The sequence below is a fragment of the Acinetobacter sp. YH12128 genome (assembly GCF_013418655.1).
Classification (GTDB): domain Bacteria; phylum Pseudomonadota; class Gammaproteobacteria; order Pseudomonadales; family Moraxellaceae; genus Acinetobacter; species Acinetobacter amyesii.
Genome location: NZ_VPBO01000003.1, coordinates 115,344 through 173,014 on the forward strand (window position 1 = coordinate 115,344; position 57,671 = coordinate 173,014).

Annotated in this window: 54 protein-coding genes and 1 pseudogene (2 of these 55 cut by a window edge); 24 read left to right on the plus strand and 31 right to left on the minus strand. The window is 40.4% G+C overall.

Annotated elements, in window-relative coordinates:
* The 5 genes from FTU64_RS03675 to FTU64_RS03695 all read left to right on the plus strand — a co-directional run.
* Nucleotides 1–463, plus strand: partial view of a class 1 fructose-bisphosphatase gene (locus FTU64_RS03675; RefSeq protein ID WP_078192041.1) — the final stretch only. It extends 512 nt beyond the left edge of the window; the window shows 463 of its 975 coding nt (coding positions 513–975); its start codon lies off the left edge, out of view; its stop codon occupies nt 461–463.
* Nucleotides 464–515: 52 nt separating this feature from the next.
* Entirely contained in the window at nt 516–1,292 is a 777-nt protein-coding gene (locus FTU64_RS03680) for an RNA methyltransferase (protein ID WP_078192042.1), read from the plus strand.
* A gap of 160 nt (nt 1,293–1,452) precedes the next feature.
* Nucleotides 1,453–2,067 (plus strand): RNA polymerase sigma factor, encoded by a 615-nt coding sequence (locus FTU64_RS03685; RefSeq protein ID WP_111883945.1) that lies wholly within the window; start codon nt 1,453–1,455, stop codon nt 2,065–2,067.
* Complete coding sequence (locus tag FTU64_RS03690; RefSeq protein WP_078190377.1) at nt 2,064–2,384, plus strand: hypothetical protein; 321 nt, start codon at nt 2,064–2,066, stop codon at nt 2,382–2,384. Before FTU64_RS03685 ends, FTU64_RS03690 begins: the two co-directional genes overlap by 4 nt.
* Nucleotides 2,374–2,778: a DUF3106 domain-containing protein gene (locus FTU64_RS03695; RefSeq protein ID WP_078192044.1), complete on the plus strand. Its 405-nt coding sequence runs from the start codon at nt 2,374–2,376 to the stop codon at nt 2,776–2,778. Before FTU64_RS03690 ends, FTU64_RS03695 begins: the two co-directional genes overlap by 11 nt.
* An 86-nt stretch (nt 2,779–2,864) precedes the next feature.
* Here the strand turns inward: FTU64_RS03695 and FTU64_RS03700 are convergent, their stop codons facing one another.
* The 4 genes from FTU64_RS03700 to cxpE form a co-directional block, all read right to left on the minus strand.
* Nucleotides 2,865–5,279, minus strand: coding sequence for a CSLREA domain-containing protein (locus FTU64_RS03700; protein ID WP_180059243.1), 2,415 nt, complete (start codon nt 5,277–5,279; stop codon nt 2,865–2,867).
* A gap of 24 nt (nt 5,280–5,303) precedes the next feature.
* Nucleotides 5,304–7,115 (minus strand): rhombotarget A, encoded by a 1,812-nt coding sequence (gene rbtA / locus FTU64_RS03705; protein WP_180059244.1) that lies wholly within the window; start codon nt 7,113–7,115, stop codon nt 5,304–5,306.
* Between the two features lie 118 nt (nt 7,116–7,233).
* On the minus strand, nt 7,234–7,938 hold the full coding sequence (gene hda / locus FTU64_RS03710; protein ID WP_078190380.1) for a DnaA regulatory inactivator Hda: 705 nt from the start codon (nt 7,936–7,938) through the stop codon (nt 7,234–7,236).
* A gap of 18 nt (nt 7,939–7,956) precedes the next feature.
* A complete protein-coding gene (cxpE, locus tag FTU64_RS03715; protein WP_180003305.1) occupies nt 7,957–9,174 on the minus strand; it encodes a chloramphenicol efflux transporter CxpE in 1,218 nt (405 codons plus the stop codon).
* Nucleotides 9,175–9,308: 134 nt separating this feature from the next.
* On the opposite strand from cxpE, the gene purM reads away from it, so the two are divergent.
* The 3 genes from purM to FTU64_RS03730 all read left to right on the plus strand — a co-directional run bounded on the left by purM (nt 9,309) and on the right by FTU64_RS03730 (nt 11,808).
* Complete coding sequence (gene purM / locus FTU64_RS03720) at nt 9,309–10,379, plus strand: phosphoribosylformylglycinamidine cyclo-ligase (RefSeq protein ID WP_078190382.1); 1,071 nt, start codon at nt 9,309–9,311, stop codon at nt 10,377–10,379.
* 9 nt (nt 10,380–10,388) lie between these two features.
* Nucleotides 10,389–11,018: a phosphoribosylglycinamide formyltransferase gene (gene purN, locus FTU64_RS03725; protein WP_180059245.1), complete on the plus strand. Its 630-nt coding sequence runs from the start codon at nt 10,389–10,391 to the stop codon at nt 11,016–11,018.
* Between the two features lie 352 nt (nt 11,019–11,370).
* Nucleotides 11,371–11,808 carry an META domain-containing protein gene (locus FTU64_RS03730; protein ID WP_078192049.1) on the plus strand — a complete coding sequence of 146 codons (438 nt, stop codon included), beginning with the start codon at nt 11,371–11,373 and terminating at the stop codon, nt 11,806–11,808.
* An 82-nt stretch (nt 11,809–11,890) separates the two neighbouring features.
* On the opposite strand, the gene FTU64_RS03735 is transcribed toward FTU64_RS03730, so the two are convergent.
* Nucleotides 11,891–12,700, minus strand: a complete 810-nt coding sequence (locus FTU64_RS03735) for an alpha/beta fold hydrolase (protein ID WP_180059246.1) — start codon at nt 12,698–12,700, stop codon at nt 11,891–11,893.
* On the minus strand, nt 12,697–13,722 hold the full coding sequence (gene sppA, locus FTU64_RS03740; protein WP_078190385.1) for a signal peptide peptidase SppA: 1,026 nt from the start codon (nt 13,720–13,722) through the stop codon (nt 12,697–12,699). The genes FTU64_RS03735 and sppA overlap by 4 nt, the downstream gene beginning before the upstream one ends.
* A gap of 127 nt (nt 13,723–13,849) precedes the next feature.
* Here sppA and FTU64_RS03745 point away from each other — a divergent pair, with 127 nt between their 5' ends.
* On the plus strand, nt 13,850–14,821 hold the full coding sequence (locus FTU64_RS03745) for a lysophospholipid acyltransferase family protein (RefSeq protein WP_180059247.1): 972 nt from the start codon (nt 13,850–13,852) through the stop codon (nt 14,819–14,821).
* Between the two features lie 32 nt (nt 14,822–14,853).
* On the opposite strand, the gene FTU64_RS03750 is transcribed toward FTU64_RS03745, so the two are convergent.
* From FTU64_RS03750 to FTU64_RS03760, 3 genes are all read right to left on the minus strand, one after another.
* On the minus strand, nt 14,854–17,313 hold the full coding sequence (locus FTU64_RS03750) for a DNA internalization-related competence protein ComEC/Rec2 (RefSeq protein ID WP_180059248.1): 2,460 nt from the start codon (nt 17,311–17,313) through the stop codon (nt 14,854–14,856).
* Between the two features lie 105 nt (nt 17,314–17,418).
* The gene (lolD, locus tag FTU64_RS03755) at nt 17,419–18,102 is read right to left on the minus strand and encodes a lipoprotein-releasing ABC transporter ATP-binding protein LolD (protein ID WP_180034388.1); all 684 of its coding nucleotides are present in this window, start codon (nt 18,100–18,102) and stop codon (nt 17,419–17,421) included.
* Complete coding sequence (locus FTU64_RS03760; protein ID WP_180059249.1) at nt 18,095–19,330, minus strand: lipoprotein-releasing ABC transporter permease subunit; 1,236 nt, start codon at nt 19,328–19,330, stop codon at nt 18,095–18,097. The genes lolD and FTU64_RS03760 overlap by 8 nt, the downstream gene beginning before the upstream one ends.
* Nucleotides 19,331–19,358: 28 nt before the next feature.
* Between FTU64_RS03760 and FTU64_RS03765 the strand changes: the two genes are divergently transcribed.
* The gene (locus FTU64_RS03765) at nt 19,359–19,928 is read left to right on the plus strand and encodes a PilZ domain-containing protein (protein WP_078192054.1); all 570 of its coding nucleotides are present in this window, start codon (nt 19,359–19,361) and stop codon (nt 19,926–19,928) included.
* A gap of 7 nt (nt 19,929–19,935) precedes the next feature.
* Here FTU64_RS03765 and FTU64_RS03770 read toward each other — a convergent pair whose 3' ends face one another.
* Complete coding sequence (locus FTU64_RS03770) at nt 19,936–20,841, minus strand: DMT family transporter (RefSeq protein ID WP_180026965.1); 906 nt, start codon at nt 20,839–20,841, stop codon at nt 19,936–19,938.
* Nucleotides 20,842–20,846: 5 nt separating this feature from the next.
* Nucleotides 20,847–21,335 (minus strand): YaiI/YqxD family protein, encoded by a 489-nt coding sequence (locus FTU64_RS03775; RefSeq protein WP_372491130.1) that lies wholly within the window; start codon nt 21,333–21,335, stop codon nt 20,847–20,849.
* 266 nt (nt 21,336–21,601) lie between these two features.
* On the opposite strand from FTU64_RS03775, the gene FTU64_RS03780 reads away from it, so the two are divergent.
* Nucleotides 21,602–22,534, plus strand: coding sequence for a hypothetical protein (locus tag FTU64_RS03780; RefSeq protein WP_180009976.1), 933 nt, complete (start codon nt 21,602–21,604; stop codon nt 22,532–22,534).
* A gap of 607 nt (nt 22,535–23,141) precedes the next feature.
* On the opposite strand, the gene serC is transcribed toward FTU64_RS03780, so the two are convergent.
* Nucleotides 23,142–24,221 carry a 3-phosphoserine/phosphohydroxythreonine transaminase gene (gene serC, locus FTU64_RS03785; protein ID WP_078192058.1) on the minus strand — a complete coding sequence of 360 codons (1,080 nt, stop codon included), beginning with the start codon at nt 24,219–24,221 and terminating at the stop codon, nt 23,142–23,144.
* 347 nt (nt 24,222–24,568) lie between these two features.
* Between serC and FTU64_RS03790 the strand changes: the two genes are divergently transcribed.
* Genes FTU64_RS03790 through FTU64_RS03805 form a run of 4 tightly spaced genes read left to right on the plus strand, consistent with a single transcriptional unit; the run spans nt 24,569 to nt 29,486 of the window.
* Complete coding sequence (locus FTU64_RS03790; protein WP_180003318.1) at nt 24,569–26,056, plus strand: TolC family protein; 1,488 nt, start codon at nt 24,569–24,571, stop codon at nt 26,054–26,056.
* 21 nt (nt 26,057–26,077) lie between these two features.
* The gene (locus tag FTU64_RS03795; protein ID WP_180056060.1) at nt 26,078–27,241 is read left to right on the plus strand and encodes an HlyD family secretion protein; all 1,164 of its coding nucleotides are present in this window, start codon (nt 26,078–26,080) and stop codon (nt 27,239–27,241) included.
* A complete protein-coding gene (locus tag FTU64_RS03800) occupies nt 27,241–28,371 on the plus strand; it encodes an ABC transporter permease (protein ID WP_180056059.1) in 1,131 nt (376 codons plus the stop codon). The genes FTU64_RS03795 and FTU64_RS03800 overlap by 1 nt, the downstream gene beginning before the upstream one ends.
* Before the next feature lie 17 nt (nt 28,372–28,388).
* Nucleotides 28,389–29,486: an ABC transporter permease gene (locus tag FTU64_RS03805; RefSeq protein ID WP_180056068.1), complete on the plus strand. Its 1,098-nt coding sequence runs from the start codon at nt 28,389–28,391 to the stop codon at nt 29,484–29,486.
* A 119-nt stretch (nt 29,487–29,605) separates the two neighbouring features.
* On the opposite strand, the gene FTU64_RS03810 is transcribed toward FTU64_RS03805, so the two are convergent.
* On the minus strand, nt 29,606–30,154 hold the full coding sequence (locus FTU64_RS03810) for a hypothetical protein (RefSeq protein WP_180059250.1): 549 nt from the start codon (nt 30,152–30,154) through the stop codon (nt 29,606–29,608).
* A gap of 459 nt (nt 30,155–30,613) precedes the next feature.
* Here FTU64_RS03810 and gltP point away from each other — a divergent pair, with 459 nt between their 5' ends.
* Nucleotides 30,614–31,909 (plus strand): glutamate/aspartate:proton symporter GltP, encoded by a 1,296-nt coding sequence (gltP, locus tag FTU64_RS03815; RefSeq protein WP_078190399.1) that lies wholly within the window; start codon nt 30,614–30,616, stop codon nt 31,907–31,909.
* 67 nt (nt 31,910–31,976) lie between these two features.
* Here gltP and FTU64_RS03820 read toward each other — a convergent pair whose 3' ends face one another.
* The 7 genes from FTU64_RS03820 to FTU64_RS03845 all read right to left on the minus strand — a co-directional run bounded on the left by FTU64_RS03820 (nt 31,977) and on the right by FTU64_RS03845 (nt 39,640).
* Nucleotides 31,977–32,420 carry a DUF3887 domain-containing protein gene (locus FTU64_RS03820; RefSeq protein ID WP_078192064.1) on the minus strand — a complete coding sequence of 148 codons (444 nt, stop codon included), beginning with the start codon at nt 32,418–32,420 and terminating at the stop codon, nt 31,977–31,979.
* Nucleotides 32,421–32,493: 73 nt separating this feature from the next.
* Nucleotides 32,494–35,478 carry a DNA gyrase subunit A gene (gyrA, locus tag FTU64_RS03825; protein ID WP_180009983.1) on the minus strand — a complete coding sequence of 995 codons (2,985 nt, stop codon included), beginning with the start codon at nt 35,476–35,478 and terminating at the stop codon, nt 32,494–32,496.
* 290 nt (nt 35,479–35,768) lie between these two features.
* Nucleotides 35,769–36,155: a hypothetical protein gene (locus FTU64_RS16310; RefSeq protein ID WP_257222185.1), complete on the minus strand. Its 387-nt coding sequence runs from the start codon at nt 36,153–36,155 to the stop codon at nt 35,769–35,771.
* Nucleotides 36,127–36,402: a hypothetical protein gene (locus tag FTU64_RS16315; protein ID WP_257222186.1), complete on the minus strand. Its 276-nt coding sequence runs from the start codon at nt 36,400–36,402 to the stop codon at nt 36,127–36,129. Before FTU64_RS16315 ends, FTU64_RS16310 begins: the two co-directional genes overlap by 29 nt.
* Nucleotides 36,403–36,804: 402 nt before the next feature.
* Nucleotides 36,805–37,737 (minus strand): FAD-binding protein, encoded by a 933-nt coding sequence (locus FTU64_RS03835; RefSeq protein WP_111883923.1) that lies wholly within the window; start codon nt 37,735–37,737, stop codon nt 36,805–36,807.
* A gap of 18 nt (nt 37,738–37,755) precedes the next feature.
* A complete protein-coding gene (locus FTU64_RS03840; protein WP_078192067.1) occupies nt 37,756–38,508 on the minus strand; it encodes an electron transfer flavoprotein subunit beta/FixA family protein in 753 nt (250 codons plus the stop codon).
* Between the two features lie 526 nt (nt 38,509–39,034).
* On the minus strand, nt 39,035–39,640 hold the full coding sequence (locus FTU64_RS03845) for a LysE family translocator (protein ID WP_078190404.1): 606 nt from the start codon (nt 39,638–39,640) through the stop codon (nt 39,035–39,037).
* A gap of 113 nt (nt 39,641–39,753) precedes the next feature.
* On the opposite strand from FTU64_RS03845, the gene FTU64_RS03850 reads away from it, so the two are divergent.
* On the plus strand, nt 39,754–40,248 hold the full coding sequence (locus tag FTU64_RS03850; protein WP_078190405.1) for an Lrp/AsnC family transcriptional regulator: 495 nt from the start codon (nt 39,754–39,756) through the stop codon (nt 40,246–40,248).
* Nucleotides 40,249–40,749: 501 nt separating this feature from the next.
* Here the strand turns inward: FTU64_RS03850 and FTU64_RS03855 are convergent.
* From FTU64_RS03855 to FTU64_RS03885, 7 genes are all read right to left on the minus strand, one after another.
* The gene (locus tag FTU64_RS03855) at nt 40,750–41,121 is read right to left on the minus strand and encodes a hypothetical protein (RefSeq protein WP_218945805.1); all 372 of its coding nucleotides are present in this window, start codon (nt 41,119–41,121) and stop codon (nt 40,750–40,752) included.
* A gap of 281 nt (nt 41,122–41,402) precedes the next feature.
* On the minus strand, nt 41,403–42,326 hold the full coding sequence (locus FTU64_RS03860) for a tyrosine recombinase XerC (protein WP_180059251.1): 924 nt from the start codon (nt 42,324–42,326) through the stop codon (nt 41,403–41,405).
* A gap of 71 nt (nt 42,327–42,397) precedes the next feature.
* Complete coding sequence (locus tag FTU64_RS03865; RefSeq protein WP_168378269.1) at nt 42,398–43,231, minus strand: enhanced serine sensitivity protein SseB C-terminal domain-containing protein; 834 nt, start codon at nt 43,229–43,231, stop codon at nt 42,398–42,400.
* 84 nt (nt 43,232–43,315) lie between these two features.
* On the minus strand, nt 43,316–44,161 hold the full coding sequence (dapF, locus tag FTU64_RS03870; protein WP_180059252.1) for a diaminopimelate epimerase: 846 nt from the start codon (nt 44,159–44,161) through the stop codon (nt 43,316–43,318).
* Nucleotides 44,162–44,174: 13 nt separating this feature from the next.
* Nucleotides 44,175–45,419, minus strand: a complete 1,245-nt coding sequence (gene lysA / locus FTU64_RS03875) for a diaminopimelate decarboxylase (protein ID WP_180059253.1) — start codon at nt 45,417–45,419, stop codon at nt 44,175–44,177.
* 24 nt (nt 45,420–45,443) lie between these two features.
* Entirely contained in the window at nt 45,444–45,653 is a 210-nt protein-coding gene (locus FTU64_RS03880; protein ID WP_373685428.1) for a lipoprotein, read from the minus strand.
* Nucleotides 45,654–45,997: 344 nt separating this feature from the next.
* Nucleotides 45,998–47,401 (minus strand): amino acid permease, encoded by a 1,404-nt coding sequence (locus FTU64_RS03885; RefSeq protein ID WP_078192075.1) that lies wholly within the window; start codon nt 47,399–47,401, stop codon nt 45,998–46,000.
* A 332-nt stretch (nt 47,402–47,733) separates the two neighbouring features.
* On the opposite strand from FTU64_RS03885, the gene FTU64_RS03890 reads away from it, so the two are divergent.
* Nucleotides 47,734–49,095: a sodium:alanine symporter family protein gene (locus FTU64_RS03890; protein WP_180059254.1), complete on the plus strand. Its 1,362-nt coding sequence runs from the start codon at nt 47,734–47,736 to the stop codon at nt 49,093–49,095.
* Nucleotides 49,096–49,335: 240 nt separating this feature from the next.
* Here the strand turns inward: FTU64_RS03890 and FTU64_RS03895 are convergent.
* Nucleotides 49,336–49,692: pseudogene (locus FTU64_RS03895) on the minus strand (hypothetical protein); the annotation flags it as partial.
* Nucleotides 49,693–49,877: 185 nt separating this feature from the next.
* Between FTU64_RS03895 and radA the strand changes: the two are divergent.
* From radA to FTU64_RS03925, 6 genes are all read left to right on the plus strand, one after another.
* Complete coding sequence (gene radA / locus FTU64_RS03900; RefSeq protein ID WP_180003350.1) at nt 49,878–51,266, plus strand: DNA repair protein RadA; 1,389 nt, start codon at nt 49,878–49,880, stop codon at nt 51,264–51,266.
* Between the two features lie 123 nt (nt 51,267–51,389).
* Nucleotides 51,390–52,391 carry a Tim44 domain-containing protein gene (locus FTU64_RS03905; protein WP_180059255.1) on the plus strand — a complete coding sequence of 334 codons (1,002 nt, stop codon included), beginning with the start codon at nt 51,390–51,392 and terminating at the stop codon, nt 52,389–52,391.
* Between the two features lie 201 nt (nt 52,392–52,592).
* A complete protein-coding gene (locus FTU64_RS03910; RefSeq protein ID WP_078192079.1) occupies nt 52,593–52,940 on the plus strand; it encodes a hypothetical protein in 348 nt (115 codons plus the stop codon).
* A 1-nt stretch (nt 52,941) separates the two neighbouring features.
* Complete coding sequence (locus FTU64_RS03915) at nt 52,942–54,693, plus strand: PepSY domain-containing protein (RefSeq protein ID WP_180059256.1); 1,752 nt, start codon at nt 52,942–52,944, stop codon at nt 54,691–54,693.
* Complete coding sequence (locus tag FTU64_RS03920; protein WP_180059257.1) at nt 54,690–55,028, plus strand: DUF3325 domain-containing protein; 339 nt, start codon at nt 54,690–54,692, stop codon at nt 55,026–55,028. Before FTU64_RS03915 ends, FTU64_RS03920 begins: the two co-directional genes overlap by 4 nt.
* 113 nt (nt 55,029–55,141) lie before the next feature.
* Nucleotides 55,142–55,663 carry a tetratricopeptide repeat protein gene (locus FTU64_RS03925; RefSeq protein ID WP_180059258.1) on the plus strand — a complete coding sequence of 174 codons (522 nt, stop codon included), beginning with the start codon at nt 55,142–55,144 and terminating at the stop codon, nt 55,661–55,663.
* Between the two features lie 55 nt (nt 55,664–55,718).
* Here FTU64_RS03925 and FTU64_RS03930 read toward each other — a convergent pair whose 3' ends face one another.
* The 3 genes from FTU64_RS03930 to FTU64_RS03940 all read right to left on the minus strand — a co-directional run.
* Entirely contained in the window at nt 55,719–56,243 is a 525-nt protein-coding gene (locus FTU64_RS03930) for a cysteine peptidase family C39 domain-containing protein (RefSeq protein WP_180059259.1), read from the minus strand.
* Between the two features lie 160 nt (nt 56,244–56,403).
* Nucleotides 56,404–57,153, minus strand: a complete 750-nt coding sequence (locus FTU64_RS03935; RefSeq protein WP_180059260.1) for a hypothetical protein — start codon at nt 57,151–57,153, stop codon at nt 56,404–56,406.
* 32 nt (nt 57,154–57,185) lie between these two features.
* Nucleotides 57,186–57,671 carry the 3' portion of a DUF4424 family protein gene (locus tag FTU64_RS03940; protein ID WP_180059261.1) on the minus strand. Its footprint extends 456 nt past the window's final position, so only the last 486 of its 942 coding nucleotides appear in the window; its start codon lies off the right edge, out of view; it ends in the stop codon at nt 57,186–57,188.

Here is a 57,671-nt window from a genome sequence, read left to right on the forward strand (position 1 = left end):
CTTTACTTTTGATCCAGAAAGCAAAGAATTCTTATTAACTAAAGATGCGATTGCGGTTGCAGCAGACACTAAAGAATATGCAATTAATGCATCGAACCAACGTCACTGGGAAGAACCTGTAAAACGTTATATCGACGAACTTCTTGCAGGTAAAACTGGCCCGCGTGAAAAAGACTTCAATATGCGTTGGGTCGCATGTATGGTGGGTGATATTCATCGTATTCTTTGCCGTAGCGGTATCTTCATGTATCCATACGACTTCAAAGATCCGAAAAAAGCAGGCCGTCTACGTTTAATGTACGAAGCAAACCCAATGAGTATGTTGATGGAACAAGCTGGCGGTGCTTCTACAACAGGCCGTGTCCGCATTCTAGACATCCAACCAACAGAACTTCATCAACGTGTACCTGTGATTATTGGTTCTAAAAACGAAGTTGACCTAGTTACGTCATACCATAATTAATTTCTTATAACGAAAGTCAGAATTTTTGCTGACTTTCGTGGATATCTCCCTCATGGCTCTGATTTATCTCGAATCAAAAGACAACCCGAAAATTAAGCACCTCCGTGGCTTAATCGAACAAAATGCCTACCGTAAAAAACAAGGTCAAACTGTTTTGGAAGGCACACACTTGGTGTTGTCATGGTTAGACTCAAAACGTCCAATCAAATCGATTTTCACCACTGAACAAGCAATTAACCATGCCGACTTCGACCGCATTGCGGAACAATATCAAGGTGCTGTGTTCATTCTAAGTGAATCTTTATACAAAGATATCAGTACACTTGGAACATCTATTGCTTGCTTAGCGATTGTGGATTTACCAAGTTCAAGTGAAGCACTTAACTTCAGTGAAGACACCTTAATTTTAGACAATATTCAAGACCCCGGTAATGTAGGCACCCTACTCCGTTCTGCTGCCGCAGCAGGTATTGAACAAGTTGTTTGTACCAAAGGCTCTGCATCGCTCTGGTCACCGCGTGTATTACGCGCAGGTATGGGCGCACATTTTTCATTAAATACCTTTGAAAATATTGCCCTTGAAGATATTTTGACGAAATTCAAAATTCCAGTGTATGCAACAAGCTCACATCAGTCTGAAAACCTATATAGCAAAAATTTACGCAAACAATGTGTGTGGATTTTAGGCAATGAAGGTCAAGGTGTTTCTGAATATGCATTACAACATGCAGAAGCCGTTGCGATTCCTCAACCGGGTGGTCAAGAATCATTAAACGTAGCCATTGCTGGCTCGATCTGTTTTTTTGAAATGGTACGTCAGCGTCAGTAAAATCGTTATTTTATTGTATTTAGCGCTTAAGCCTGAAAAAAATAGACTACACTAGAAAAAATAATAATTCTTTTTGTCAACCTAACCGTTATTTCCATCGTTATTTGTATATGAATATGGAAATAATGGTGGGTATCCGATGACAGGATTTTCCATCTCTATGGATTTAGCACCCAAAAAGTCCGAGACGCAAGACAGCAGTGTTTTAAAAAGCACGGCTGAGTCTCGCCTGAAAAACTTCATGAATGAAGTGACGGGGCGTGCTTTAGTAATGATGGAAAGTGCAACGCACGGTCAACATGGCATTGCCATGGACTTGGTGCAAGAAGCCTTTATTTCCTTACATAAAGCTTATGCTGAAAAGTCCACAGAGGAATGGTATCCCCTGTTTTACACCATTTTAAATAACAAGCTGCAAGACTGGCGTCGAAAAGAAGCACGTCGTTCGCAGCCGTTTTCCTTATTTAGAAAAGTCAGCCTAGATGACGACGATGTCGAGATACAGGATGTGGTAGATGAATCTACACCAAACCCTTTCGACTTTCTGGATCAGGCTGTCACTGCAGAGGAAATACAAGATGCTATCGCAGAACTTCCAGTCCGCCAGCAACAAGCATTTATGTTGCGAGCTTGGGAAGGCTTTGATACGCATACAACTGCAGAAATTATGAATTGTTCCGAAGGCAGTGTGAAAACACATTACCACCGTGCCATTCAAGGTTTACGTACCGCTTTGGCACATTTGAATCCACATATGGGAGGATCATCCGAATGAAACAAGATGATTTCTTAAAGCAAGTAACTTCCAAACTTGATGGACTCGCACAGCACCATAAAGACAAAGCAACTGTCATGAATAACGTGCTTGAAGATATTCATCAGCGCGAAACTTCACGTTATGGTTTCTGGAAAATGTCTGGCTTTGCACTTGCAGCAGCAATTGCAGGTTTTGTCATTTTACCGAATGCGACTGTACTGGATGACAAACCACAAAATCAGGTGATTTCAACCCCTAAGCTCTCCCCTCAAATGGTGGAAGATCTTGAAATGTTGATGGTTCTGGGTGAGGACAAAGTTCCACATGGCAGCTAAAAAATTAGCAATTGCATTCTGTGCTTTTAGTTTTTTGCAAACCAGTTTTGCTGGCTTTGATCGCTTTTGGATTTTTTCAAAAGATGCAGATACCCAAGTCAATGAAACTTGGGATTCGCTATCTGAAGCAGAACAACAGGCCTTAATTAAAAAGTATCAGGCACTCAAAGAGATTCCTGCAGATCAACGTGTCAGCTTGCAACAGCGCATGGATTGGTTCACTCAACTTCCAGATAGTGAAAAGCAACGTATGCGCGAAACTTGGCAAAAAATGAGTACTTTAGAACGTAAAGAACTCGCGACACGTATGCAAAAAGCTAGTCCTGATGAACGACCTGCTATTCGCGATGAGTATATCAACAAATATTTACAGCCTATCGCTGTCGCTCACTAATCTAAAACAGCAGCATGTTGCGAAAATCAAATCAATTACATTAGTTAAGCCATAAAAAAGCCTCTTATCGAGGCTTTTTTATTGTATTACTTGCTCAACCGACGTTGACGATACATACCTAAACCAATCAGTGTCAACAGCCCAAATAATCCCATCGAACCACCGCCGCTAGAAGAAGAGTTGGTGTTTTTCGCGGTATTCTTAAGAGTCAGAATTGCATTGCTTGATGCAATGCCATCACTATCGACAACGCTATATTCAACAGGATAGTCAAACTGACTAAAGCCATTTTTTACAGAGAAGGTAATCTTGCCACCGTAGCAAGTTTCCTTTAAATAACTTGCTGGGCAACTGCCACTATACTCAGCTTCAAAGTTTAAACCTGCTGGGATTTTCGTAAAACGAATTGGGATAATTTGACCTTCTTCATTTTTATGCCATACCGATTTGCCCGCTGGCATAGATGTAACTGGACCATCACCATCATCATTAGCATTTTCTAATAAATTATTGACGGTAACAGACAAATTATTTGACGGACTAATTGTATATTGAGCAGCTTTGGCCACTGGGGTCATATTTTTAAATGCCACACGGACCACACCAGAGGATTCCGCCTGACTCCCTGTCTTTTGTTTTAGCGTATATTTACAAAAACCGTATTCGGTAGGCGCTGTTGTTGCCCCACTGGTGCGATATATAACGATTTGTTTTATTCCCGCATCCCAATCACAGTGTAGGTCATGTGGTGGATTACCCACAATACTTGCTTCGCCTGTACTAGACACCGTAATTTCACTACCAATGCCGATTGGTGAAGTCGTCACGGTATAGTTGTCAGCATTTAAGGCAATTTGTCGTGTTTCAGCACTTCCGTTCACAGACTCTTCTTGAGGTAATGATGCTGGGAATGGATCAAAATAAACTGCACGATATTTGAGGTTATTTTTTAATGCACTTAATACCGCTTCGTATTTTGTTAAATCATCCTGATTGGCAACTTTGTATTCTGCATAATCTGGATCGTCGATATCCTTTTTCAAATCATCAATTGTTTTTTGATATTTCTCTTGAATAGCTGCTAAGGACTCGTTGGTAATCTCTGCCATATCTGCTGCAGTTAAATTCATTAATTCAACCGAACCAATCTCACAAGTATTTCGTTGTGCAGGTGATAGCTGCAAGGTACCATTCGTAATCCGCAAAATACCCCGTTGATCGGCTTTACTACATCCCTCTAAGCCCAGATTGATCAAGTCAAAACCACTGCCGATCGCTTTCGGGTAATACAAAGGTAAATACAAATTATAAGCAGATTTTGTTTGTAGGGCGCTTAATAAAGTCCCCATAGCATAACTACTTACATCATGGTTTTGCAGAAAGCTTTCCGTACTATTCAGCACACTTTCTGGTAAATCACACTGTGCGGCTGCCAGTTCAAATGCATTATTACTTGCCACAAATTTTTGACCATTATCAGGTACTGCATTATTCAGATAACGACAAGATTTTCCACCAGTATTGTAGGCCAATACATTGAAATACCAAGCCTTTGTACCATTGTTATCATAATAATAGGTACTAGCCGCATTGTTCTCGACTATTGTATTACTGGTTAAAACGAAGCTAGAAAAAGCACTTAAACGATCCGTTCCCTGAGAAATGGCACGGATAATACTACCCGTACTTGGATTTGCTTGGTTTTTTGCAATCGTATTTGCTGTCAGTTCAACCTTGGCATTTCCACAGAAGTCCATCACACTATTGCTCGTCGATGAACCATTTTGAATAATACTGCTTTGCTGGAACACAATTTCAGGCTGGGTATCCCCCAAGTTCCCGATACAGTCCATAGCAACAACACTACCTTTAGGTGCGATGTTGCCCTGAACTAAACTGCTCACCAATAATGTTTTTTTCGACATATTATGCGCAACGGAGTAGATTGCACCGCCAGCAACTTTGGCTTGAGAGTTTTCAATTGCACCATTATTTAAGGTAAATGCTCCCCCTAAATACAAGGCACCACCTCGATCTTCTGCCATCCCGCCAGTAAGGCGAACATTATTGACGATAAAGTTGGCTTCTGAACGTGAAGTATTAAAAATACGAGATTTGCCTTGGGCATTAATCGTCGTTCTAATATCTTCATAGGCAGGAAATTTCTGCGTCAGTAAATTTTTTGAATCATAGTTAAAGCGACTTTTCCCTTCAATCACGATCTGATTGACCGGAACTAACTCACCTTTAGTCAGAAGATATTCACCTGCTTCAAGTTGAATATAATCGGTCTGCCCATTATTTGGATTACCGACATTACATCCACCAAAAGATTTGTTTTTACGTGCAGTTTCAATCGCTTCACGTAAAGAACATTGATTGAGATTTTCACCATTTTCATCATCAAAGGTCGTAACTTTGATGATGTTACTTGTTGCTGCCATAGATGACATAGCCGCAAGGACCATGACCGCCAGCAATCCTTTTTTATAATTTTTCATGTGCTGTCCTTAATTCTATCCAGACTATTTTTTAAAGCGACGAAATCCAACTAAGCCAAGCAGCGCAAAAATACTCGCCCAGCCTAGAGCACCACCCGAAGTTTTAACGGTTTTACTTTCCATTTCATTGTTTGGTTCTTGGAAAATACGCACTTCTGCAGCTAAATAATTTTTTGCCGAAGTATTAAAACGGGTTGAAGACGTCACCACACGCAATTCAAAAATATCTGCGCCATGCCAATTTCCATTTGGCGTGTATTCAAAATCACCATTCAAATTCAGTGTAAATTTACCTTTTGATTCAGTGCTTTGTACAACTATTGGACAACCATCTTGCCATGGCTCACCTGTTGGATTTGCCATACCCATCACTTTTGTACATTCTTCTTTTGGAATTAAATCACTGTCACCTAAAGCATCTAAGATATTAAACTTCGCCACTTCACCTGTACGTATGTCTTTACCTAAGCGAGGCATGCTCACAGGAACCACAATTTCGATAGCCCCACGATCACACCAAACATCATCCAAATTACGATTTTTTCCACGCTGATCAGAAGACTCACAATACACATGATGCTCATTGCCATCTGCTGTGGTCTTCCCCTTATTTAATATCGGGCTTGAGAAAATCGTTTCGTAATCTAATAAAATACGAGGACGTAAATAACCAATAAATGCGTTGTTTGCTTTGGTAAATGGACAGAAAAGTGCATTACGATCTTCTGTTAAGGTTTTACAGCTACCTTCATCTTCACCCGCGATTAAACTTGTCCCAGACCACACATCATTTAAATTTGAAACAGGCCCAACAGGACAACTCGCAGCCACTAAGTTGTTATAAAAAACAGATTTGTCTGTTCCTGAGTTCACAACTTTACAATCTTGAGCGGTGCCACTGAGCGCATTACCAATCACCACACTATTGGCTAAATAAGCATGCTCAGAGGTACTATTTAGTTCAATACCACCACTGTTCTTCAGTACTGTAATATTATTAAGTGCTAAACCATCACGTAAGTTGACAGCAAAACCTTTGTTTTTGAAAAAGGTACTATTGGCAATGATATTTTGAGGGTTACTGAACACCAACTTGCTGATGTCTGCGAGCCCATTTTGATTGTAAACAATCGCTCGACCAGAAGTGCTTTCATTATTTTTGAACAAAGATGTATAGATTTCATAAGCCGGTGCTTCTGAGTAAATTGCACCACCATCTACCGCTTTGTTGTTTTGAAAAATCGTGGTTCGTATATATAGACGGCTTGCTACAGCTGCGCCATCTTCTGAAAATCCAACATTGTAGATTGCACCACCAAGTCGTGCATAGCCATCTTCAAACTTTACATTTTCAAGTGTGAGTTTTTCATTATTAAAAATGATGCCGCCTTTATCAGCGCATTGATCTTGCTTACATCCTTTAAATGAAATCTCTTTAAAATTGATCGCAAGTAGTTCTTTTTCGCCGTCATTAATATTAAAAATTTGATCCTTACCCGTCATTTCAATGACGGCATTATTAAGACCGAGTACGACATCTTCATTGACGTTACTGTCATACGCCGTTTTCAGGCTCAGTTCGGCTTTAATATCAATTTTTTTAGTGAGTTTATAAACTTCATTTTTTTTCAGAGAAATTGAAGCATAGGCGTCTTTACCCCCGCAACCATTATATCCGGCTTCTGGCATACCATTATTGATATATTCTATGGCTTCACGAAGTGAACATTCCTTGTCATCCTTTACAACATCTTCAGTAGTTGTAACGGTAATTTCTGCGCTAAATGCATGACCTGCCATGAGTAGCATGCCAATACCTATGCTCTGTTTGAGCATATCCATCTCCTTAAATATTTTTTATCTTTTTATTCTTAAGTTGCACAATCCTTGCAACATTAAAATATTTTTATGTACTTTGTCACAGCTTGAGTAATTACTCAAGAATTTTTATTGCTTACCGATATTCATCAATTAGGGCAAAAATTTGTCTTAAATTGGCATGACTCAATTTGACTTTTTCACCTTTTAACATCTGAATCAGTTGTTCTAAAGATCTAAGTAAAATGGATGCCTGATGCGGCCCATGTGCCAACAAATAATCTACAATTTGTTGATCCATATGGATGCCACGTCGCGCCAAAACAGAGTTTACGAGTGCTTGTCGGTCTGCGTATAAACTACCATTTGGTACTTTTACACTGACAGCCTGAGTTAATCGAGACTGTAAATCTGGCAGTTCAAGTTTGAGTTCAATGGGCGCCAGCCGAGATGAAAAGACCAATTGACCACCTTCTTCGTTATTATAATTAATCAGGTGAAAAACAGCTTTTTGCCAATGTGGAACTCCACTGATGGCTTCAATATCATCTAAAGCCACCAAATCATAGCGATCAAGCGAAGTAATCGCTTCAGTTGGCGCATCGAGCAATTCAAGCAATGAAACTTGAATTGCTGATTTGCCAATTTCTAAATAGGAGTCACATATTGCAGACAGTAAATGGCTTTTTCCTGTGCCAGCTCCACCATAGATATAGAAACGATTCATTAAACCAGCATGTAACTGACGAACACCATCGATTACATGCCCCCAACTCGGCCCAGAAAAATCACTAATTCGGGCATCGAGTTGTGGTTCTATATCTAGCTGCAATTGACGCATATCTATATTTGGGCCTTATCAATCTTTATGTTCTGATCTTTCAATGTTACTCGAAATTTCAGGATCTTGCAGCGAATTTGCAGACTGATTTTTGAGCTCAATATCGACAGCAACTTGATTGGTTTCTACGTTTAAAGTGCCACTTGCAGCATCATTTACGACAAGTACATCATTTCGGTATAAATTACTTTTCTCATAATTTTCGCGTGCATGACGTAATAAAACTACAATAATCGCTGCAACGGGTAGTGCAATGAGCATTCCGAGGAGTCCTGCCAATTGCGCGCCTGCAAGGACTGCAAATACCACTGCCACAGGAGACAAACCAATTTTGTCGCCTAATAAGAAAGGCTGTAAAATATAACCTTCTATTGCCTGCCCTACCATGAATACCACCAGAACTAAGGCCAAATGCACCCAATCCAAACCGAATTGGAACAGGCAAGCCACAATTGCCGAAATAATACCTACCGCAAAACCCAAATACGGAATAATACTGGCTAGACCCGCAATCATCCCAATGATGATGCCAACCTCAATACCGATTAATTGGAGTCCAACCGCATAAACAACGCCCAATAAGAACATTACCAAGAATTGGCCTTTTACAAATGCACCTAAAACTTCATGACATTCGCCCACGATTGTGAGCGTGCTTTTTTCATATTTACGTGGAATAAGTCGACGCATGTTTTCTAACATACGCTCCCAATCTAATAAGAAATAGAAAGCTATGATTGGAATTAAGACAATCGTGCCACCAATCTGTATGAAATTCAGACCCGATTGTGCCACTTTTAACAACATGGCTTGGATACTGTCTGCACTATAGTTGGTTTGAATATACTCCATGATCGCTGCTGACATTTGCTCTGTATCAATTTCCATCGGTACAAGATTAAATGTCTCTGATAACCACGGCAGGAATGTATAGTTGACCCAATGAATATTGCTTGGAATATTGTTTTTCGCATACATCAACTGTTCCCATACCAGTGGTACGAGGAACCACATTGCAAAGAATATAGCGACACCAATTCCAATAAAGACCAAACTGATAGATAACCAGCGCGGCAAGCCAATATTATGTAATTTATCGACTAAAGGGCTAAATAAATATGCAATTAGAAATGCGCCGATAAAAGGAACAACTACAGGCTTTAATAAGTATAAAACCCATATGATCAATGCTATCCCAGCAAGAATAAATATTCGGCGCAAGGTGCGATCACCCATATAAAGTCACCTTTTTTCAATGTAATCGTTATAGAAAGGAAAATATTTTAATAAAGATAACATTTTAGTGCGAAATAGCATAAGAGTTTTGCATATTCAGGTTATAATCCCCGCGCGAATGCGGAGACTTCATTATGAGCAACTCAACTTCTACCCCAAACACTGGTTTAAGCTACAAAGATGCAGGTGTCGACATTGAAGCGGGCGACGCGTTAGTCGATCGTATCAAATCTGTCGCGAAACGTACTGCACGTCCTGAAGTAATGGGCGGCCTAGGCGGCTTCGGCGCTCTTTGTAAAATTCCTAAAGGTTATGAAGAACCTGTTCTCGTATCTGGCACAGATGGTGTTGGTACAAAATTGCGTTTAGCATTGAATTTGAACCGTCATGACACAATTGGTCAAGACTTGGTTGCAATGTGCGTAAACGATCTTCTTGTATGTGGTGCTGAACCACTGTTCTTCCTTGACTACTATGCAACTGGCCACCTCAACGTTGACGTTGCAGCAAATGTTGTGACTGGTATCGGTGCGGGTTGTGAACTTGCAGGCTGTGCATTGGTTGGCGGTGAAACTGCTGAAATGCCAGGTATGTATGAAGGCGAAGACTATGACCTTGCAGGTTTCTGCGTAGGTGTAGTTGAGCAAAGTAAAATTATTGATGGCTCTAAAGTTAAAGCGGGTGACGTTTTAGTTGGTGTTGCATCTTCTGGCGCACACTCAAACGGTTACTCACTTCTTCGTAAAATTTTAGATGTGAAAAACGTTGACCTTACTCAAATCGTTGATGGTCGTCCACTTGCAGATACAGCAATGGAACCAACACGTATTTATGTAAAACCAATTCTTCAGTTATTGAAAGAAGTGGATGTACACGCTATGGCGCACATCACAGGCGGCGGTTTACCGGGTAACTTACCTCGCGTACTGCCAAATGGTGCTCAAGCGGTAGTCAATGAAGCATCTTGGGAATGGCCAGAATTATTCAAACTACTTCAAAAAGAAGGTGGTGTTGAACAATTTGAAATGTACCGCACATTTAACTGTGGCGTAGGTATGGTTCTCGTGGTTGATGCAGCCGATGCTGACAAAACTGTTGAATTACTCAATAGCCTTGGCGAAAAAGCATTCACAATGGGTCACATTGCAGATAATGCTGAATCTGTTGAAGGCGCTGACGAAAAAATCCGTGTAGTTTTCGCATAAGCAACGTTCATGATTAAAATTGCTGTACTTGTTTCAGGCAGCGGATCTAACCTGCAAGCCCTGATCGATGCCAATCTATCAGGTCAAATCATTGGGGTGATTTCCAATAGACCTGACGCTTTTGCACTGCAACGTGCAAGAAAAGCAAATATTGCAACTGCAGTCATTGAACATAAGCAATATCCAAGTCGTGAAGCTTTTGATGATGTGATGCATCAACAACTGCTCGACTGGGATGTTGATTTGGTCATTTTGGCAGGCTTTATGCGCATTTTAAGCGCAAAATTTGTCAAAGCATGGGAAGGAAAAATGATTAACATCCACCCTTCTCTGCTGCCAAATTATAAAGGAATGCATACTCATCAACGTGTTTTAAACACCGGTGATGTCTTCCATGGCTGTACAGTTCACTATGTGACTGCAGAGCTGGATGCTGGTCAAGCGCTTGCTCAAGGCGTGCTTAAAGTCAATGTGCATGATCATGCTGAAAGTCTGGCAGATCGGGTTCACGTGCTTGAGCATGTGATTTACCCTCAAGTGGCAGAATGGATTTGTAATGGCACCATTCAACACACTGAAAACGGTGTTTTATATCGTGGCGAGCCTTTGCAACAACCTGTTCAATTCTGTAAGTTCTAAGCAACTGTATAACTTAACAATCAACGCATCTTAGGGTGCGTTTTGTTTTTTAAGGGCCAAATAAAACTCTATTTATTACTAAAATCTAAAATCTAAAATCTAAAATCTAAAATCTAAAATCTAAAATCTAAAATCTAAAATCTAAAATCTAAAATCTAAAATCTAAAATCTAAAATCTAAAATCTAAAATCTAAAATCCATTTTTGCAGAATGTTCAACTTTATGATCAATATGTAGTTTTTAGTTAAATTAAAGCTTTTAGCATCATTAAAATAATAAGCTTATATTGCAATTAGTAAACCTTATAAATCTAGAAATATTACATCCTTCAAAAAAAAGTGGAGAAAATCACATGTTAAAATCCATCACACTGGCGACTTGTGCATGTATAACACTGGGTATGATTGGTTGTGCTACGACATCAAATCCAGCTACTGATCGTAATTTAGATAAATTACAAAACAAAAATTGGGTTGCGAGTGAAATTCAAGGCGTTAAGCTTGAAGCTGACCCTAACAATTCGAACGTACCCACCATCACTTTCGACGATACTCGTGTAAGTGGTTCTGATGGTTGTAATCGATTCATGGGTGGTTACGCTGTGCAAAACACAAAAATCCAATTTTCAAACCTTGCTACAACACAAAGAGCGTGTTTGACTGCGACAAATATTCCTCAACATTTTTCGCAGGCATTGAGCCAAGTTACTCATTATGATGCCTCTAAAGATCATTTGAAATTTTTAGATGCCAACAACAAAGTTGTTTTACAATTTGAAAATGCGAAATAAATCTCAAAAGTAGAAAGTAGAATGTTTCATTCATAAAAAAGCACTCTATAGAGTGCTTTTTTTGTGTTGTCGTTTTTAAGGTTCAATGATGACGCTTAGACGATTTAAGTAAATCTTTGATCAATTCCACAGTTTCTACAGGATGTTCTAAGGGGAACATATGACTCCCCGCAGCAACTTTAAATGGAATCGCAAATTTTTTCTCTACCATTTGTGGAAAGTGCCGAGCTAAAAATGGTCCCTGCTCTGCAATTAACTGCTGTACAGGTACTTGCGGTTGAGCATGAGGTAACCACCACAGTGAAGGATTGGTTCGAAAAATATGAACTTCATCATCACGTGAAATCGTCAATTCCACCCCACCACGCAGTTTATCGTCCATCAAGGCATGATCAATATAAGCTTGATAACAGTCTGGATCGAAATCTTTATAAAAACCTTTCGGCCTTAAAAGCTCTGCTGCTTGTTCACGGCTGTCCCAATGATCACGACGACGCTTCGACAATCCTGCTGGGGACATTTTATCGAGGACTTTAAGTTTGAGGAGTTTTGCGATGTGCAAAGCAAAAGACTCTTTCCCCATGATCATAGGCGGATCAATCATTAACACTTGTTCAAACAATTCTGGGCGTTGTAAAGCAGCCTGAAATGTTAAAACCGAACCTAATGAGTGACCTAATCCAATAACCTTACGACCATTGGCCTGACGTACAATACTGTCAATGACTTGCTGTGTTAAGCTCTTCCAATGGTTATCGATTGGGTAACGCTTATCTGGCCCAAGTAACGGCACATAGATCACATCATATTCATCACTCAGTAAATCAAACAATTTTTGATAAACCCGTGATGGCACGCCATTGGCGTGCGCAAAATGAATTAACGGTTTCATTGTAATTTCGTGCTGTTTTCAGATTGAACCTGTTGTGACAATGCGCTTGCCAAACCTTGACCAAATGAACTTCCCATACGACCTAGTACAGAATCAAACGGACTATTTTCAATGGTGTAGTTCACGGCTTTTTCAGTTTTTAATTCACGTTTCAGGCTATTTAAACTACCTGTACGGTCAGCAATACCTAGCTTCACAGCCTGATCACCCGTCCAAAATAAACCTGAGAAAATAGCTGGATCATTTGATTTTAATTTCTTACCGCGACCTTCCTTCACTGCATTAATGAAATGCGCATGAACATTATCGAGTACACCTTGAACATGTGCTTTTTGTGCTGCATCTACAGGTTGAGTCATGGATAAAATGGCTTTGTTCTCACCCGAAGTCATGGTGCGATCTTCTACACCGAATTTTTGCATCAAACCACTAACACCATAATTCGGCATAATCACGCCAATCGAACCCACTAAACTTGAAGGATTGACAATAATTTCATCTGCCGCAGACGCAATATAGTACGCACCTGAAGCGCCTGTATCACCAATAATGGCATACAGTTTTTTATCGGTATGGGCTTTTTTCAAGTACTGAATTTCTTGCCAAATTTCATCAGACTGAACAGGTGAACCACCCGGTGAATTAATATTGAGAACAACCGCTTTGCTTTGTTTATTTTCATAAGCTTTTTTCAGAGCTTTGATGGTATTTGCACTGTTTACACTTTGCTTGTCCGCTGCAATGGTCCCAATGATATCAACCACGGCAATATGTGAACCCGCTGTTGCTGCAGGATCAGATGACGACATGCTGCAACTTTTTGCCATCGCAATGATAATAAATAGCAAATAAGCAAAGGTTAAAAATTTAAAAAATATACCCCATCTACGTGCTCTACGTTGTTCTTCAACGGAAGAAAGCACGGCTTTTTCTAATATTTTCCATTCATTTCCAGTTGGCTGCTGAATATTGTTTGAAGAACTTTGCTGTTTTTCTTCAGGTTTTGGTGGCCATTCGGACATAAAAAAACCCATTTGATCGTTAATTTGTAGTCATTATATACACGCTAATCGCTATAACTGTCTAATCAATTCATTTTCCCCTATAATTATTTTAAATTTTCTTTCATTTCTTTCAGACTTAAATAAGATGACCGACCAAAATTCACAGGACACCACATATCACCTGTTAAAATTTATCAGCCGTCAACCTATTCAAATTTCAAGATTAATTGCAAAAGGTTTGGCTGGGTTAGTCAATGTTTTAAAAATCTCTAAAACCTACTCTACGATTCAACGCAATCTCAAAATTGCATTGCCTGAATTATCAGAGTCAGCTCGCATTCAACTCACTAAACAAGCGATTCGAAACGAACTTTGTTCTTATTTTGAATTTTTTAATATTTGGGGTGCAAGTACAGAAAAAAATATTCAACGGATTCATCACGTACATGGCGCTGAATATTTACATGAAGCGCTCGCCCTAAAAAAAGGCGTTGTACTCGTAGTACCACATTTTGGTACTTGGGAAATAATGAATGCATGGGTTGCGCAGTACACTCAAATGACCATCATGTACAAGCCGGTAAAAAGCGAATCTGCCAACAATTTTGTCCGTGCTGCTCGAAGCCGTGAGCAAGCAATATTGGTTCCTACGGATGAATCAGGTGTACGTCAGATTTTCAAAGCCTTAAAACAAGGTGGGACGACTGTGATTTTGCCAGACCATACCCCCAATGCCGGCGGCGAAATGATTCCATACTTTGGTATTCCACTAAAAACCAGCAACTTAAGTGCAAAATTAATTCAAAAAACCAAAGCTCGTGCGCTCTTACTGTATGCCATTCGTAACGATAATCATGGTTTTGATATGCATATCGAACCTATGGATGAGAATATCTATCAAGGCAATGCAGATGATGGCTCTATAGTTATCTTTAAAGCAGTGGAAGATTTAATTCATCGTTATCCAGAGCATTATCACTGGAGCTATAAACGCTTTAAAGCCAACCCAAAATTGAGAAATCTATACAATATTAGTGATGAAGAAGCCGCTCAACGCATTCGTGATATTCGTGAGGAATATCAAAGACAGCAAACAATAAAAAATGTGGCAGAATGACATTTTCAAGCAATATACTTGAAGTAGTTTTTCTATTCGGATTCTTTAGATAGCCTGCGATATAGATCGAGCCATTTATACTTTGTCCGCTCTTCAATTAGTTCAATTTGCTGTTTATTTTGGTTGAAATGAATACTTCCACTCTGTGCGGTCTGTAAGAGTGGAATATCTAATTGTTTGAGCCGTGTTTTGGTCATCTTTGCAGGATGTCCATAACGATTAAAGCGCCCTGCAGAAGCAATCGCCAACTTGGGCTTAAAATGGTTTAAAAACGCATAGGATGAACTGTGCCGACTACCATGGTGTCCGAGCACCAAGACATCGACTTTTAGGTCTGGATAATCACTTAATATTTGATATTCAGTCTCCCAACCCGCATCCCCCATCAATAGAAAATGTCGTGGGCCATTGACGTCTTTGACCGTGACATATAGAACACAAGAACGTTCATTGGCATTCCATTTGGCATCTGTCAGATCTTCAGGCTTTGGCGAGAGTATTTCAAAATAAACTTGCTGATCCCAATTCCACTGCTGACCACGCTGACATAAGCGCTGTGGAGCTTGGTTTGTGGTTTGTACCCGCTCATTACTTGAAAGCTGTCCAATATCAAGCTGTTGCTCCAATGAGAAAAAGCCACCGCTATGGTCTTGATCTAAATGAGTCAATAACACCCGATCTAGTCGATGAACTCCATTCACACTCAAAAATGGCCGGATGATATTCTGCCCGACACTAAATTGACTTTCATCATAGTTTCCACCGAAGTCCACCATCATATGATGATCTACAGAACGGATATAGATCGCCTGCCCTTGCCCTACATCTAAAATTGAAAGTTGAAAATTTGCTGAATTTTTCCATGGGATAAACAGAGCAAAAAAGGCAATGACCGCCCAATATTTTGGCAAGATACCTTCAGGTAAAAATAAGATTACTATAGCGAGTATCAACAGTACGATCTGAGTTGACGTCAATGCGACATCCTGCATTTGTGGTGCAAAGAGTCGATCTAAGCCATAGAGAAATACATGTAACACTTCTAAACACAGATCATTGAATAAAAAGACCAAATGCGCCAAAGGTGTAGAAATATATGAAAGTGCCCCTCCGATGATATCTAAAGGAACCACCACTGCCCCTAACCACGGGATAGCGAATAAATTACTTAAGGGACTAATCCAAGTCACTTGCTTGAAAAAAATCACCATCAATGGAAATAAGGCAACAAAGATTTTCCATTGTGATTCCACCATCAACCACATTGAGTGCTTTAACTTTTGCCAAAAACTGGCGTCCGTTTGAGCCAGTAAATGCTTCCTTAAGGTTTGATAAATCCGCAGTAAAATAAAGCATGCGCCATAAGACAACCAAAATGCTGCGGATAAAATACTAAAGGGGTCCACTAGCAATAAAATAGCGGCACTAAAAACCAGCAGTTGAAAAGGCTGAATGGTTTGCCGTAACAACAGCATGCTACTGGCGACAAGGCAGATCGTCAGCGTTCTCAGCGCCGGTATTTCAAAACCGGTAAATGCACAATATACAAGGACACAGAAGATAAAGGGCACGACCAAAACATACTGTTTGGGCCATTTGAGATAGATTTTGGGACAATATTTTCGAATAGCTAACTGTATCGCCCAACAGAGCATACTGGCAAATACCAACACATGCGGACCAGAGATTGCCAATAAATGACTCATGCCAAAACGTTGAAATAATTCACTAGTGCCTTCAGTGAGTAAACTTTTATCGCCTGTAAGCAGTGCTAACAACAAGCCATGATTCCGCAGCGGTTGTTGATATATAAACGCTCTTAAATATAAACGTTGTTGTTCGACTTTTATTTTGAACTGATGTAACACACCTTGATGCCGTTGATACTGTTGACCATAGCCCATCGCAGTCATATGTTGAGGTGGTATCAATTCGACCGACTTCACCTTTAAACTGGCATGTATATTTTGCTGTATGCTCCACCGTTCTTGGTCAAAGACACCTTCGGTCACATAACTCTGGGTAGGTCGTAACTCACCATACATACGATAGTATTGTCCAGGGACCAACTGAATCGTCTGTTCATTATTTTGCAAAATTGAATTGGGTAAATACGCCATAAAATATTGAATCTGCTGATTCACATTGAGCACTTCAATTTTTTGCTGAATTGCTTGGTCTTTGAGTTGGCTGATCTGTGGAATATACGCTATAAACTCGCCTTGTCTGCTCTGATGTTCAACCAATGCCAAACGCTGATCGAGTTGAGTATTGGCGAAACTAAAGCCGAGAATTGCACCCATGCATAGATTTGTACTGAGCTGTAAGATTTTCGAAAAAATACTTTTTAGTTTTGATGAAATACCAAGCTGTAAACCTAGCCAAATCAGGACAATAAAAAGCAACTGAGCTGTCGAGAGTTGTGGATTCCAAAACATGAACCCCATAAAAGAAATGCCTAAAATCCAGCCAATACAAAAGCTTTGCAACATGAGTCATCATTATTTTTATTATGTGCTGGCAATAATAAAGCCCACCGCGGTGAGCTTCAATCAAACAATCTTAATCCACTAATTTTTGCGAAATCAATTTAGCGCTTAGTCATCAACCCATAAACCATCTTGCATATGCAAAATCGCATCAGCAGATTGAGCTAAATATTCATCATGGGTCACGATTAACATGGCCATGTTAAATTCTTTACGCAACTCAGATAGCAACTCAAAAATCTTCACTGCGGTTTTTCGGTCTAAGTTCCCTGTTGGCTCATCAGCCATCATCAACTTAGGTCTTGCTACCAATGCACGGGCCAAAGCCACACGTTGACGTTCACCGCCTGAAAGCTCACCCGGTTTGTGCGTCATGCGGTGGGAAAGTCCAACGCGTTCCAAAAGATATTCAGCTTGCTGCTTCACTTCTTTGAAGTTACTCGACTTACGTAACATCAATGGCATTGCCACATTTTCAAAGGCGGTAAATTCAGGCAACAAGTGATGGAATTGATACACAAAACCTAAATGCTCATTACGGATATAACCACGCTCTGCTTCACCTAAAGTGTCAAAGCGTTGACCATTAATCATCACTTGACCCGATGTTGGACGATCTAAGCCACCCAATACATGCAACAACGTACTTTTACCAGAACCACTTGACCCCACAATCGAAACAAACTCACCTGCTTTGACTTGTAATGAAAGTCCACGAATCACATCGACTGTAGACTTCCCATCGGTAAAAGATTTGGTAATGTTTTGGGCATCTAAAACTAAATTACTCATAGCGTAGAGCCTCTGCAGGTTGAACTTTAGCTGCACGTAATGCCGGATAAATAGTCGCGATAAAGCTAAGACCCAATGATAAAGATACAATCACCACAACATCTTGCCATCTTAAATAAGACGGTAAATAGTTGATGAAGTAAGCATCAAACATATTTAAGCCCAATGTTGTATTCAACCAACCGACTAAATTACTAATACTCGATGCAGCGATAATCCCTAAAATCGCCCCTGACACCGTACCAATCACCCCAATCACTGTACCTTGCACCATGAAGATCCGTGTGATTGTAGCCGGTGAAGCGCCTAGTGTACGCAAAATGGCAATATCGGATTTTTTATCAGTGACCACCATCACCAATGAAGACACGATATTAAATGCTGCAACCAATACAATCAGGAACAGCAATAAACTTACCATTGCCTTTTCCATTTGAATCGCACTGAACAGATTACCGTGCGTATAAGTCCAATCTGAAGCATAAAAGTTTGCAGGTAAATCACGCACAATTTCTTGAGATACTTGTGGCGCTGCAAAAATATCATCCAACTTCATACGGATGCCTTGTGCACCATCTGGCAGTCTTAATAAAGTCGACGCATCGTCCAGGGCCACATAGCCCATCATCGAATCAACTTCCGCACCAATACTGAAAATACCCACAATTTTAAATCGTTTAAAACGCGGAACAACGCCAGCCGGAGAAGGTGTTGCTTCAGGAAGCACTAAGGTCACACTGTCATTCAAGCCTAAACCTAAGGCATCTGTCATTTGCTTGCCAAGGACAATACCAAACTCACCTTTTTTCAGGTTATCGATACTGCCTTCCACCATATGGTCTTGGATAATTGATACCTTTTTTTCATACTGCGGTTCAATCCCACTGACCATAATGCCAGACACTTGACCTTGTGCCGTCAACATTCCCTGTAATTGGGTGAATGGTGCGACACCTTGAACATGCTCATGCTGCTCAATTTTTTTTGCAAGTTCAGGCCAATTTGTTAAAATTTGTGTTGAAGAAACAGTGGCTTGAGGTATCATTCCTAAGACACGAGTTTTCAGCTCACGATCGAAACCATTCATCACAGATAAAACTGTAATAAGGACTGCCACACCAAGCGTGAGGCCGATCATGGATACCAGAGCAATAAAAGAAATAAAGTGGTTACTGCGCCGAGCGCGAGTGTATCTCAACCCTATATACAGCGAGATTGGTTTAAACATAACCATCTAGTCCGAGGTAATATATATTATGGAAAACTTACAGCATCAAAGCGTTCAAACTGAACGCCGTGTAATGTCGCGTATCGATGCTGCTTTGCGCATCAACTATCAGATTATCTCTGATGATGTTGCACTGAATGATCCTTACGATCCTAATTTTGTATTGCCGCGCTATTTTCTACTACTTGCTGAATTAGATCAATTTGATCATGCACTCAACTACGAATTAGAACAATTAGCTGAGAAAGATCAACAAATTGCTCGAATCTTATCCTTATTTAACCAAAAGTTAAACCTTATTACGGGTTCTTTATACGACGCAATTGTACAAAGCATGTTACCAGTGCCTGAGCATGTGAATTTTTCAGAGACTGGTTTGAGCTTTTTTAGCGAACGCGCGATTAAAGAAGGTACTTATATCCATGTGACCTTAAGCCACCCTGAAAATTTCTTCCATATTGCGGCAACTGCGCAAGTGGTTTATAGCCGTGAAGAAGAAAGCAACTTATACCGTACGGGTGCCTATTTTATCACACTGCTCCCTCAAGACCGCGTCAAACTTGCAGAGTGTATCGCACTGACCCAAAACAAAGAGTGATTTTTAATCAATGTTTTAATTTGTGGGCGAGCTCTCTGTTCGCCCGAAAATCTTTATAAAAATAAACAAACAAGCCTGATAATAGAATCACGGCACCAAGTAAAACCATCAATGATAATTTTTCATCATTCAGTAAAGCACCAAAGAGCATAGCAAGCATGGGTGTGAGTACCGTTGTTAAAGACAAAGTTGTCGCCTTGATGTTTTGTACCAGTTTGAAATAACAAAACATTGCAATCAATGAAGCCATAATCACTGCATAAAATAAGCCAATGAGTGCTTTGGTCGAAGGCATCTGTGTAGGTGTATACTGCCAAATAAACGGTAGCATTGCAGCAGAAAATAGTGCTGAGATAAGAATCGAACCCGTGGCTTGAGACATGGGCTGCAATGGCGCATTGACTTTTTTCACCCAAAAAATCGACATACAGTAGACGAATACGCTCATTAACATTAAGACGATGCCAACAGGCTGTACGTGCTGATCACTGCCGCCTAAGCAAATAATGGCTAAACCACAGACGGCAATCAACATCCCAATCCATTGCAAGCGATGCAGATAGGTATGAAAGAAGAAACGACCGATCAGACCCGTCATAATTGGCGCTAAACCAAACATCAGGGCAATAATGCCTGAGCTGAGATAGGCAGTTGCCATATAGGTAAAAATCTGAGAACCAATAAAACTAAACGCCCCCGCCAAATAACTGTGCAGCGAGGTTTTATCCATCGGCAGTTTATGTTTAAAAATAAACAATAATGCGACAGCCAAGGGTAATGCGATAAAAAAGCGTAATGTCAGTGCCCAAAACGCATTGATATCACTGACACTCCAAACGATGGCAAGTGGCGTGGTCGACCAAATGAACACCAACAACGCATAGGTCGTCGCTAGATTTGTTTTAGATGGCATGGTTTTTACTTCTGCGCCGTTTTACGTTTTTGCTTTTGAATGGTTTGATCTAAGCTGCTGGAAAATTCGCGCTTATCACGTTCAGAAATCGGGGCTGGACCACCGGTTTGCACACCTGCGCCCCGTAAAGTATCCATAAAGTCGCGTAAATGTAGACGAGCTTTGACATTTGCTGTGGTATAAATCTCACCGCGTGGATGTATCGCTATACCGCCCCGCTCAATCACTTCAGCAGCAAGTGGAATATCCTGTGTCATCACGATGTCGTGCTCTTTCATGCGCTGAATAATTTCTTTATCCGCTGCATCTGCCCCGCTCATGACTTGAATTGAGTTAATCCGCACCGAAGGCGTTATCCCAACATTTTGATTGGCGACAAAAGTGACTTCTAACTGGTAACGATCAGAAGCCCGAATAATCACATCACGTAAAATGCGTGGTAACGCATCTGCATCCACCCATAATTTAAATGGCAGCACTGATTTTCCATTCACTTTTAAACATGACTCATAGTAACAAATCTACATGACAATTTGGGGATCTGCATCCGCTGAATGGATCTACATTTCTCTAATCATGAGAATCGAAAAGCTGCAAATTGACTCCAACTTGGGCTTATTTTCCAATGCTTTTACATTTAAATCCTACTGAAAACATTTTTTATGCATGATTTCATGATAAATATGACGTCGGTGACTTGAAAATTTCAAATAACCCTCGATTTATTAATTATGAAACCAACCCAATATCAATTGTGCATATGAAAAAACAAAATAGCCCTGAAATTATCACTATTGAAGATCAAACTTTTGGTAGTCATGTTGAACATTGGAATTTGCTCACCGGCAACCCGACAACGGATGTACCAGTTTGGCTGGGTCAGGCATTGGATGCACCCATTATGCCGATGGGCTTATGCGCACAAGAATCTGATATGGATCAAAGTACCTGGCTGATTCAAGGTCCATCTCAAGCATCCATTCAACTGTGCCAAGTGATTGCGGTAGAAAATAATAAACCTAAAGCCGTTAAAACTGCATTTCCAAGTTTTGATAGCCCATATAAAACCAAAGCCACCATTGAACGTATTATTACCTGTAAATCCAATACACAAGCTGTGCTTTGCCTCGACTTAGGCGCAAATACCAGTGTGTATGCTTTTGATAGTTTATATAGCGTCAATCACGACCAATATGAAAAAGATGCAAGCTACAGTGTGCAACTCAATGCTTGGGCCTATGAACTCGAAGCTGTCGCAGAACATGAACAGCTTGTCGTTGATGATCCTGCATCGATTAAACATCATCGTGCTTTAAACGATATCTTGGCAGCAAATAATGGTGTTGCCCCTGCAGATTTACACGAACAAATTAAAGCATGGCAACCAAAGTCTGAAGATGACAAAGCGCCAGTGACCGTCGATTTTTCTAAAATGGTTGCATACCTATATGGTGAAAATCTTGGCCAAGAAGACGAAGCATGGTTCCAAGGGCATATTGTTGGCAAAACCGCCATGCAATTTAAAGAGCAAGACTACACGCTGTATGATGTGACCTTAATCCACGAAGAAAACCAAGAAGCGGTGATTGTTCGTGTTGCAACACGAAATCCGGCGCATAAAGATTTCAATGTTGGGCAATATATTCGTGGCAACCTGTGGATACAAGCCAATATTTACGCGAAATCTGCCTAATTTGAATTCAAAAAACCTATTTCAAATAAAAAAAACCGCCTCAGTGCGGTTTTTTTTATTTCTCGCTAATCATGTGTATTCGCTGAATATTTAAATGATTGAATATTTCTTATCCACAAGCCAGTCAATATATTCTATTTTTAAATTCAAATTAAAATAACTTATCCACAATATTAAATTCAAAATAATGCTGCTAAATAAATCCATCTGCAAAGGATAAAATATAAAAATCTGATATAAATAAATAAGATAGGAAATTTATGAAACTAAATTTAGCAATTCAGTTGCTTATTTTTAAATAAACTAAATAGTTTAGTAAGTTTATGGCAGATAGTACTTTATTTAATCAAATAATTATGTTAAAAATGCGTTTAAGAAATAGTAATTAACGATAAATAGATCGGAAAGAATATCTATGAAAGTCGTGCAAGAAGAAAACTTATCGCAAGTTGACCATCACATGGAATCTCGATATCAAATCGAGCCAATGTCCTGCTTATTTTTTATGTTAGGTATGCTGATTTGTGCATACGTGTTACATACTTTTATTTTTTAATCTATTCAATAAAAAAAACCGGCATTTGCCGGTTTTTTTATGCCTTTAGGATTATGCGTTGCGTTTTGCAAAGTCATCCATAAAGTTAACCAGTGCTTGAACGCCTTCTAGCGGAACAGCATTATAAATACTTGCACGCATACCACCCACTGAACGGTGACCAGCTAAATTCAGCAAGTGGTTTTCTTCAGCTTCTTTCAAGAATTGTTTTTCCAATTCTGGATTCGCCAAAGTAAATGGTACGTTCATGATTGAACGGAATTCTTTTGCAATTGGATTTGCATAGAAATCGCTTGAATCAATATAACCATAAAGTAATTCAGCTTTTGCCATATTCGCTTTATAAATTGCGTCTACACCGCCCTGCTCAAGTAACCATTCAAAAACGAGGCCAGATAAGTACCATGCATAAGTTGAAGGTGTATTCACCATTGAACCATTTTTCGCTTGAGCTGAATATTTCAAGATACTTGGAATATCTGCTTTCGCTTGATCCAATAAATCATCACGAATAATCACCAAAGTTAAACCAGCAGGACCAATATTTTTCTGAGCACCTGCATAGATTAAACCGAACTTAGATACGTCTAATGGTGCAGATAAAATGCTCGATGAAAAATCGGCAACCAATGGTTTGTCCGTTTCAGGAATGTTGGCAAACTGAAGACCACCAATAGTTTCATTATCTGCATAATGCACATAAGCCGCATCATCAGATAAGTTCCAGGTGCTTTGATCAGTAATCGCAAGTTTACCGTCAATGGTGGTACCCGCTTCAACAACATTAATGTCGCCATAACGCTGTGCTTCTTTCAACGCTTTTTCAGACCAAATACCAGTGTGGATATAGTCTGCTTTGCTGTTTTTACCCAATAGGTTTAATGGGATCGCAGAGAATTGAAGTGATGCGCCACCTTGAAGGAATAACACTTTATAGTTGTCTGGAATATTCATCAGCTTACGAAGATCAGCTTCTGCTTTCTCTGCCACAGCGACATAGTCTTTACTACGGTGGCTCATTTCCATGATCGAAAGGCCTTTGCCTTGCCAGTCAAGCATTTCAGCTTGAGCTTTTTCTAAAACGGCAGTGGGTAATGCAGCAGGACCAGCACAGAAGTTGTACGCGCGCATGAGTTTTCCTTTCAAAGTGAAACACAATAAAATGATGGCATTTAACCATATCTGACGCGTGCTTGCAGTAGTTAAAGCTGAAAATATTCCAATGCTGTCTGACATTTGAAGTCAAATTTTCAATAAAGATCAAAATTAATTCTTATTAATTCAAATTATTAGATTTACTGATATTTTTTATCCCTTGAATTGATGCTAATTTAAGGTCTTGATGTGCGAAAATGAGGTGCGCTGCGAAGATAAAATTTATTTACACATGTATATGAAACAATACAACAACTTAGTGAATTTACCCAACTTCATCACAATGACTATAATGAACCCATCCTAGCTGTGAGTGTGTTTTTATGCCTCTACCTCGAACAGATTATTCTATAAAAATTAAACATACATTTCGTTCAGGTTTACTGCTTGGCCTTGGTTGTTTCAGTGGCTTTTTTAGCCCTACGGTACTTGCGCAAAGTATCAGTTATAGCCAAGCAGAACAAAGTCTACTCACTAGTTCTTTTAGCACTCAGGCCAACCAAGCGCTACAACAATCTGCCGAACTTCAAGCTCAGGCCATTAAAGGCCTTGGTTTACCTCGTGTGGATTTAAACGTCCGTGCCTATGCCTTTCATAATGAACTCGATATTCCTCTCGGCGCCTTAAAAAACAACTTAGAACAAACGCTGAGTAATGGCATTAATAATAAAATTGATGAAAGCTTACCGAGTGATTTGGCAGACCCATTAAAAGACAGTCTGCAACAGCCAATCCGTGATGGTGTCGGATTAATTCCAGATTCTTCCCAAGTGGTCTTAGATGATCAAGTGATCCGCCCTACCGTTTCCGTAATGATGCCGCTGTATACCGGTGGGTTAACGTCTAGCGCCAAGGAAATTGCCAATATTCAAGCCAAACGCAGCGCGATAAGCAGTGAACAACAACAAGATGTGCAACGTTTTGAATTAATCCAAGCCTACTTCAATGCTCAATTACAAAAAAAATTAGTCGAAAGCAGCCGCTTCAATTTAAATGCGATGCAACAACACTATGCCAATGCGCTCAAAATGGAACAACAGGGTTTTATTAGCAAAGGCCAGCGTATGCAATTTGAAGTGGCGAAGAATAATGCACTCAGAACTTTTCAAAATACTGAAGCGAATCTCCGCTCTAGCTTATTTAAGTTAAACAACTTAATGCAAAGCAGCCAAATTACTGATCTTACAACGCCATTATTTATCAATCAGCAACACAATCAAAATATAACCGCCTTACTAAAAAGTTATCAGGATCAGTCTAGTTTGGTGCGTAAAATGCAATTGGACAGTCAATTGGCTGGTGCTAATGTGAAAGCCCAAAGCGCAGCAAAAAAACCCAACGTCTTTGCATTTGGTGAATATAGTCTCGACGATAAACAAAACTGGATTGTTGGTGTTGCCGCTCGCTACAACTTATTTTCAGGTATTGATAAAAACAAATCCGTACAAGCTGCTGAACTTCAACGCTATGCATCTGAGTTAATGACTGAGCGTACCAAACAAGAAATTGAAAGCCTGATTTATAGCTCATTTAATGAAGTCACCAGCGCTCAACAAAGTCACCTGTTGTTGCAGCAAAACCTAAAAGCTGCTCAAGAAAATTTAAGAATTCAACAGCTTTCATTTAAAGAAGATATGGGAACAGCCACACAAGTCATTGATGCACAAAATGCATTGAACGGGCTACAAAGTGAAATGGCGCTAAATGCTTATAAATACGTGATGTCACTCGCAACACTGCTACAAAGTCACGGGAGCATTGACCAGTTCCAAAGCTATATCAATCAATCACACACCGACTATATTCGCTAAGTTTAGCCGAGGGGAAACAATATGAATCAGGAACCAACTGATCACCAAGAAGATGCCTCTGCGAATGCTGAAACATCCCAATCCAATGTCTCGAGTTCAAACGTTTCGTCTACAGCAAATACTGCTGACGATACTCAAGAAAAAGTGGCGACTAATACCGATGCAGAGACGAAAAAAAGCTCAGTGCAAAGTCGCAATAAATCTGCTTTGATCAAGCTCGTGATTGGCATTGTCTTAGTTCTGCTTCTGGCATTGATCGCATTTGGTCTATGGAAAAGTTATCAGCCTAAACAGGTTGAATTACAAGGTCGAGTAGAGGCAGAAACCATCCACATTAGTACCAAAGTACCCAGTCGTATCGAAGAAATATATGTGCATGACGGTGAAAAAGTACAAGCAGGTCAAGCACTGGTTCGTTTAACCAGCCCCGAAGTCGATGCAAAGAAACAACAGGCTTTAGCTGCTCTCCAATCTGCGCAAGCACTGCAATCCACAGCTGAACGTGGCTCTCAACAAGAAAATATTGATAGTTTATATGCCAATTGGCAAAGTCTAAAAGCACAGCAACAATTGGCGCAAACCACCTACCAACGTGGTCAAAACCTCTATAAAGAAGGTGTGATTTCACGACAACGCCGTGATGAAATGCAAGCTGCCGCAGTGTCTGCTGCGCAAATGACAGAAGCGTCTTATCAACAATATGCGCGTGCAAAACGTGGCAGTACACCGCAACAACAAAGCTCGGCAGATGCCCAAGTCAAGATTGCGCAAGCCGCGTTGGCCGAAGCAAATGCACTTGAGGCTGAAACCAAATTGTTTGCACCGTCCAATGGCACCATTTCAAAAACCTATGGCAAAGTTTCAGAATTAGTTGCGATGGGTGTGCCCGTTGTAAGCCTGATTCAAGATGATAGCTTATGGATTAGCTTAAATGTCCGTGAAGACCAGTATGCTCAAGTGTATCAACTCAAGACCATGCAAGGATTTATACCGGCGCTAAACAAATCTGCCGAGTTTAAAATTGATCACATCGAAGCCGAAGGTGAATTTGCAACGATTAAAACCACGCGGCAAACGGGCGGCTATGACATTCGTAGTTTTAAAGTCCAACTGAAACCCGCTCAGCCGATTGCTGACTTAAAAGTGGGTATGAGCGTTTTGTTTAAAATTGAAGAGCGTAAATAATGTTTAGGGGCATTCTGCGTGAGTTTCGCTATTTGATGCAGCATAAATGGGACTTGTGTATGGTCACACTTGCCCCTGCCCTTGTGATTTTGCTCTTTACCAATATGTTTGCTCAAGGCAAACCAGATCATTTACCCATCGCGATCATAGACCAAGATCAAAGCAGTTTAAGCCGTAACATTACTCATTTTGCGCAGCTGAACCATACCTTAAAAGTAGCCACCATTACACCCAGTATGGATGATGCTGAAAAGCTTTTAAATCAGACTCAAATTTGGGGCTATATTCATATTCCTGCTGGTGCAGAGCAACGACTGGTTCAAGCAAAAGATGCAGAAGTCAGCATTGCCTATAACCAAAGCTATTTTAGTGTCGGCAATAGTATTTCATCAGCCATGCTGCTAAGTACATTGCAAGCCATGGCCGATTTTAGTGGTCATCAGTATTTAGAAAATACAATTCCCTACCTCGATGCACCGACACCCAATGTCAAAATTTCACCTTTATATAATCCAGGTTTAAATTATGAGTTCTATTTAGAGCCGTACATGATTCCTGCGATTCTGCATTTATTACTGTGTTGCTGTGTCGCATTTTCGGTTGGTCAAGAAATCAAATATGGCACTGTAAATCAATGGGTGAATCCAAGTTCTATCTTTCAAGCTTTAATCGCTAAAAATCTCAGTTATGTTTTCATTTTTACCGCTTGGACATGGGCGTGGATGTTGTGGCTAATCGCGTTTCGAGGTTGGTTTGTTCAGGGTTCATTATTGCTCATTTTGCTCGGGCAATTGTTTTTTTATACAGCCTATGCCTTTATCAGCTCTACCGTAGTTTTGGCGACACGTGATCTCACCAAGTCCTTTGGTTTTATTGCGGTATATGGTGGCTCATCACTGAGTTTTGCAGGAGTGACATTGCCGCTGAATAACGCGCCGATGTTTACAAAATTCTGGGCCAATATTATTCCCTATACGCCTTATGCCAAATTACAAACAGAACAATGGGTCATTGGTAGCCCAATCTCTATTTCAATCACACCGCTTGTCACTCTGATCATTTACTGTCTGTTCTATTTGGTTCTTGCCAGCTTCTTTTTACGGAAAGTACTGAAGGAGCAAATCATATGAATAAAATCTTGTTATTTATAACAACTTTGCTCAGATACTATATTCAAAGCTTTAAAGATATTGTGAAGCACAGTTCGATTTTTACCACTTTGGTGCTTTCTGTTTTTCTTTATAGTTTTTTTTATCCCATTGCTTATCAAGCGGAACACGCAGAATCGCTCCCCATTATTGTGGTGGATGAGGAACAAAGCATACTCACCAATACGATTATTGGTGCTGTAGCCAATAGTCCCAATGTAGAAATTCGAGCTGTGACTGGTAATTTTGCGGAAGCTGAAAATATGCTCCGAAGTCAGCAAGCTGACGGGATTTTACTGTTGCCGAGTAATCTTTCAAATAGCATTCGCCGTGGTGAAACCGGTGGAATTGGTTTATATCTCAGTGCTGCAAACTTTCTAAAGACTCAAAAAATTGGCTTAGGTTTAGCCAGTTCTATGGAAAATGCCCTCGTCGAATATGCAGAAAAATTCCAGAACATATCTGATTTTAGCCCCGCTTTGTCGATTCATAAGATTCCATTATTTAATCCACTTTCAGGCTATGGCAGCTATATTTTCCCAGCGGTTGCTCCCTTAATTATTCATCAGACGATTTTATTGGGTCTGTGCATGCTTATTGCGACCTATCGACAAAACACCACATGGCGTCCAAGCTATACACAATTAGCTGGCATTTTCTTGTGTATTTTGACCATTGGAACTTTGGGGTGCTTCTATTTATTTGGTTTTACCTTTTGGCTGAATGACTATCCACGGGGTGGAAATTTTTGGGGCATGTTCATTGCTGTGCCCATCTTCCTCAGTTGTATTATTGCGATGACGCTCTATCTCGCCACCTTTCTTGACCTGCCAGAACGTGCAGGACATGTCATCGTTTTTAGTTCTATTCCGCTATTTCTACTTTCGGGAACGGCATGGCCGCATGCAGCTATGCCTGAATGGATGCAAATACTCGCTCAAGCATTACCTTCGACCCAAGGCATTCAAATGTTCCTTCAACTCAATCAGATGGGTGTACCTACAGCAATTGTCATCCCTAAATTGCTTTACCTCACAAGTATTGGACTGATTTTTTTATGTCTTGCTGTCTGGCGTTTAAAGTTTGCCAAAAGATAAAACTGTTTGTGCTGTAAGACATGTCTGGTCTCAAGCGAAATGCGTTCAAACCTATTCATCATAGACTCGAACGCTTTGTATCTAATCATGTCTCAAATTTAAATTCTTGCTGTCATCTATTAGCTGTATGCATTTGGCGTGACAGTCGATGCCTCATCCACTTGAATATCAAAATCATCTGCATCTGAAGTGATCTCAGTAACCAAATCATCTGATTCTTTTTCTGCAGCGTTTTCAAGCCAGAATCCTTTCACTTTATCGTCCCCATCATGACCTGCAAAGACCACACTCATATACAGTTCTTTTTGCGGATAATCATATTTATACACAATTGTTGTGGTCTCACCTTCTCCCAGCCGAGTATTTGCCATTCGCTGAATCACTTCCGCCTCAGCGCTAGGTTGACCTGCAGGAATCAGTTTTTTCATACGTGAAAACAGCTCTGGATCTGTCAGCATCGCATCACGAACATTTTCTTCAACCAATGCCAAAAAGGTGTCTTGATGGGGTTCGTGTAGCGCGACGAATAATTTTTCTGACTTCACACGCTGTGAACTTGTCTCACTTGGCAGGCTTGATTCGAATTTTGCAATCAAGAAATCGCCGATTTTTTCACAAGCCGTTATAGGTAAGATTAAAGTGATGATGACGACTAATTTTTTCAACACCGTACAAGCCCTCTGGTTATTATTAAAATATATAAAGTTAAAATTTAGTTCGGATAATCTGTGTGATTTATAGAACTTTCACTGATTTATCTGCCTCACAAGTATAAAGCAAACTTCTATATAAAAATGAAAAATACAGGCTCACAATTAGTTTTTCGATCTTTCTAGGCAAATCAGAGATTTTGTGAAGTGTTCATTAATAACTCAATTTTATTCGTTCTATAAATTAAACTTAATAATCAAATCGCTTATACAACTAAAAATGATAATTTATCGATCAAACAGTTTGGTTTTGATCAAAATCGTTGGCTCTATTCTCATATAAACTGCAAAATATTATCGTATTTATCTCCCAAATTGTTCAGAACTTTTTGTCATGGCGGATTCAGTCTGTCTGCAACATTTGTTCGTGGATGACTGTGGGCTTTTTTCTCCCAAATCTGACATAAGAGCTGATGTATGAAAAAGATTAAGGTGAGCCTTGCCTGGCAAATCGTGATTGCTCTCATTCTAGGTATACTTGTTGGTGCTTTCCTACACTATTCTCCTGAATATCGTGATGCTTTAGTTAATAACTTTTTGACGCCTTTGGGCTCAATTTTTATTAACCTCATTAAGATGATCGTTATTCCGCTTGTTGTGTCGATGCTTATTTTAGGTATTGCCAATACAAGTCACGGTAGTAACTTAGGTAAACTTGGTTTCAAAACAATTATTTATTTTGAAATCATTACCACCGTTGCTATTTTAGTCGGTTTAGTTGCAGCCAACGTATTCCAACCTGGTGCCGGCATTGATATGTCTGCATTGACGCAAGTCGATATTTCAAAGTATCAAGAAACAACACATGAAGTCAGTGAACATTCTCATGGTTTGATTCAAACAATACTTTCACTTATTCCATCTAACTTTTTTGCAGCTTTGACGAGTGGTCAAATGCTCCCAATCATCTTTTTCTCTGTGATGTTTGGTGTAGGTTTAGGTGCGCTTGATCAAGAAGTAAAACAACCTTTAATTAAAGTGTTGACCGCTGTTTCTGAAACGATGTTTAAAGTTACGCACATGATCATGATGTTTGCACCTATTGGTGTATTCGGCTTGATTGCTGCAACTGTTGCGAATTTCGGCTTCAGCTCACTTGTGCCACTGCTTAAACTTGCAGTTTTAGTTTATGGTGCAATCTTCTTCTTTATTTTCATTGTATTAGGTGCAGTTGCTAAATTCTGTGGCTTCAGTGTTTGGGCCATTATCAAGATCTTAAAAGATGAATTGATTCTCGCGTATTCAACTGCAAGTTCTGAAACTGTCCTCCCCCGTATTATGGAAAAAATGGAAGCTTATGGTGCCCCGAAACCGATTACCAGTTTCGTAATTCCAATTGGCTATTCATTTAACCTCGATGGTTCGACCCTATATCAAAGTATTGCGGCTATCTTTATTGCTCAGCTTTACGGGATCGATCTGACAATCACCCAACAAGTGATTCTAGTACTGACCTTGATGATTACGTCTAAAGGGATTGCAGGTGTACCTGGCGTTTCTTTCGTGGTCTTGCTAGCGACTCTCGGCAGCGTCGGTATTCCTCTTGAAGGTCTGGCATTTATTGCAGGTATTGACCGTATTTTAGATATGGCACGTACTGTACTGAATGTGATTGGTAACGCGCTTGCTGTACTGGTGATCAGTAAATGGGAAGGCCAATTTGATACTGAAAAACAAAAAAATTATGCCGCTAATCTAAAAGATGCCGCTTAATTTAATGACATAAAAAAGGACGCTTCGGCGTCCTTTTTTACAGCTTTGTTTTATTTTTTACCAAACTTTATTTATTTTTTTCGCCAAAAACTGAAATATTAAAATCTCGAATTTTGTTACTTCCTGCAGGTTTATCAAAACTTACATCATACTGTACAAGGTTTTTATTGGTATAACCGTACTCATAAGTGACCGTATATAAAGACGGTTTTTCAGTCGATTTTTCAATGTGCTTAGCCACTATATTTTTGCGTGAGTAATCTTGTTTCGGAATACCTCGTGCAAATTTACGCAGCTCTTTTTCATTCTGTTCAAACTTGGCTTTGAGTTCTGGTTCAAAGTAGGTGTACAGCTTTTCAAAATTGCCTTCACGCAACTGATCATAGGCAGCTTGGGCAACTTCAGTCTGTTCAGCACTTGGGTCTGGGATTGCATTTAAGGCTTTTTGACCAATTTGGTCACAGCCGCCAAGCCCAATAAGTGAAGCCATTGCAAAATATTTTAATTTCATATTGTACTCATCAATCTAAAATTATCTGTCTATAAAAAAGGACGCCGTAGCGCCCTCTTTTCTCAAACTTCAATTAGTCTTCTTCAGGCTCATTGAGATCTGATTCATTGTCATTTTGATCAATAATCGTTGAGTCATCGACAAGCTGCTCAGTTTCGATTGCTTCCACTTCTTCAAAAGTTTCGTCTTCTTCAACTGCTTCGATCGCAACAACACCGACCAAGATTTCGCTTTCACCTAAACGGATCAGACGAACACCTTGAGCATTACGACCTGTTTGTGCCACTTCAGACGCACGTGTACGAACCAACGTACCACCATCTGAAATTAACATTAGCTCTTTAGACGCATCAATCGCTACCGCACCAACAAGTTCACCGTTACGTTCAGATGTTTTGATTGCAATAACACCTTTACCGCCACGTTTCTTGGTTGGGAAATCATCTACTGGTGTACGTTTACCATAACCATTAGCTGAAGCACAAAGTACTTCACCGGTTTCCGGAACAACCACCAATGACACTATACGGCTAATGAGAGCTGAATCAGACGTATCTTCATCATCAGACTCTACATCCGCATCCTCAGCGTCTTCAGCTTGAGCTGCTGCACCAATGGTCACGCGCATACCACGAACACCTTTGGCAGAACGACCCATTGAACGCACGTCAGTTTCTGCAAAACGAATGGCTTTACCTTCGTTTGAGAACAACATGATTTGTTGTTCGCCGTCGGTAATGGCAACACCAATTAAGGTGTCATCACCATTGAGCTCAATCGCGCGTAGACCGTTTGAACGAACATTCGAGAATTGCTCTAACTCAACACGTTTAATCGTACCGTATTCTGTTGCCATAAATACGTAGAAGTTTTTACGAACGGCTTCCGCTTGCTGTGCAAAGTCATTGATGATTTCATCATCAAGATCAGTCGTAGATAACTCTAGACCCAATTGTTTCAACTGAATACGAAGTGCGTCAGATAAATCATCTGCACCATCTTCAGTCTCAGCAAGTGCAGCTTCTAAGCCCGCAAAATGACTATTAATCACTTCATTGGTTTGTAACTGTGCACTATTGGCTTTTACAAATGCTTTAAAGTCAGCCAAACGTTCTTTAAATTTCTTCGGCGCATCGACCACTGGTAAAATAGCGGTGATGGTTTCGTTTTCATCTAATGGCAATAAGTTCACCATCGGACGACCTTTCGCACCACGAGATGCTTGAGGCACTTCATAGACTTTCAGACGATAAACTTTACCTACATTGGTAAAGCAAAGCACTGTTGCGTGGTTTGAAGTCACGATCAAATGTTGGATGTAATCGTCTTCTTTCATTGAAGTTGCAGACTTACCACGTCCACCACGACGCTGTGCAGCGTAGTCTGACAATGGTTGAGTTTTTGCATAGCCTGATTTAGAAACAGTTAGTACCATTTGCTCTTCAGGGATTAAATCTTCACGAGAGAAGTCGATACGTGATTCCACGATATCGGTACGACGTGCATCGCCATATTGTTGAAGGATTAAAGCTAATTCTTCTTTAATCACGTTCATCAATAAGTTGAAATCGTTCAAAATTGCAGTGTATTCAGCAATTTGACCAAGAATTTCTGTATATTCAGCTTGTAACTTGTCTTGTTCTAGACCAGTTAAACGATGTAAACGAAGTTCTAAGATCGCACCTACTTGAGTTGGAGACAGACGATAAATATCACCTGTTAAACCAAATGGACGTGCTGGATCTTCGCCTTCAATTTCATCTGGACGGACAGATACCGCGCCTGCTTTTTCAAGCAATGCAACGACACCACCGCCTGCCCACTCGCCCGCTTGTAAACGTTCGCGTGCTTCGCTTGGGTTTGCAGATGTTTTGATGGTTTCAATGATCGCATCGATGTTTGCAAGTGCAACCGTCAAACCTTCTAAGATATGTCCACGTTCACGTGCTTTACGCAATTCGAACATGGTACGGCGTGTAACCACTTCCTGACGGTGACGGATAAACGCTGCAATAATATCTTTCAAGTTCATTAACTTAGGCTGACCATTATCGAGGCAGACCATGTTAATACTGAATGAATTTTCTAATTGGGTATTTTGGAATAGGTTATTTACAATCACTTCAGCGTTTTCACCACGCTTCAAGTCAATTGCAATACGCATCCCTTCTTTATCTGATTCATCACGAAGTTCAGAAATACCTTCAAGTTTTTTCTCTTTGACCAACTCAGCAATACGTTCAATGGTTTTTGCTTTGTTAACTTGATAAGGAATTTCAGTGAAGACAATCGTGCTACGGCCCGATTTTTGGTCTTCTTCAATGTGATATTTACCACGGATATGCAAACGGCCTTTACCAGTACGGTACGCATCGACAATGCCAGATTTACCATAAATGATGCCGCCTGTAGGGAAGTCTGGACCAGAAATGTGTTCCATTAACCCTTCAATGCTAATGTGCGGATCGTTGGCATAAGCAAGACATGCATTAATGACTTCTGTCATGTTATGCGGAGCCATGTTCGTTGCCATACCTACAGCAATACCAGCTACACCGTTAATCAACAAGTTAGGCACACGTGTCGGCATGACTTGTGGAATACGTTCAGAACCGTCGTAGTTGTCTTCCCACTCTACGGTATCTTTCTCAAGATCCGCTAAAAGTTCGTGGGTCAATTTACGCATACGAACTTCGGTATAACGCATTGCTGCTGCACTGTCACCATCGACAGAACCGAAGTTACCCTGACCATCAACCAATTGATAGCGTAAGCTGAAATCTTGAGCCATACGAACAATGGTTTCGTATACAGCTAAGTCACCGTGTGGGTGATATTTACCGATGACGTCACCGACTACACGGGCAGACTTTTTGTAAGCTTTGTTGTAGTCATTGCCCAATTCGTGCATTGCAAAAAGCACACGACGGTGAACAGGTTTGAGACCATCTCGGACATCTGGCAACGCACGTGACACAATCACGCTCATTGCATAATCGAGATATGAGCTCTTCAGTTCATCCTCAATGGCAATCGGTCTAATTTCCGATACGCTCATGCATACTCCTTGTTATACAAGCAGAATTCTGCCCGCATTTATATATCGTAAATCTGTAAAAATTAGTTCAAAAAATACTGAACCAATATCAAAAATCAAGTCGGACAGTATAGCATAAAAACCCTGATTTTTGTGCCAATCACCTTGCACTAGAACCATGATTTTTTGTATTTATTTTAAGCATTTTGATTTTATTTGCTGTGAAAAAAACCTCTACGAATAGAGGTTGTTTAATGTTCAAAATATTTCTTCTCGAAGCTTCAAATTTAGACCCATAAATGTGATAAAAATCACTCTTTATGATATTGCATGACCTCTAATTCTTGAGGCACATGATCATGCTGCAACCATGGGTGTGCTGTTAGAAACAAACCTAAAATAAGCGGAAATTCATAAACTTCTTCGATGAAATCTTTATAAGCCAAATCGTACAAAAATAAAAAACTGAGACTTCGACTATGCTCAACTGCATCAGAAATAAATAAGCCCAATATCACCAAGCCCAATGGCCAAATTGGTAAAGCCAAGGTTTTTAAGTTACGTGCGATTTCTTGGCGTAAATAAGGCGAAAACAGCATAAAGACGACAGGTGCAATCATGAATACCGAAATTAAACGAAAATAAGGTTTAGGCGCATCAGGGAAATAGTCACGCCCCCCAGCTAATGCTACGACCAAATAGCAACAACCACCATGCGACAGCCCACAACCAAAATTGTTTCTTTCCATCTTGCATTTCAAGTGGTCGAATATAGAAAAAAGTAAAAATCGCAAAAAACAGCAATAACAATGCTTGGACCGATTCAACTGCTGTAACAGTCATTCCATCAAATAAAGGAAAAGAGATACTTTGTAAAACAGGAAAAAGTAAACAGCAGATCATCAGCACCAATACACTGACTGGTAACTGAAAATCAAATTTCAAAGGGAGACTCCGCCTAAAGGCAACTTCAATAAAAAAGCAATGTTAACACAAAATATACAATCCTTTAAGCTTGCTTTAAGTTTAAGATTCAAACTTGAAGGATAAATTTTTATTATTTTATTTTAAATCTTTGTATTTTTTATAATTTATTAATCTCCATCCTATTACCAAGCGATTGCGCCTGCTTACTTACCATTTAAGTTTCAACATACGTTTAGCTTATGCTACAGTCGTATCTAAGACTGATAATAAGAAAATACCTCGGATGAATTTTGAAGTACTAAATTAAGAATCCCTCATCCCATTAAGCATGATCAAGAATATCTACAACGGCATTCATTCCACACAAAAAAAACGCCCCTAAACCATAAGCTTAGGAGCGTTTTGAACTGCGTTCAGAAATTAGATTTTAGATACTAATTCTGGAACTACAGTGTTCAAATCACCTACTAACCAGTAATCAGCTACTGAGTTAATTGGCGCTTCTTCGTCTTTGTTGATCGCAACGATCACTTTAGATTCTTTCATACCTGCCAAGTGCTGAATCGCACCAGAGATACCTACAGCGATGTACAAGTCAGGAGCAACGATTTTACCTGTTTGACCCACTTGCATATCGTTTGGTACGAAACCAGCATCAACAGCAGCACGAGATGCGCCTTGCGCAGCACCAAGCTTGTCCGCTAATGGATCAAGTACAGTGTGATAGTTTTCACCTGAACCAACACCACGACCGCCTGAAACAACTATACGCGCAGCTGTTAATTCTGGACGTTCAGATTTCACGATTTCTTCAGAAACGAACTTAGAAATACCAGCATCACCAGTAGATGCAACAGCTTCAACTGCAGCAGAGCCGCCTTCGCTTGCAACAGCATCAAATGCAGTACCACGAACAGTCGCAACTACAACAGACTCGCCAGACTCTACAGTTGCAATCGCGTTGCCTGCATAGATTGGACGTTTGAAAGTTTTAGGACCTTCAACAGCAATGATGTCAGTGATCATGCTTACGTCAAGTAGCGCAGCAGCACGTGGAAGTACGTTTTTACCTGTTGTTGTTGAAGCAGCAAGGATGTGAGTGTAACCCGCACCGATAGAAGCAACTAATTTAGCAACGTTTTCAGCCAATTGATTAGCATAAGCAGCGTCGTCAGCAAGTAATACTTTGCTTACACCCGCAACTTTAGCTGCTTGGTCTGCAACTGCTTGAGCGCCTGAACCAGCTACTAATACAGTGATATCACCACCGATTTTTTGCGCTGCAGCAACAACGTTAAGAGTTGCACCATTTAGTGCTTTGTTGTCGTGCTCAGCGATAACTAAAATACTCATGATTTTTATCCTTCTGTATTAGATCACTTTCGCTTCGTTTTTCAATTTATCTACAAGCTCGTCTACAGACTTCACTTGTACGCCCGCTTTACGTTCTGCAGGAGCTTCAACTTTAACAGTTTTAAGCTTAGTTGCAGGTGAAACGCCATAATCAGCAGGTGACTTAGTATCAAGCGGCTTTTTACGCGCTTTCATAATGTTTGGAAGAGCAGCATAACGTGGCTCATTCAAACGTAAGTCAGTTGTAATAATTGCTGGAAGTGCAAGTTCAACAGTTTGTAAACCACCATCGATTTCACGAGTCACTTGTACTTTATCGCCTTCAACTTTCACTTCAGAAGCGAAAGTACCTTGGCCAGCACCTAAAAGCGCGCCAAGCATCTGACCAACTTGGTTAGAGTCATCATCAATTGCTTGTTTACCAAGAAGGATCAATTGAGGTTGTTCAGCGTCTACAACACCTTTTAGGATTTTTGCAACTTCAAGTGCACCTAACTGGCTGTCGTCAGCTTCAACAAGGATACCGCGGTCTGCACCAAGCGCCATAGAAGAACGGATTTGTTCTTGAGCTTCTTTAGGACCAATAGAAACAACAACGATTTCTGAAACAGTTCCTTTTTCTTTTAAACGAACCGCTTCTTCCACTGCGATTTCACAGAACGGGTTAATTGACATTTTAACGTTCGTTAAGTCAACACCACTGTTGTCCGGCTTAACGCGAACTTTAACGTTGGCATCAACCACACGTTTTACAGCAACAAGAGCCTTCATGTAATCCTCGGCTGTTTTAGCAAATGTAAATGTTGAGAAAAGTTATATTAACTCTTCACTTTAAATTTTTTAGGTGCCCTATCTTGCAATGTGTACGGCATTTCGGTCAAGTCACAATTATCGAAAGACCTGTAAAAAAGCGTAATTTCCTTGAACTTATCGTTCACATTTTTTAAAGAATGGTTCAGTTATCCAAAAAAACGCATTATTCAGTTATTTCTTAAGCATTGATTTTTATTATTTTTTTACTTGATTTAGCTCATCAAAAGATCTGATTTAATATCAATTTTCGATCAATCTTTCTGAAATAGAGCTTTCCCTCTACACATTCGGCAACATATCTAAACTTGTCATTTAAGATAGAAGCATAATGAATTTAGTGCTGATTTCACTTTTCTGAAGCTAATTGGCGTGTTTTTCTCCATTTATCATTCTTAATATCTGTCAAAAGTCAGCACATATAAAAAACCTTCGCTTTCACGAAGGTTTTAGTTAAGGCATTTATTTCTATTTACATTTGCTGTTTTTAATTGGCAATTAACCACGTCGCAGCAAGAGCCAATAAACCGCCTGATGTACCATCGATCCACTTTTGTTTGCGTTCATCAATTTCAGTTTTTTGTGTAATACGTGCAAAGACCACACTTAAACTACAATACACCACAAAAATCAGCCCAATAAAAATGAAGGACAAAATCAAACCTTGACTCACGGTATTCGCTGATTTATCGATAAATTGCGGCAAAATTGCAAAATATATCAACATTCCTTTCGGGTTCAGTAAAGCCGTAAAAAAGCCTTTTTTAATCGGGTTGGACGCTGACTTTTTCTCAATACTTAATTTTTTACTGCTAAATACTGAACGCAGCAAATGCGTCGCCAAATATAAAAGATAAGCAATCCCCAACCAGCGGATTGTTTCAAACAGTAGTGGAAATGACACGATAATCGCAGCAATACCCAATGCCACCAAAATCGAGTGAACCAAGTAACCTGAACACACACCTACTGTAGCCATCATGCCTGCTTTTGCATCCTTACCCATCACTTGTGACAGGATAAAAAGCATATCGGGTCCTGGTGTGAAAATAAGGGGAATTACCGTTAAGGCAAATAAAGCAAATACAGACATTTCAATTTTCCCTTTCTATGTCCTGAAAGTGAAATTAGTATGTTTGAATCGCTTTAAAATAGGATATCAAATATTCTATAATAGATATTATTTTTAGAATTATATTCTATTTTATGAAGACATCTTCTAAGTCAATTCTAGTTAAACTGGATCGTATTGATAAAAATATCATTCGCGCACTTCAAAATAATGGTCGTATGCAAAATAATGACTTAGCCAAGGAAATTGGACTCTCTCCTTCTTCTTGTTTACGTCGGGTCAAATTACTCGAAGAAGCAGGTGTGATTCAGAATTACACCACCGTGGTCGATCCACAAAAGATTGGCTTTCAATTAATTTTGTTCTCTCGTATTTGGTTAACTGGGCAAGATGCTGAAACCATCGATACCTTTATCGAAGCTATGAAAGAACTTCCTCAAGTCATGGAGTGCTACATTATTTTGGGTGAGTGCGATGCAATGCTAAAAGTAGTGGTGCCTGACCTAGAAAGTTACCGCAAATTTCAGTCTACTCACTTAACCAAGAAAAATGGCATCACCAGTGTAAAGACTGATTTACCAAGCCAAATCATCAAACAAAGCTTCCAGTTACCGTTAGAAGATTTATAAACAGAAATTGGTCTGCCAAGGAACAACTCAAGCATCAGAAACGACGAGGCTGATACTACAAGCTTGCCAATGTAGTGACGGATTACCTTCACAGCCTCGAATGCAAATACTTAGCTATGCGGTATTTCATTATATTTTAAGCAAAGAAAAATAATGATTTGCGGCAATTGAATAGGAAATATCTAGGAGGTCTTTGAGCTCAATTGCTCAAGTAGGAAAACCATTGATTGGATTGACAGGCTCTCGCTATCAAAACTGAGCGAATTGATTACTGAACAGCAAAATGGGTTTACATTTAGAGATTTTGTTTAGCATCATAAGTTTTGCAAAGACGTCCACTAGCTTATCTCAAATGTTTATTTGAAAGCTTAAAACCAAACGAGGTAGACACTTTAACGCTCTGCTCATAAACATCACAACATGTCATGGTGCGGGTGATATAAGGGCTAAACATCCAAAACCAATGAAGATAGCCCATGAGTTGTTTATTTGACCAATGGTTTAGGCTGGCTGATTTTCCAAAAAGTCACGATGGATGTGGCTTAGGTCAATAAGTTCATACTTTGCCAAATCAAAAATACGCCAAATGGTGAGGGCATCTTCTTTACTGTCAAATTTAGCAGTTGCTTTATTGGTAAGCTGCCATTGTTTATCCGAAATCCAAATAAAGTATTGGCCCGTCGCAGCATTAAACGCCTGAACTTTACCATCGGCATTAATCCCTTGAAGCTGTGAACCTTCTGGTAATACAGCTTCTATTTCAGGCAAACCAATTTCAACAAAGTGTTTGATTTGGCGTAAGCCGTATCCTGCAAAAATTTCTTTTTGCTGACCATTTAACTGGTCATATTTTTCTTGAATATCTGAAATCATGGTATGGCCTATATATTTTTTTAACGGTACAGCAATTTAGTAAATGGCGAATTTCACTTCAGCACTTACGTCAATTCAATAATGGACAATTTTTATACCCGATAATTTGAATTTTTATAATGCGACAATAGTTCAAAATGTCGGTCAATTTTACCAATATTTTTTCACATCCTTATTTAACTTTCATGAAGCAGACCACTTTAGGATGCAAAATGTGAAATCTAACCTATAAATTTAAGCAATATTTAGACCACCACGAGCCAAAGTCGTATTTGCAATTGTTACGAATCTTTATGCTGCGCCCGTGGATGGGCTTGATCATAAACTTGTGCCAATCGATCAAAATCCACATGGGTATAAATTTGCGTGGTGGTTAAATTACTATGCCCCAACATTTCTTGTACAGCACGCAAGTCACCACTATTGGACAACATATGACTGGCGAAGCAATGACGCAATAAGTGCGGATGTAAATCGACATTTACACCTGCACGTCGAGCTTGAAATTTAACCCGATTTTCAATTTGTCTTACCCCCAGTGGATTACCTTTTTGAGTGATAAAAACTTGGGCTTCTGGGACAAAATCACCATGCCATGCAGGATATAATTGCAACCAATGCATCACAGCCTCTTTGGCTTTAGAACCAAAAGGTACAATGCGGGTTTTATTCCCTTTACCCGTAATACGTAACAGTTGGCGATTAAAATCAATATCTCGAATGGTTAAGCCCTGCACTTCAGCCAAACGTAAACCACTTGAATATAGCAGCTCCAAAATCGCTTTATCACGTATCCAAAGCTGCCGTTGAATTTCACTTTCTGGCTCAGGCTGTTCCATGATTTGTTTAATGGTTTCAATATCGACCAATCCAGGTAAAGGACGTGATTGGCGTTTGAGCTGAAAATCATCTGCAGGATTAAAATTGAGATAATCTCCTTGTTCTGCCCATTTCATAAATTGGCGTATCGAAGATAACATGCGCTGCAAACTACTTGGACTGAGCTGAAACTGTTCCACTTTATAAGCGACAAATTCACGCAGATCTGACTTTTCGACATCATGCAGTGGCAAGTTGCGTATTGTACAAAATTGGAGAAAATCACTGACATCACGCTCATACGCTTGCAATGTATGTTTAGACTGATTTTGAATTTCACGTTCCTTCAACCACATAGTCAGTAGTTGAGTCTGATCCATCGTCATCTGTCTTCTCCCATTTCAACATGTGCTTTAGCGTTGCAGTACGTTCACTAAAGCGATTTTACATATCTATTTTATGAAAAGAGTCTAGCAAAGAACCCCTTAGGCTTACCATCAACACGTTGGTAAAAAGCTTGCGTTTCATTAAGCAAATACCCTTCTACACCATCGACACTGTGCGGATTGACATGGATCAGATCCACTGGGCATTGCTCTTTTAAACTATCCTGTGTGATACGACCAATTTTACTGTGCAATTCTTGAATTTGTTGTTCAGATAATCCTGCTTCTAAATCTAATCCGATCAACAAAGTCGGTGAATCATCTCGAGCTTGATTCAGCATTTGCGCTAAATAAGCAGCTTTTACCACACGCTCTGTGCCGAAAAAAATGCTTAATTGATCAATCATAAACTGCGGATATTCCGCCGGCTGACCAATTAAAACTTCCGTATCTTCCGTAACTTCATAGTTTTCTGAGGGCTGAATATACTGCCCGTTCAGCAAATGTTGAATTTCTTCTGGTACAAAGTCCTTCGTCGCATCAGGTGATTGTGGATTCAATACAAGCCTTGCTCCTAAAGTCATTTCAAATAATGCCTTGGTTGGTAGTCGGATATACGACTCCTCTTCAGATATTGCTAAACGCATTTTTTCCAAGGACGTAAAAAATGGAATGACGCAATCATATGTTTCATCTTCCCATGATTTCAATTGAATACGGTCGCCTTCATCCAAGATCAAATCTTCGGCAATACGTGAATCACGTCCCCCTGTTGTTCCCACACAATACACATTGGCTGCCAATAACTGAGCTAAAAATTCGGGTCGATACGCGGGTTCATGTAAGGCTTTATGAAAAAGTTGTTCTAAGATTTCTTCTTTTATTTCTTCGTTTATTTGTTCCATGTTGATTCCAATCCAATTGAATTATAATTTTTTATTCACTTTTTATTTTATGAAAAAAGCCCTGAATGAATCAGGGCTTTGATTTTAACCTTGGAAGTAACTTAAATCTAAGCGTCCTTCGTAAACTGTTGCAGTTGGTCCCGTCATCCAAACCACACCACCTTCTTGCCACTCAATCTGTAGCTTACCACCTGCCAACTCAATTTCGACCGAATTGGATAATAAACCACGACGCATACCTGAAACTGCCGCTGCACAAGCACCTGTACCACAGGCCATAGTCTCACCGACACCACGTTCAAATACACGTAAGCGTGCATGTTTCTCATCTACGATTTGCATGAAGCCAGCATTTACACGCTGTGGAAAACGTTCATGCGATTCGACTTGTGGACCAATTTTAGCGACGTCTGCGGTAATAACATCAGGAACGATTGTTACTGCATGCGGATTACCCATACTCACTACATCAATGGTGAGCTGTTCATTATTCGCCAATGCAATGTCGTATAAGTTTTCAGGCTCTTCCGCAATGAATGGAATTTCATGCGGCAAAAAGCGTGGATAACCCATGTTGACACGCACCCAACCATTTGCACCCAATTCAGGCTCTACGATACCTGACTTGGTTTGTACTTTGATTTTGGTTTTGCTGGTCAACTTACGTTCATGCACAAAGCGCGCAAAACAACGTACGCCATTTCCGCATTGTTCAACTTCCGAACCATCTGCATTAAAAATACGGTATTTAAAATCGACATTGGGTAAATCAGGTGGTTCTACAATCAAAAGCTGATCAAAACCAATACCAAAATGACGGTCGGCCAAACGCTGAATCGTCACTGTATCTAAATAAGCCCGTTGGCTAATCAGATCGACCACCATAAAGTCATTGCCAAGGCCATGCATTTTGGTAAATTCTAATAACATCTCGAATTTCTCCTTAAGGCAATAAACGTTCACGTTCCCATAATGATTCGATGGTTTCACGCTCACGAATCAAATGAGACTGATCACCGTCAACCATTACTTCAGCAGCACGTCCGCGGCTGTTGTAGTTTGAGCTCATGACAAAACCATAAGCACCCGCACCCAATACTGCAAGCACGTCATTTTCTTGAATCGCCAACTGACGTTGCTTACCGAGGAAATCACCGGTTTCGCAAATCGCACCAACAACATCCCAGTCTTTCTTTTCTGTATCTGTACGAGGTGTTACTTCCTGAATATCCATCCATGCTTCATATAAAGCGGGACGGATTAAGTCATTCATTGCAGCATCAATAATCGCAAAATTACGATGATTGGTCGGTTTGAGTAAATCAACTTTGGTTAACAACACACCTGCATTTGCAGAAATACTACGCCCCGGTTCCATATACACCTTAAGGCCTAATTTTTCTAAAGCCGGACGCATTGCCTGAGCATATTCTTCAACAGTTGGTGGAACTTCGTCTTTGTAAGTCACACCTAAACCACCACCGATATCGATGTGTTTTAGCTGAATCCCCATCTCTTTCAATTGATTGATCATCACAATGACACGCTCAAGTGCATCAACAAAAGGCTGAGTTTCAGTCAACTGTGAACCGATATGGCAATCAATCCCGATAATCTCAAGATTTGGCAATGTCGCCGCATAGGCATAGGTGTCAAAAACGCTGTCTGAAGGAATACCGAATTTATTTTCTTTTAAACCCGTAGAGATATAAGGATGCGTTTTAGCATCCACATCTGGATTTACACGCAATGAAATCGGTGCTTTCTTACCCATTGCCGCAGCAACTTTTTGGATTCGATCTAGCTCTGCATGTGATTCAACGTTAAAACATGCAATACCCACGTCCAACGCTTTTTGGATATCGGCTTCAGTTTTACCCAAACCAGAGAATACAATTTTAGAAGCTTCACCACCGGCTTTTAACACACGTGCGAGTTCACCACCCGTCACGATATCAAAACCAGCGCCCTGCTTGGCAAGTACGTTTAACACCGCAAGATTAGAGTTTGACTTTACCGCAAAACAAATTTGATGGTCGATAAAGCTAAATGCACGATCCATATCTGAATAATGCTTTTCAAAAGTAGCTTTTGAATAAACATAAAGCGGTGTGCCATATTGCTGTGCAAGCTGTTGTAAAGAACATTGCTCTGCATGCAATACCCCATTCGTACGGGTGAAACTCATGAAAGTATCCTTTCTATAAAAGCATTAAGGTGTAGGGTTAGAATTTGAAGATTCCGATTCAGTTGCAACAGGAGCCGCTTGTTTTTCCTGCTTTTGCTGTGCAGGCGTATCTAGATAAATCAGATATTTTGCGCGCTTATCTGCATTTGCATCTGAAGGTAAATGCAATGCACCAGACTGACCACAAGCGGTCAGCAGCACAGCACTTGCTAATACAATAATTTTATAATTCATAAAACGATACATAAACGTACCTAATGAAAAGATTTTTCCGAGTATAACGTGATCAACCCGCGGATAAAAGAAAAGCCCTGTAATTCCAAGTGAGCTTTTTGCCATTCTGCACTAAATTTAAGCAAAATTTGATGGTGCTGTTTTCAATCCTTATTTGTCTTTATTTCTAGCTCGATCAGGCTATTGATTTCACTGAAATAGCATATCAATTTGAATGCTGTTTAATACAAATCGAAACGCTAATAAACAGTCTGTTTTAACTTAAAATAAGTCCATATCCAAATAAAAAAACTGCCCTCTCAGGAGCAGCTTTTTATGTTTTTACATCAGTTCAAAAATGTAAATTAATGGTGCTTTTTCTTATAAAAACCGAAATAGCCAATAATCAATATGATGAACCAAATCGGGCTCACCATGAGCGCTTTCATGGTATCGGCTTCTAGCGACAAGACATAAATCATGCCGATGAAGAAGATAATCACGAGCCAACAGGTATATAAACCACCCGGTAGTTTAAAGGTTGATTTCGCATGCAACTCAGGACGAGTTTTATAGTAAACGATATAACTCCAGATAATCATGAGCCATACGCAGATAAATAAAATCGTCGACAGTGTAGTTGCTAAAGTGAAGGCTTCAACCGTGTTCGGTACGAAATACTGTAATGCCGCACCCAACAGTAAACAAACTGCCGAGAAATACAACGCATTTGCCGGAACTGCACGTGAGTTTAGACGGCCAAACGCTTTTGGACCTTGCTCTTCACGAGATAAACCAAACAACATACGTGAAGTCGAGAACACACCACTATTCATCGATGACATAACTGATGACAACACAACCAAGTTCATAATAATCGCAGCAGCAGCAATACCGGCTTGGCTAAACAAGTTCACGAATGGTGAAATGCTTGGGTCAATGGCATTCCATGGCGTAACGGACATCACAATCACAAGTGCCAGCACATAGAAAATAATGATACGAATCGGAATCGAGTTCACAGCTTTAGGCAAGTTGTGTTCTGGATCTTTGGTTTCTGCTGCCGTAGTACCCACGAGTTCTACGCCGACAAAGGCAAAAATGGCGATTTGGAAACCTGCCAAGAAGCCAGTTACTCCTGTTGGGAATAGACCACCATGTGACCATAAATGTGTGAATGATGCGATTTCACCTGTCGATGAGGTAAAACCGGTAAAGATCATCCAAAGACCGACACCAATGAGCACCACGATTGCAATAATCTTAATCAGTGCAAACCAAAACTCTAATTCACCAAAAAGTTTAACCGTAACAAGGTTTAAACCCATGATAAAAACAATGGCGGCAACACTGATCATCACCCCTTCTTCGGGCGAGAACGGGTTACCTCCATTAAAGAATTGCAGGTAATAAATGATGGCCGATAAATCAGCAATCCCTATAGTGATCCAGCACAGCCAATAGGTCCAACCCACAAAATAACCTGCCCACGGGCCGATTAAGTCGGTTGCAAAATCGATAAAAGATTTATATTCAAGATTTGATAGTAATAACTCGCCTAATGCACGCATGACGAGGAAAACCATAAAACCAATAATCATATAGATAATAAGGATGGACGGACCAGCTAAACTGATGGTCTTTCCTGACCCCATAAATAAACCTGTACCAATCGCACCACCAATCGCAATCAATTGCAGGTGTCGGTTGGACAAGCTTCGTTTCAAATCGCCGCTATCAGCGTGCGATCCATGAATTTCATTTGACATTATTTAATTCAACTTCGCGTTCCAATTGCGACAAATTAACGTAAAAATTTCAGAAAATACAAAATTATTTTTCATCATCTATATTTTCGGATTAAGTGACAAAGTTAATTTATTTTTCTTATATATAAAAATCTTAGCGCCAGTTCACATTTTAAAGCGACCAATAAAACAACAATTTACTTGTAATAACTTAAATTTTATGCAAAAAATATTTTACCAACGATAAAAAATTATGCCAAAAATCATGGAAGTTTCTAACAATGGCATATCAATTGCTACAGATATCAAAAATGTAGCATTCACTCACTCTGGGCCGATAAGAAGAAGATACTATGCAAGAAATTCAAAATATCATGGAAACACTCAGTGGATGGGTCTGGGGCCCATACATGTTGGTCCTCATTGTCGGAACAGGTGTATTCCTCACCTTCCGATTACTTTTCTGGCAATTTCGCATGTTGCCTTTCGCATTCAAACAAGTCTTTGGCAAACATCCTAAAGTAGATCATCATGATGGGGACATTTCTCATTTCGCCGCACTCATGACTGCACTTTCTGCCACCATTGGTACAGGTAATATTGCTGGTGTAGCCACCGCTTGTGTACTCGGTGGACCAGGCGCAGTGTTTTGGATGTGGATGACCGCACTCTTTGGTATGGCAACCAAATATGGTGAAGGTGTACTCGCTGTAAAGTTTCGTCATAAAAATGAAAATGGTGAAATGAACGGTGGTCCGATGTATTACATCGAACGTGGACTTGGGCCTAAGTGGAAATGGTTGGCAGTGGTATTTGCCCTATTTGGTACTTTGGCATCCTTTGGTATTGGTAGTTCAGTACAGTCCAATACTGTCGCGCTTGCTGTGGAAAATAGCTTAGGGATCAGCACACTCACCACGGCTATAGTCATCACCATATTCTCTGCTCTCGTTATTTTAGGCGGCATCAAATCCATTTCTAAAGCCTCTTCATTTATTGTTCCAATCATGGCGGTAGGTTATGTATTGGGTGGCTTAATCATTATTTTCAACAACCTTGAATTAGTTGTGCCTGCACTAAAAATGATCTTTAGCTATGCATTTACGGGCGAAGCTGCTGCAGGTGGTGCGATTGGTGCTGCGATTCGTTATGGTGTAGCACGTGGTGTATTCTCTAACGAAGCAGGCATGGGCTCTGCACCTATTGCCGCTGCGGCCGCAAAAACTGACCATCCAGCACGTCAAGGTCTTGTCTCTATGACAGGTACGTTCTTAGACACCATCATTGTTTGCTCAATTACAGGTATCGTACTTGTGATGGGCTTCATCATGGCGGGACAAAGCTTTGGTGATCAAACTGGTGCTGTATTGACGATTAGTGTTTTTGACAAACTACTTCCGGGCTTCGGTGGTTGGGTCGTAACTTTCGGTATTATTTTCTTCGCTTATTCAACCATTCTGGGTTGGAGCTATTATGGTGAAAAATGCTGTACATACCTCTTAGGTGAAAAGTCAGTACTGATTTATCGCTTAATTTACATCGCATCAGTCTTTGTCGGCTGTGTCGTAACACTCGATCTCGTTTGGTTATTTGCCGATACCTTTAACGGTTTGATGGCTGCACCAAACTGTATTGCACTGTTATTGCTCTCAGGCATCATTGTAAAAGAATCGAAAGATTTTATTGAACGTCGTAAATCAGGTGAATTGTACTAATCCCCTGCTAAACAAAAAGCCACGTGAATTCACGTGGCTTTTTTATTCGGACTGAAAATCGATATTTACTTATTGAATCGTACCAATTTGACCATCATCAAATTTGTCGTTTTTCGTGTTGCTTTTATTGGCCGCTTCATCTTTTGGATCTGATTCAGCATCTTCAATAAAGCCTTCACCAAATTGGTCACCAAACTCATTTTCAGCATATTCAGAATCTACAGCACTGGCTTCCATCAGATCAGCTTCGATTTCTAGGGCAATTTCCAAGGATAAAGAAAAGAACAATACCCCCTGAATTTTCATGTTCCCTTGTTCATCTTCAAGGTATTCACTGAGAGTTTTATATGCAGGGCTGCTTTCATCAAAAGGTACGTCAAGGTATAAATCACCTGTATAGCTATCGATCAAAGACTCACCTTCTAGCCCCATACAAGGGAAATAGTCGAGATTTTGCAGGTCAAACCAGTGCATAACGTCATTACGTACCGTATTTTTCTCAGGATGTTGATGATCATATTCTTCAAAATGCACAAATAACACATCACGATTTTTTTCACGTGCAATGGCATCGATATGTCGTAATAGTTCAGTCATGTGGTGACCCATTTCAAAAAATATAATGCGCTATTATAAAGTGCTTACTATATAAAAGTGCAGCTATTGAAAATAAAACGACATCAATTGACCTTCAACAGTCATTTCATGCGATAAAAACTTGGTTTTTCGATGTATTCACCGCTATGCTGTGACTCAATTTGAGTTTGTGCACAGTAAATATTATGGCGAAAGCAAAAAGTGTCTATCGATGTGAACAATGTGGTGCTGATCATCCCAAATGGGCCGGTCAATGTACCGAATGTGGTGAATGGAATTCATTAGTCGAAGTCAATATTGCACCCGCCGTTACACACCGTGCACAGCCTAAAATGGGCGGTGGCTATGCAGGACAAGCTGCTGCTGTGACCACCTTAAATCAAGTTTCAGTTTCGCATGAAACCCGAATGGCAACAGGTATTGGTGAATTTGACCGTGTCCTCGGCGGTGGACTAGTCACAGGTTCAGTAGTGCTGATTGGTGGTGACCCCGGCATTGGTAAATCCACTATTTTGCTACAAACTGCAACCTATATGGCGGCGAGTAAAAGTTCTGCCTTATATGTCACTGGTGAGGAATCCTTGTCTCAGGTGGCGCTACGTGCCCAGCGCCTAGATTTGCCGACCGATCAACTTAAAGTCATGGCAGAAACCTGTGTCGAGCGTATTTGCGAAGTATTGGCACATGAACGCCCTGCCGTGGCCATTTTAGATTCGATCCAAACCCTATACACCGAAACACTCCAGTCTGCGCCGGGCGGTGTTTCCCAAATTCGTGAATCGGCTGCACTCCTGACCCGCTTTGCCAAAAATAGTGGCACTGCACTGTTTATTGTCGGTCACGTAACAAAAGAAGGTTCTTTGGCAGGCCCTCGCGTGCTTGAGCACATGGTCGATTGTGTTTTGTATTTTGAAGGTCAGTCTGACTCTCGCTTCCGTATGATTCGTGCGGTGAAAAACCGTTTTGGTGCGGTCAACGAGCTTGGGGTATTTGGCATGACTGATAAAGGTCTGCGTGAAGTATCAAACCCATCCGCTATTTTCCTTAGTCGTTATGATGAAGCCATTCCGGGTTCCATTGTCATGATTAGCCGTGAAGGTACACGCCCACTTTTGGTTGAAGTTCAGGCTTTGGTAGATGATGCGCACGGACAACCTCGGCGCGTGGCCTTAGGTTTAGAACAAAACCGTTTAAACATGCTTTTAGCCGTTATGCACCGTCATGGTGGCGTACAAACCGCAGGACAAGATGTCTATGTCAATGTCGTGGGTGGTTTAAAAATCACAGAAACCGGTTCTGACCTTGCGGTACTTTTAGCCTGCGCCTCTAGCTTAAGAGCTAAAGCCCTGCCACAGCATTTGGCGGTATTTGGCGAAGTTGGACTTTCAGGCGAAATCCGTCCTGTACCCAATGGACAGGAACGACTCAAAGAAGCCATTAAGCATGGCTTCAAAACCATTATTTTACCGCGTGGGAATGCACCGCAAAAACCAATTTCAGGTGTAGAGATTATTTCTGTCGCACGTTTACATGAGGCATTGAGTCAGGCAATTACGCTGACCGATGAGTCTTAGTCACGTTGAATAGTTTATTTTGAATGAATTTTCAATTTTTTACCGATGTTCTATTGAAATTCAGTACAAATGGCGGCATAACTAGATGGCTATTTTAACTTTATATAGATATAGGAAAATTTGATGGAAGTTCGACAGCGTGGTTTGATGACTGCTCTTTTAACAGCAGCCCTTTTGGTAGCGCCGATTGCAGAAGCGAAACGTGCCGGTGGTGGTAAAAGCCATGGTATGAGCCGTCAAGCTGCTCCAACTCAGTCTTATCAGCAACCTCGTCAATCTGCTCCTGTTCAACAGCCTGCAACTGCTGGCGCTCCAGCTAAATCTGGCTCGAATGTGGGCGGAATGGTTGCAGCTGGTGTGGCTGGTGCTGCAATTGGTGCAGTCGCTGCAAATGCGATGGCCGATGACAATAACGGTCAAGCAGCTTCTGAAGCGCAAGCTCAACAACAGGAAGAGAAAGGTGGTATTCCAGGCTGGATCTGGATTTTACTTGCCGCTGCTGTTGCCTTCTTCATTTTCCGTAAGATGGGCGCAAAAAAAAAACTAGCCACTAACAATCCGTATGCGCCAAACAGCGGTGCAAACAATGCACCGTTTGGCCAACAAAATGCTGCACCTCGTGCAGGCAATGACAATGCGAATATTTTTGGTAATTCTGTAGGCGGTAATTCAGCAGCTTCAAATGCTCCATTTGGTGCAGCTGCTGCAACGAACGCGCCTTTTGGTGCTGCCTATACCAACAGCGGCAATCAATTGCCTGATGGTACAGAACCAGCAACATTTTTACGTGTTGCACGTCAGCGTTTTAACCACATTCAATCGATGAATACTGCAAGCAACATTTCTGAAATTCAGCGTTACTTAACGCCTGACCTTTACCAGTCTATGTATAACGACATTATGGCGAATAAAGATGAAGACGTTGCTGAGTTTTCTAACTTAAATGCTATGGTGGTCGATTCTGCTAACGAAAATGGTCAATACGTTGTAAGTGTGCGTTTTACAGGTACGGTAAGTGAAGACTTAAATAGCCTGCCACAGCCATTTGCTGAAGTATGGCATTTTGTTAAACCTGTGGGTTCTGATCAAGACTGGTTAGTTGCAGGCATTCAACAAGAGCAATAATGTAGAGAATTAAGCATTCTTGCATTCTAAAATAGCGACTCCGGTCGCTATTTTTTCGCCTTTAATTCTCCTCATTTAAATCCATTTCTACTCAGCATGCTGAAAAATCAATAATTTTGTGAATACATTATTCTAATTATTAATAATAATTGTTGTCATTTAGATTAACTTTAATACAATTTCCAAGCGCTTAAGTATTTTATGAATAGCTCACCACCTGAGGCACTCGTGACCCCCCTCACATCTGCGCTGCCTAAAACGCGTAAAGACACCCCCTCTCTTTTGACCTATCGCTTGATGATTTTCTATCGCTTTGCCCTCGCTTTAGTGGGCGGATATGTTGTCGCGATGCTCTCTGCCATCGTGATCGCAGATGTGTTTAGCGAAGACCGTGGAAGTGCAGCCATGAGTGCAACTTTAATTGCGTTTATCCTGTGGAGCTGTGCATTTATTTGGGTCTTTATGGTGAATAAAACCCTCAAAGCAACTTTAGGCATTGTGATCCCTGCGGTGTGTTTGTATGCCATTTACATGATGATGGGAAGCTAAAATGCGTGTTGATGCAAAAGTAGAGGGACCGCGCCAGTCCATGTCTTGGCTGCATACATGGGCTAGCCTAATCTTAGGTTGGTTGCTGTATGCTATTTTCCTGACCGGAACCCTGAGCTTCTTTAAAAATGAAATCAATGTCTGGATGACTCCTGAGCTGCATCAATCTGTTCCAGCCAGTTCACAAGTCCAACAAACTGAAGTCGCACTGAATTATTTACAGCAAAATCATCCGAATGCAGGTGCTTGGAATATTTTGCTGCCGAATACGCGTCAAAATGCCACATTAATTACCGTTCGTGAACAAGGTGAAGACCCTCGCGCACGCCGTGGCGGTAAACAAATCTACATTGATAGTGCTACAGGTGAAGTGCTTGAGCCGCGCGATACACGTGGTGGTAATTTTCTCTATCGTTTCCATTTTGAACTATATGGCATGCCACGTATGTGGACGCGATGGTTTATCGGGATAGCCACACTGTTGATGTTAGTTGCCATCATTAGTGGTGTGATTACTCATAAAAAAATCTTTAAAGATTTCTTTACCTTCCGTTCAGGCAAAGGACAACGTTCTTGGCTCGATGCACATAATGCTACAGCAGTATTTGCGCTTCCCTTCCACATCATGATCACCTTTAGTGGCCTGTTGCTGCTGTTATTTACGATCATGCCTTGGGGGATTGAACGTATTTATGAAAACCGGGGACAATTTTTACAAGAACAAAATCGTGCCTTGGTTCAAGAAAATAAACCTGAAGGACGTGAATCTGCTCAAGGACGCGAAGAACGTGGCGAACGCCCACAGCAAGCCCGTGCCAATTCTGCACAAAACCAAGGCGAAAATCGTGCTGAGGGCCGTGGTGAAGGTCGAGGAGATCGTCGCTCTAAACGTGAAGAGCAACCTATCGTTGCTGCGCCGTTGACCAACTTAGCGCCAATCGTGACCGCAGTTCAGGCTGAATGGAAAACTAATCCTATTAGTACCGTTAGCATCATTGCACCGAATACAGACCAAGCTAAAATTGAGCTACGCGCCTTACATGGTGAAAGTGTTGCATATCGAAATGTCTATGCAAGTAAACAATTTGATGGCGTAACAGGCAAAGACTTAACTGACGAAAGTGCCAAGTTAAAGCATCCTTCTGTACCGATGGGTATTTACAATGTAGTGACCACGCTACATGAAGCACGCGGTGTAGATTTAGCACTACGTTGGCTGCTGTTTATTTCAGGGATTGTAGGCACCCTGATGGTCGCTACAGGTCTCATTCTGTGGTGTGTAAAACGTGCACCGCAACAACAAAAACAAGGCTTTAAATCATTTGGCTACCGCACGGTTGAAGTGACCAATATTGCAGCGATTATTGGTTTACCCATTGCCTGTGCAGCATTTTTCTATGCCAACCGTTTTATTCCCGCACAGCTTGAAAACCGTTCGGAATTAGAAATTCGTAGTTTCTTTATTGTTTGGCTCCTGACGCTCGTTTATGCGATTTTCCGTACGCACCGTCAAGCGTGGCTAGAACTTTTAGCTTTTGCCACAGCAATTTTTGCCTTACTGCCGATTGTAAACTTCATGCCTGGTGGTCAAGCGCTTTGGAATACCATGGCAAATGGCCAATGGATGATTGCATCCTTTGATCTTGCAATGTGGCTTTTGGCTATCTTGTTTGCCTATTCATTTTACAAAGTGAAAAAGCATAAAGGGCTGCCTGTTAAAAAAGCACGTGGCACAAAGGAGGTTGAAGCATGATGTTCTTTCTCCTGATTTGGGCACTGAGTAGCTTAGGTTTTTTTGCCTTGGCATGCAGCATGTCTAAACATCAAAAGCAGTTCTACAAAAAAGAACTAAGTGTGGGCCAAACACGCTTAGCCACGTTAGTCGGCTGGGCGCTATTGATTATTGCCTTGATAATTTGCCTCTCTCTTGGAACGCCGAGCAATAACATCAGTTATTGGTTTGGCGCGCTGACTATTGCGGCTTTATTTGTCGGGCTATGTATTAGTTATATCGCTGAATATTTTTGGAAAATTATTGGTGCATTAGTTGTCATATTTGTATTGTCAGCTGTGTTATTGAAATTTTAATTCTTTAGACAACGATCTCTAAACATTCTCTAAACATTGAAAGCCAATCTTCGGATTGGCTTTTTTCATGCCAACCGATTAGGCTATGCCTATTCTGCTCTTTTGGATTACACATGTCTGAACTTTCGATCTCTCCTGCTTTATATAACCGTGCCATGGCAGGCAATAAAGATGCTCAATTTGAACTGGCTGAAATTTATATGCAAAGTGAAAATGATGAGCATGTTGAACTTGCTGAAGAATGGGCACTCAAAGCAGCTCAATTAGGTCATGTAGAAGCCATGTATTGGCTGGGTGAAGGCTATGCAGTCTATGCCAAAGATATGCTCGAAGAAGATCCTGAAGAATCTAAAACCTATTTTGAACATGCGCACCGCTGGTTAGAACAAGCAGCAAAACATGACCATCCTGCTGCAATTTTAGAACTCGCCAATTTTTACCGTCGCGGCGATGTGGTGGAAAAAGATGTCGCTAAATCCATTGAACTGGTTGAACAATCTGCAAAATTAGGTGAAGTTCAAGCCATGCGTGATTTGGCTTTTATTTATGCCAATGGATTAGGCATCGACGCTGATGAAGAAAAAGCAGATTTTTGGAATGAAAAAGCCAATGCGGCCGAACAGCCCGAAGCTTAAATCACAAAGAAAAAGGCCCATCGTTTGATGGGCTTTTTTCTTTTAACAAAATGGCTCAGCTCGCCATATAGTCATTTACATTCACCGTAATGACTTGTCGGCAAATGCCCTCTGCCCCACGCTGCTGTTCAAATACCTCTGCTGGCATGGCATCAAAACTGTCAAAGAAACTAATTTCAGTTTCGTCAATGTCATATACCAAAGAATGGTTCCCCACGCCCTCTAGAGTATCGTAATACACAATCACAAACTGATTTTGTTCAAAAGCCTGCTGAATTTGTGCATAGCCAATTGCAGGCAATATAGACAGTTCTAATTGGTCTGCTTCTGCATAACTGCGTTTTTCACTGTCCTGCAGCTCAGGATCATGCTCTGTGTAAAACTTTACTTGAAAGCCAAACTTTCTCAGTCCTACAGCTAAACCAATGGTGGTTGTGCCATGCTCTGCCTCATAGCCGCAGACTTCGACCAACTGTTGAACATCCGCATCAATGCCTAAATGCTGCAACAGCATCCATACTGCAAAAATGCCGCCATTGGCTTCAAGATTGGCTAATTCTTCAGGCATTTCCAAAGACATAATAAGAACTCACAACTTAAATCTGCAGTGATAATAAACAAATCAGCGCGATTTGTACGGCAATTTTTATAAACATAGTTATGCCGCATCAAAAAAAATTTATCCCTAGTGCAGAAGTTTTTTAGGACGAAGATGTTTACTCCATATCAGGTTTAGCTTTTTACACCTTTGCCTTAGGCTTAGTCTTACTTTTTTTAGCGGTCTTAGATTCTTTCGAATCAGAAAAGGCATCCCACAGCAAAATGACAACGATAAGAACTAAAACCAAGGACAGCATTTGAAGGCCGTAAATCAGCCATGCAAACCCTGAATTACGAAGTTCAAAATAGTCTTGGTTAAGAAAAAATCGTGATTGATTCGGATTTTGAGTATTTACATACACTGAATACTGCTGCTGATGTATTGCATGCTCAGTTTTGAGTGCTGCTCTGACTTTTAAATCCTGCGACGTTTCAAGAAACCAAAGCATATATTGCGGGTCAAGTTTATCTACAACACCTGTACTTATTTGCTCATTCAGCATGTATTGGTATTGCACTCGCGTATACGCATATTGCAGTGAACGCCTTTGCCTATAATCATCAATTTCAACTTGATTAATATGAACCTGATCTGCCAAAATCCAGTTGGGATGAGTCAGTTGAAATTCTTTAATTTGTAAAAAACTTGAACTAAAAAATATGGCTAAAACAGTGCTATACAAAACAATAAAACTGAGGCCATGACACAACCAGCTCCATGATTTTTTGCTGATAAATCTAAATACTGCATACAGCAAGCCGTACAACATTATTGAAAACAGCAACAAATGCCATTTGTCATTTTCATAGAAAAAAGTATAACAACCATATAAACAGGCACACATTCCCAAGAAATATGCAGCATATGATTTAAATTTTTCTAGGCTCATTACTTTGGTTATATCTCTTGCTGGATTGTGTCTTATGACGGACGTTTACTCACAAAAATAATGTCCAAATCTTGTTTCGGTACAAAATTCTTTTCAACCATTTGAAACTGCGTAGCGCTGATTTTCTTCACTTTACCTGCCCAGCAAAAAGAAACCAGCTCTCCTGCATCACGCTCGATAGTCAGTTTAAAATCTTGAATAGGCTTTGCCCAATTGGCGCCAGTTTTTAAGATATAGCCCAGTGCTTGAAATGGTGCATGCTGTGATTTGGCCTTTCTGAGTCCTGCCTTAAAGTTTTGATCCATACAATAACTTTGATTATATTCATCAGGATATAAAGCCACAGACCCGCCCACCAGCGGTGCATATTGATGCTGTACACGTGTGAGCGCATTGGCTTTAAAAGTTTGCTTCCAGCTGTAAATTACCTGAGATGACCATGAAATGACTTCACTCGGATCTTTGGGCAAAACTTTTTGCAGCGCTGCATTTTTACAGTTTCTAAGCTTTCTCTCAAA

Excerpts from the sequence above, each read along its gene's own strand:
- FTU64_RS03770 (WP_180026965.1), bottom strand. The coding sequence starts at position 20,841 with ATGCCATCTAAAACAAATCTAGCGACGACCTATGCGTTGTTGGTGTTC.
- FTU64_RS03930 (WP_180059259.1), bottom strand. The coding sequence starts at position 56,243 with ATGTCTTTGGAAATGCCTGAAGAATTAGCCAATCTTGAAGCCAATGGC.
- FTU64_RS03730 (WP_078192049.1), top strand. The coding sequence starts at position 11,371 with ATGTTAAAATCCATCACACTGGCGACTTGTGCATGTATAACACTGGGT.
- FTU64_RS03850 (WP_078190405.1), top strand. The coding sequence starts at position 39,754 with ATGAAGACATCTTCTAAGTCAATTCTAGTTAAACTGGATCGTATTGAT.
- FTU64_RS03680 (WP_078192042.1), top strand. The coding sequence starts at position 516 with ATGGCTCTGATTTATCTCGAATCAAAAGACAACCCGAAAATTAAGCAC.
- FTU64_RS03800 (WP_180056059.1), top strand. The coding sequence starts at position 27,241 with ATGTTTAGGGGCATTCTGCGTGAGTTTCGCTATTTGATGCAGCATAAA.
- hda (WP_078190380.1), bottom strand. The coding sequence starts at position 7,938 with ATGCGTCAATTGCAGCTAGATATAGAACCACAACTCGATGCCCGAATT.
- FTU64_RS03855 (WP_218945805.1), bottom strand. The coding sequence starts at position 41,121 with ATGATTTCAGATATTCAAGAAAAATATGACCAGTTAAATGGTCAGCAA.
- purM (WP_078190382.1), top strand. The coding sequence starts at position 9,309 with ATGAGCAACTCAACTTCTACCCCAAACACTGGTTTAAGCTACAAAGAT.
- serC (WP_078192058.1), bottom strand. The coding sequence starts at position 24,221 with ATGCGCGCGTACAACTTCTGTGCTGGTCCTGCTGCATTACCCACTGCC.
- FTU64_RS03935 (WP_180059260.1), bottom strand. The coding sequence starts at position 57,153 with ATGAGCCTAGAAAAATTTAAATCATATGCTGCATATTTCTTGGGAATG.
- FTU64_RS03760 (WP_180059249.1), bottom strand. The coding sequence starts at position 19,330 with ATGTTTAAACCAATCTCGCTGTATATAGGGTTGAGATACACTCGCGCT.
- FTU64_RS03685 (WP_111883945.1), top strand. The coding sequence starts at position 1,453 with ATGGATTTAGCACCCAAAAAGTCCGAGACGCAAGACAGCAGTGTTTTA.
- lysA (WP_180059253.1), bottom strand. The coding sequence starts at position 45,419 with ATGAGTTTCACCCGTACGAATGGGGTATTGCATGCAGAGCAATGTTCT.
- FTU64_RS03765 (WP_078192054.1), top strand. The coding sequence starts at position 19,359 with ATGGAAAACTTACAGCATCAAAGCGTTCAAACTGAACGCCGTGTAATG.
- FTU64_RS03795 (WP_180056060.1), top strand. The coding sequence starts at position 26,078 with ATGAATCAGGAACCAACTGATCACCAAGAAGATGCCTCTGCGAATGCT.
- FTU64_RS03750 (WP_180059248.1), bottom strand. The coding sequence starts at position 17,313 with ATGTTGCAAAGCTTTTGTATTGGCTGGATTTTAGGCATTTCTTTTATG.
- FTU64_RS03915 (WP_180059256.1), top strand. The coding sequence starts at position 52,942 with ATGCGTGTTGATGCAAAAGTAGAGGGACCGCGCCAGTCCATGTCTTGG.
- FTU64_RS03780 (WP_180009976.1), top strand. The coding sequence starts at position 21,602 with ATGAAAAAACAAAATAGCCCTGAAATTATCACTATTGAAGATCAAACT.
- FTU64_RS03735 (WP_180059246.1), bottom strand. The coding sequence starts at position 12,700 with ATGAAACCGTTAATTCATTTTGCGCACGCCAATGGCGTGCCATCACGG.
- FTU64_RS03840 (WP_078192067.1), bottom strand. The coding sequence starts at position 38,508 with ATGAAGGCTCTTGTTGCTGTAAAACGTGTGGTTGATGCCAACGTTAAA.
- FTU64_RS03845 (WP_078190404.1), bottom strand. The coding sequence starts at position 39,640 with ATGTCTGTATTTGCTTTATTTGCCTTAACGGTAATTCCCCTTATTTTC.
- dapF (WP_180059252.1), bottom strand. The coding sequence starts at position 44,161 with ATGTTATTAGAATTTACCAAAATGCATGGCCTTGGCAATGACTTTATG.
- sppA (WP_078190385.1), bottom strand. The coding sequence starts at position 13,722 with ATGTCCGAATGGCCACCAAAACCTGAAGAAAAACAGCAAAGTTCTTCA.
- FTU64_RS03865 (WP_168378269.1), bottom strand. The coding sequence starts at position 43,231 with ATGGAACAAATAAACGAAGAAATAAAAGAAGAAATCTTAGAACAACTT.
- cxpE (WP_180003305.1), bottom strand. The coding sequence starts at position 9,174 with ATGGGTGATCGCACCTTGCGCCGAATATTTATTCTTGCTGGGATAGCA.
- lolD (WP_180034388.1), bottom strand. The coding sequence starts at position 18,102 with ATGAGTAATTTAGTTTTAGATGCCCAAAACATTACCAAATCTTTTACC.
- FTU64_RS03920 (WP_180059257.1), top strand. The coding sequence starts at position 54,690 with ATGATGTTCTTTCTCCTGATTTGGGCACTGAGTAGCTTAGGTTTTTTT.
- gltP (WP_078190399.1), top strand. The coding sequence starts at position 30,614 with ATGAAAAAGATTAAGGTGAGCCTTGCCTGGCAAATCGTGATTGCTCTC.
- FTU64_RS03835 (WP_111883923.1), bottom strand. The coding sequence starts at position 37,737 with ATGAGTATTTTAGTTATCGCTGAGCACGACAACAAAGCACTAAATGGT.
- FTU64_RS03885 (WP_078192075.1), bottom strand. The coding sequence starts at position 47,401 with ATGTCAAATGAAATTCATGGATCGCACGCTGATAGCGGCGATTTGAAA.
- FTU64_RS03925 (WP_180059258.1), top strand. The coding sequence starts at position 55,142 with ATGTCTGAACTTTCGATCTCTCCTGCTTTATATAACCGTGCCATGGCA.
- FTU64_RS03700 (WP_180059243.1), bottom strand. The coding sequence starts at position 5,279 with ATGAAAAATTATAAAAAAGGATTGCTGGCGGTCATGGTCCTTGCGGCT.
- FTU64_RS03910 (WP_078192079.1), top strand. The coding sequence starts at position 52,593 with ATGAATAGCTCACCACCTGAGGCACTCGTGACCCCCCTCACATCTGCG.
- FTU64_RS03695 (WP_078192044.1), top strand. The coding sequence starts at position 2,374 with ATGGCAGCTAAAAAATTAGCAATTGCATTCTGTGCTTTTAGTTTTTTG.
- FTU64_RS03890 (WP_180059254.1), top strand. The coding sequence starts at position 47,734 with ATGCAAGAAATTCAAAATATCATGGAAACACTCAGTGGATGGGTCTGG.
- FTU64_RS03690 (WP_078190377.1), top strand. The coding sequence starts at position 2,064 with ATGAAACAAGATGATTTCTTAAAGCAAGTAACTTCCAAACTTGATGGA.
- purN (WP_180059245.1), top strand. The coding sequence starts at position 10,389 with ATGATTAAAATTGCTGTACTTGTTTCAGGCAGCGGATCTAACCTGCAA.
- radA (WP_180003350.1), top strand. The coding sequence starts at position 49,878 with ATGGCGAAAGCAAAAAGTGTCTATCGATGTGAACAATGTGGTGCTGAT.
- gyrA (WP_180009983.1), bottom strand. The coding sequence starts at position 35,478 with ATGAGCGTATCGGAAATTAGACCGATTGCCATTGAGGATGAACTGAAG.
- FTU64_RS03820 (WP_078192064.1), bottom strand. The coding sequence starts at position 32,420 with ATGAAATTAAAATATTTTGCAATGGCTTCACTTATTGGGCTTGGCGGC.
- FTU64_RS03745 (WP_180059247.1), top strand. The coding sequence starts at position 13,850 with ATGACCGACCAAAATTCACAGGACACCACATATCACCTGTTAAAATTT.
- FTU64_RS03860 (WP_180059251.1), bottom strand. The coding sequence starts at position 42,326 with ATGACGATGGATCAGACTCAACTACTGACTATGTGGTTGAAGGAACGT.
- FTU64_RS03880 (WP_373685428.1), bottom strand. The coding sequence starts at position 45,653 with ATGAATTATAAAATTATTGTATTAGCAAGTGCTGTGCTGCTGACCGCT.
- FTU64_RS03905 (WP_180059255.1), top strand. The coding sequence starts at position 51,390 with ATGGAAGTTCGACAGCGTGGTTTGATGACTGCTCTTTTAACAGCAGCC.
- rbtA (WP_180059244.1), bottom strand. The coding sequence starts at position 7,115 with ATGCTCAAACAGAGCATAGGTATTGGCATGCTACTCATGGCAGGTCAT.
- FTU64_RS03790 (WP_180003318.1), top strand. The coding sequence starts at position 24,569 with ATGCCTCTACCTCGAACAGATTATTCTATAAAAATTAAACATACATTT.